Source organism: Bowmanella sp. JS7-9 (assembly GCF_004329715.1).
Classification (GTDB): Bacteria; Pseudomonadota; Gammaproteobacteria; order Enterobacterales; family Alteromonadaceae; genus Pseudobowmanella; species Pseudobowmanella zhangzhouensis.
Genome location: NZ_JXSY01000003.1, coordinates 57,672 through 115,342, shown reverse-complemented (window position 1 = coordinate 115,342; position 57,671 = coordinate 57,672). Strand labels below are relative to the sequence as shown.

47 protein-coding genes (2 of these 47 cut by a window edge) are annotated in these 57,671 nt (G+C 48.0%); 37 read left to right on the top strand and 10 right to left on the bottom strand.

Annotated features, from left to right (window positions below):
• The 7 genes from TK45_RS02430 to TK45_RS02400 all read left to right on the top strand — a co-directional run.
• Positions 1 to 427: the 3' end of an alpha-ketoacid dehydrogenase subunit beta gene (locus tag TK45_RS02430; RefSeq protein WP_131257034.1), read on the top strand. The gene continues 551 nt to the left of window position 1, outside the view; 427 of the gene's 978 nt are visible here — the last part of the coding sequence; its start codon lies off the left edge, out of view; it ends in the stop codon at positions 425 to 427.
• A gap of 10 nt (positions 428 to 437) precedes the next feature.
• Positions 438 to 2,027, top strand: a complete 1,590-nt coding sequence (locus TK45_RS02425) for a dihydrolipoyllysine-residue acetyltransferase (RefSeq protein ID WP_131257033.1) — start codon at positions 438 to 440, stop codon at positions 2,025 to 2,027.
• 102 nt (positions 2,028 to 2,129) lie between these two features.
• Positions 2,130 to 2,822 carry a hypothetical protein gene (locus TK45_RS02420; protein WP_131257032.1) on the top strand — a complete coding sequence of 231 codons (693 nt, stop codon included), beginning with the start codon at positions 2,130 to 2,132 and terminating at the stop codon, positions 2,820 to 2,822.
• A gap of 30 nt (positions 2,823 to 2,852) precedes the next feature.
• The gene (locus tag TK45_RS02415; RefSeq protein WP_131257031.1) at positions 2,853 to 3,692 is read left to right on the top strand and encodes a 23S rRNA (adenine(2030)-N(6))-methyltransferase RlmJ; all 840 of its coding nucleotides are present in this window, start codon (positions 2,853 to 2,855) and stop codon (positions 3,690 to 3,692) included.
• A gap of 1 nt (position 3,693) precedes the next feature.
• On the top strand, positions 3,694 to 5,532 hold the full coding sequence (locus TK45_RS02410) for a protein kinase (RefSeq protein WP_131257030.1): 1,839 nt from the start codon (positions 3,694 to 3,696) through the stop codon (positions 5,530 to 5,532).
• Between the two features lie 53 nt (positions 5,533 to 5,585).
• Positions 5,586 to 6,446 carry an acyl-CoA thioesterase domain-containing protein gene (locus TK45_RS02405; protein WP_131257029.1) on the top strand — a complete coding sequence of 287 codons (861 nt, stop codon included), beginning with the start codon at positions 5,586 to 5,588 and terminating at the stop codon, positions 6,444 to 6,446.
• Between the two features lies 1 nt (position 6,447).
• Positions 6,448 to 6,966: a gamma carbonic anhydrase family protein gene (locus TK45_RS02400; protein WP_131257028.1), complete on the top strand. Its 519-nt coding sequence runs from the start codon at positions 6,448 to 6,450 to the stop codon at positions 6,964 to 6,966.
• A gap of 266 nt (positions 6,967 to 7,232) precedes the next feature.
• Here TK45_RS02400 and rsmF read toward each other — a convergent pair whose 3' ends face one another.
• Positions 7,233 to 8,669, bottom strand: coding sequence for a 16S rRNA (cytosine(1407)-C(5))-methyltransferase RsmF (rsmF, locus tag TK45_RS02395; protein ID WP_131257027.1), 1,437 nt, complete (start codon positions 8,667 to 8,669; stop codon positions 7,233 to 7,235).
• A 212-nt stretch (positions 8,670 to 8,881) separates the two neighbouring features.
• On the opposite strand from rsmF, the gene TK45_RS02390 reads away from it, so the two are divergent.
• The 21 genes from TK45_RS02390 to rmf all read left to right on the top strand — a co-directional run bounded on the left by TK45_RS02390 (position 8,882) and on the right by rmf (position 38,621).
• On the top strand, positions 8,882 to 9,139 hold the full coding sequence (locus TK45_RS02390) for a DUF3862 domain-containing protein (RefSeq protein WP_131257026.1): 258 nt from the start codon (positions 8,882 to 8,884) through the stop codon (positions 9,137 to 9,139).
• Entirely contained in the window at positions 9,132 to 9,593 is a 462-nt protein-coding gene (locus TK45_RS02385) for a GAF domain-containing protein (RefSeq protein ID WP_131257025.1), read from the top strand. Before TK45_RS02390 ends, TK45_RS02385 begins: the two co-directional genes overlap by 8 nt.
• Entirely contained in the window at positions 9,590 to 9,889 is a 300-nt protein-coding gene (locus tag TK45_RS02380) for a hypothetical protein (RefSeq protein ID WP_131257024.1), read from the top strand. The genes TK45_RS02385 and TK45_RS02380 overlap by 4 nt, the downstream gene beginning before the upstream one ends.
• 9 nt (positions 9,890 to 9,898) lie before the next feature.
• On the top strand, positions 9,899 to 10,531 hold the full coding sequence (proQ, locus tag TK45_RS02375; protein WP_131257023.1) for an RNA chaperone ProQ: 633 nt from the start codon (positions 9,899 to 9,901) through the stop codon (positions 10,529 to 10,531).
• A gap of 14 nt (positions 10,532 to 10,545) precedes the next feature.
• A complete protein-coding gene (prc, locus tag TK45_RS02370; RefSeq protein WP_131257022.1) occupies positions 10,546 to 12,582 on the top strand; it encodes a carboxy terminal-processing peptidase in 2,037 nt (678 codons plus the stop codon).
• A 140-nt stretch (positions 12,583 to 12,722) separates the two neighbouring features.
• On the top strand, positions 12,723 to 14,060 hold the full coding sequence (locus TK45_RS02365) for a sodium-dependent transporter (RefSeq protein ID WP_131257021.1): 1,338 nt from the start codon (positions 12,723 to 12,725) through the stop codon (positions 14,058 to 14,060).
• A gap of 20 nt (positions 14,061 to 14,080) precedes the next feature.
• On the top strand, positions 14,081 to 15,550 hold the full coding sequence (nhaC, locus tag TK45_RS02360) for a Na+/H+ antiporter NhaC (RefSeq protein ID WP_131257020.1): 1,470 nt from the start codon (positions 14,081 to 14,083) through the stop codon (positions 15,548 to 15,550).
• 3 nt (positions 15,551 to 15,553) lie between these two features.
• Positions 15,554 to 18,148 (top strand): aminopeptidase N, encoded by a 2,595-nt coding sequence (gene pepN, locus TK45_RS02355; protein WP_131257019.1) that lies wholly within the window; start codon positions 15,554 to 15,556, stop codon positions 18,146 to 18,148.
• A gap of 4 nt (positions 18,149 to 18,152) precedes the next feature.
• The gene (locus tag TK45_RS02350) at positions 18,153 to 18,377 is read left to right on the top strand and encodes a DUF2835 family protein (RefSeq protein ID WP_131257018.1); all 225 of its coding nucleotides are present in this window, start codon (positions 18,153 to 18,155) and stop codon (positions 18,375 to 18,377) included.
• 152 nt (positions 18,378 to 18,529) lie between these two features.
• Entirely contained in the window at positions 18,530 to 20,617 is a 2,088-nt protein-coding gene (locus tag TK45_RS02345; protein ID WP_131257017.1) for a DUF1302 domain-containing protein, read from the top strand.
• A gap of 13 nt (positions 20,618 to 20,630) precedes the next feature.
• Positions 20,631 to 21,995, top strand: coding sequence for a DUF1329 domain-containing protein (locus TK45_RS02340; protein ID WP_131257016.1), 1,365 nt, complete (start codon positions 20,631 to 20,633; stop codon positions 21,993 to 21,995).
• A gap of 138 nt (positions 21,996 to 22,133) precedes the next feature.
• Positions 22,134 to 23,054: a YCF48-related protein gene (locus tag TK45_RS02335; RefSeq protein ID WP_254426522.1), complete on the top strand. Its 921-nt coding sequence runs from the start codon at positions 22,134 to 22,136 to the stop codon at positions 23,052 to 23,054.
• A gap of 2 nt (positions 23,055 to 23,056) precedes the next feature.
• The gene (locus tag TK45_RS02330; RefSeq protein WP_131257014.1) at positions 23,057 to 25,402 is read left to right on the top strand and encodes an RND family transporter; all 2,346 of its coding nucleotides are present in this window, start codon (positions 23,057 to 23,059) and stop codon (positions 25,400 to 25,402) included.
• Positions 25,403 to 25,569: 167 nt separating this feature from the next.
• Positions 25,570 to 30,402, top strand: a complete 4,833-nt coding sequence (locus TK45_RS02325; protein WP_131257013.1) for an NAD-glutamate dehydrogenase — start codon at positions 25,570 to 25,572, stop codon at positions 30,400 to 30,402.
• A 78-nt stretch (positions 30,403 to 30,480) separates the two neighbouring features.
• Positions 30,481 to 31,488: a quinone-dependent dihydroorotate dehydrogenase gene (gene pyrD / locus TK45_RS02320; protein ID WP_131257012.1), complete on the top strand. Its 1,008-nt coding sequence runs from the start codon at positions 30,481 to 30,483 to the stop codon at positions 31,486 to 31,488.
• Positions 31,489 to 31,596: 108 nt separating this feature from the next.
• On the top strand, positions 31,597 to 32,127 hold the full coding sequence (locus tag TK45_RS02315) for a cell division protein ZapC domain-containing protein (protein ID WP_131257011.1): 531 nt from the start codon (positions 31,597 to 31,599) through the stop codon (positions 32,125 to 32,127).
• A gap of 74 nt (positions 32,128 to 32,201) precedes the next feature.
• The gene (gene rlmKL, locus TK45_RS02310) at positions 32,202 to 34,325 is read left to right on the top strand and encodes a bifunctional 23S rRNA (guanine(2069)-N(7))-methyltransferase RlmK/23S rRNA (guanine(2445)-N(2))-methyltransferase RlmL (protein WP_131257010.1); all 2,124 of its coding nucleotides are present in this window, start codon (positions 32,202 to 32,204) and stop codon (positions 34,323 to 34,325) included.
• A complete protein-coding gene (locus tag TK45_RS02305) occupies positions 34,322 to 34,549 on the top strand; it encodes a glutaredoxin family protein (RefSeq protein WP_131257009.1) in 228 nt (75 codons plus the stop codon). The genes rlmKL and TK45_RS02305 overlap by 4 nt, the downstream gene beginning before the upstream one ends.
• Positions 34,550 to 34,557: 8 nt before the next feature.
• Positions 34,558 to 36,465: an ABC transporter ATP-binding protein gene (locus TK45_RS02300; RefSeq protein WP_131257008.1), complete on the top strand. Its 1,908-nt coding sequence runs from the start codon at positions 34,558 to 34,560 to the stop codon at positions 36,463 to 36,465.
• An 11-nt stretch (positions 36,466 to 36,476) separates the two neighbouring features.
• Positions 36,477 to 38,198, top strand: a complete 1,722-nt coding sequence (locus TK45_RS02295) for a DUF3466 family protein (protein ID WP_131257007.1) — start codon at positions 36,477 to 36,479, stop codon at positions 38,196 to 38,198.
• A 246-nt stretch (positions 38,199 to 38,444) separates the two neighbouring features.
• Positions 38,445 to 38,621: a ribosome modulation factor gene (gene rmf, locus TK45_RS02290; protein WP_131257006.1), complete on the top strand. Its 177-nt coding sequence runs from the start codon at positions 38,445 to 38,447 to the stop codon at positions 38,619 to 38,621.
• Between the two features lie 53 nt (positions 38,622 to 38,674).
• Here the strand turns inward: rmf and fabA are convergent, their stop codons facing one another.
• Positions 38,675 to 39,193 carry a 3-hydroxyacyl-[acyl-carrier-protein] dehydratase FabA gene (fabA, locus tag TK45_RS02285; RefSeq protein ID WP_131257005.1) on the bottom strand — a complete coding sequence of 173 codons (519 nt, stop codon included), beginning with the start codon at positions 39,191 to 39,193 and terminating at the stop codon, positions 38,675 to 38,677.
• Between the two features lie 145 nt (positions 39,194 to 39,338).
• On the opposite strand from fabA, the gene TK45_RS02280 reads away from it, so the two are divergent.
• Both TK45_RS02280 and glgC read left to right on the top strand, forming a co-directional pair.
• Positions 39,339 to 39,590 carry a hypothetical protein gene (locus TK45_RS02280; RefSeq protein ID WP_131257004.1) on the top strand — a complete coding sequence of 84 codons (252 nt, stop codon included), beginning with the start codon at positions 39,339 to 39,341 and terminating at the stop codon, positions 39,588 to 39,590.
• A 136-nt stretch (positions 39,591 to 39,726) separates the two neighbouring features.
• The gene (gene glgC / locus TK45_RS02275; protein WP_131257003.1) at positions 39,727 to 41,016 is read left to right on the top strand and encodes a glucose-1-phosphate adenylyltransferase; all 1,290 of its coding nucleotides are present in this window, start codon (positions 39,727 to 39,729) and stop codon (positions 41,014 to 41,016) included.
• Here glgC and TK45_RS02270 read toward each other — a convergent pair.
• The 5 genes from TK45_RS02270 to TK45_RS02250 form a co-directional block, all read right to left on the bottom strand.
• The gene (locus tag TK45_RS02270; protein WP_131257002.1) at positions 40,979 to 42,916 is read right to left on the bottom strand and encodes a propionyl-CoA synthetase; all 1,938 of its coding nucleotides are present in this window, start codon (positions 42,914 to 42,916) and stop codon (positions 40,979 to 40,981) included. The two genes, glgC and TK45_RS02270, sit on opposite strands and share 38 nt — an antisense overlap.
• A 24-nt stretch (positions 42,917 to 42,940) precedes the next feature.
• On the bottom strand, positions 42,941 to 45,202 hold the full coding sequence (locus TK45_RS02265; protein ID WP_254426528.1) for an ATP-dependent DNA helicase: 2,262 nt from the start codon (positions 45,200 to 45,202) through the stop codon (positions 42,941 to 42,943).
• On the bottom strand, positions 45,186 to 46,835 hold the full coding sequence (locus TK45_RS02260; protein WP_131257000.1) for a VRR-NUC domain-containing protein: 1,650 nt from the start codon (positions 46,833 to 46,835) through the stop codon (positions 45,186 to 45,188). The genes TK45_RS02265 and TK45_RS02260 overlap by 17 nt, the downstream gene beginning before the upstream one ends.
• A 104-nt stretch (positions 46,836 to 46,939) precedes the next feature.
• Positions 46,940 to 47,191, bottom strand: coding sequence for a YdcH family protein (locus tag TK45_RS02255; protein WP_131256999.1), 252 nt, complete (start codon positions 47,189 to 47,191; stop codon positions 46,940 to 46,942).
• A gap of 76 nt (positions 47,192 to 47,267) precedes the next feature.
• The gene (locus tag TK45_RS02250) at positions 47,268 to 49,055 is read right to left on the bottom strand and encodes an amidohydrolase family protein (protein ID WP_254426519.1); all 1,788 of its coding nucleotides are present in this window, start codon (positions 49,053 to 49,055) and stop codon (positions 47,268 to 47,270) included.
• Between the two features lie 86 nt (positions 49,056 to 49,141).
• Here TK45_RS02250 and TK45_RS02245 point away from each other — a divergent pair, with 86 nt between their 5' ends.
• Entirely contained in the window at positions 49,142 to 50,056 is a 915-nt protein-coding gene (locus TK45_RS02245; protein WP_131256998.1) for a hypothetical protein, read from the top strand.
• Here TK45_RS02245 and TK45_RS02240 read toward each other — a convergent pair.
• Entirely contained in the window at positions 50,053 to 50,400 is a 348-nt protein-coding gene (locus TK45_RS02240) for a DMT family protein (RefSeq protein ID WP_165490680.1), read from the bottom strand. The genes TK45_RS02245 and TK45_RS02240 overlap by 4 nt on opposite strands.
• A 12-nt stretch (positions 50,401 to 50,412) precedes the next feature.
• Positions 50,413 to 52,272, bottom strand: a complete 1,860-nt coding sequence (locus tag TK45_RS02235; RefSeq protein WP_131256996.1) for a glutathionylspermidine synthase family protein — start codon at positions 52,270 to 52,272, stop codon at positions 50,413 to 50,415.
• A gap of 114 nt (positions 52,273 to 52,386) precedes the next feature.
• Between TK45_RS02235 and rluF the strand changes: the two genes are divergently transcribed.
• On the top strand, positions 52,387 to 53,211 hold the full coding sequence (rluF, locus tag TK45_RS02230; protein WP_131256995.1) for a 23S rRNA pseudouridine(2604) synthase RluF: 825 nt from the start codon (positions 52,387 to 52,389) through the stop codon (positions 53,209 to 53,211).
• 44 nt (positions 53,212 to 53,255) lie between these two features.
• On the opposite strand, the gene TK45_RS02225 is transcribed toward rluF, so the two are convergent.
• Positions 53,256 to 53,642, bottom strand: coding sequence for a hypothetical protein (locus tag TK45_RS02225; RefSeq protein ID WP_131256994.1), 387 nt, complete (start codon positions 53,640 to 53,642; stop codon positions 53,256 to 53,258).
• A 119-nt stretch (positions 53,643 to 53,761) separates the two neighbouring features.
• Here TK45_RS02225 and TK45_RS02220 point away from each other — a divergent pair, with 119 nt between their 5' ends.
• The 5 genes from TK45_RS02220 to TK45_RS02200 all read left to right on the top strand — a co-directional run.
• Complete coding sequence (locus TK45_RS02220; protein WP_131256993.1) at positions 53,762 to 55,624, top strand: cation:proton antiporter; 1,863 nt, start codon at positions 53,762 to 53,764, stop codon at positions 55,622 to 55,624.
• Between the two features lie 148 nt (positions 55,625 to 55,772).
• On the top strand, positions 55,773 to 56,321 hold the full coding sequence (locus tag TK45_RS02215; RefSeq protein WP_131256992.1) for a YaeQ family protein: 549 nt from the start codon (positions 55,773 to 55,775) through the stop codon (positions 56,319 to 56,321).
• Positions 56,321 to 56,629 (top strand): hypothetical protein, encoded by a 309-nt coding sequence (locus TK45_RS02210; protein ID WP_131256991.1) that lies wholly within the window; start codon positions 56,321 to 56,323, stop codon positions 56,627 to 56,629. Before TK45_RS02215 ends, TK45_RS02210 begins: the two co-directional genes overlap by 1 nt.
• A gap of 147 nt (positions 56,630 to 56,776) precedes the next feature.
• Complete coding sequence (locus TK45_RS02205; RefSeq protein WP_131256990.1) at positions 56,777 to 57,181, top strand: hypothetical protein; 405 nt, start codon at positions 56,777 to 56,779, stop codon at positions 57,179 to 57,181.
• Between the two features lie 14 nt (positions 57,182 to 57,195).
• Positions 57,196 to 57,671, top strand: the 5' portion of a protein-coding gene (locus tag TK45_RS02200; protein WP_131256989.1) for a hypothetical protein. 82 nt of this gene lie beyond the right edge of the window; the window shows 476 of its 558 coding nt (coding positions 1–476); it begins with the start codon at positions 57,196 to 57,198; the stop codon falls past the right edge of the window.

Here is a 57,671-nt window from a genome sequence, read left to right as displayed (position 1 = left end):
AGTGCCAGAGGACGATTATGAATTGCCATTAGGCAAGGCAGAAATCGTCAAATCAGGCTCTGATATCACGCTGCTGGCGTGGGGCGCGCAGATGGAAATCATGGAAAAGGCGGCGGAAATGGCCGAAGCCAAAGGGGTATCCTGTGAGGTTATCGACCTGCGTAGTATTTTACCATGGGACGTGGAAACAGTGGCCACATCAGTGATGAAAACCGGACGTCTGTTGATCAGTCATGAAGCTCCATTGACGGGTGGATTTGCCAGTGAAATCGCTGCAACCATTCAAAAGCATTGCTTCCTGTATCTGGAGTCACCCATCGAGCGTGTTTGTGGCCTGGATACCCCTTATCCATTGGCCCACGAAAAAGAATACATGCCTGATCACCTCAAGGTGTTCGAGGGCATTATGCGCAGCGTGAATTTTTAAGGAGCAGGATATGACAGATTTTATTCTGCCAGATATTGGCGAAGGCATTGTTGAGTGTGAACTGATTGAATGGTTGGTAGCTGAGGGTGATTACATAGTCGAAGACCAACCGGTCGCCGAGGTGATGACCGATAAAGCCATGGTACAAATTCCAGCAATGCATTCTGGCGTGGTGACAAAACTCTATTACGCCAAAGGTGATATTGCCAAGGTTCATTCGCCGCTGTTTGCGATGCAATTGCAGGGTGAGGAGAGTCTCAAATCTGCGCCAGTTGCTGCGGCTGAAGAACCTGCCGAAGCAGAGTCGTCCAATTCTGAGGTCAAGCAGGAAGCACCTGTCTCTGCACCCGCAGTATCAACTGGCCATATCGAAGATTTTATCCTGCCAGACATCGGTGAAGGAATTGTCGAGTGTGAACTGGTTGAATGGCTTGTGGTCGAAGGCGACAGCATCAAAGAAGATCAGCCGGTCGCCGAAGTGATGACCGATAAAGCCATGGTGCAAATTCCAGCTAAACACGACGGTGTAGTAGTCAAATTGCATTATGCCAAAGGTGATATCGCTAAAGTACACACACCATTATTCGCGCTGCAAATCCAGGGTGAGGCTACGCAACAGGAACCACAACCCAGTGTGCAGCCAGAGGTCACTAAGGTTGAGTTAAGCACTACATCGGCTGCAGTAAACACAACGTTGCCGACGGTGCGTTCTGGTAAAAATAGTAAAGCGCTGGCTAGCCCGGCGGTACGACGTCTGGCCCGTGAACAAAATATTGATATCCATTCAGTGGCAGGTTCCGGTCCCAAAGGCCGTGTAATGAAGGACGATATCACCCGTTTTGCCAAGGGCGAGACAAGCGCAGCGATGGTATCTGCTCAGCCGAAAGTTACCGGCGGTAAACGGGTTGAGGCCATCCGCGGTATTAAAGCCGCTATGGCTAAACAAATGGTTGAGTCTGTCAGCACGATCCCTCATTTCACCGTTAGCGATGAAATTGATATGGATGCGCTAATGGCAGCGCGCAGCCAATTGAAAGACGGCTTCGCCGCTCAGGGTATCAAGCTAAGCTATATGCCTTTTGTAATTAAGGCTTTGTCTAATGCGCTAAAACAATTCCCGATTATTAATAGCCAGGTCAATGCTGACTGCACGGAGTTAACTTACTTCGACGATCACAACATCGGCGTGGCAATCGACAGTAAGATCGGCTTGTTGGTACCCAATATCAAAGGGGTACAGAATATGTCATTAAACGAGATTGCCCGGGAACTTAATCGTCTGATTGACCTGGGTAGGGAAGGTCGGTTGTCTAAGGATGACTTAACCGGTGGCACTATCAGTATTTCTAATGTCGGCGTAATTGGCGGCACCACCGCGACACCGGTTATCAATAAGCCGGAAGTCGCTATTGTGGCACTAGGTAAGATCCAAACCTTGCCGCGTTTCGATGTCCAAGGGCATGTGAAAGCTGCGAATATCATGCACATTAGCTGGAGTGGCGATCACCGCGTAATTGATGGCGCAACCATGGTACGCTTTAGCAACGTTTGGAAGGGCTATCTGGAAAATCCATTCAGTATGTTTAGTACACTGGCATAATTAAAAAACCCCGCAGAATGCGGGGTTTTTTATTGCAAAAATGGAGTTGTTTTTACGTTGTGGCTTGTGTTAAAAAATACACTGCTAAATAAGGAACATGGAATGTCCAGATTTATCGTCCCTTTGCTGTTAGGAACAGCAATATTGGGCCCGGCATTATTAAATTATTTTATCTCTGCCTCCCATCTACTTGCTTCAAGCGAAGCTGCGCCGGTCAGTATTGCTTCATTAACGCCGTCGACTAAGAGCGTGTTTTATCACGAAGCTCAGTTTACGGTAGCAAACACCGAGAGTTATTCATCAAGACCATCAGAATGCGCTGAGGATACCAAGGTAACTTGTGCCGTTTCTGCTGGTCTCTCGGTTGAAAGATTGCTGATCGATAATCGACAATATCTGGATGCTGAGATAACGTCTGAATTGCTTAATGTGGCTAATTTCAGTGATGTAGTGGCCAATCTTATTCGCTATCGTGAACGCCATCACAATCAGAATTTGAAACTGGATTTCGACCGTCTTATTGTTGCCGCCGCTGCGAATGCTCAGGCATTGGTTAACGATGTGGCCTGTGGCAACGACATCTGTGTCGCGACGCTAACCTTTGATCAACCGGCTGGTCTGGAACATTTTCAGAAAGCCTATAACGCGCAGGTGGGGTTTAACCTCAATGCCGCGTTTTACGCATTTGAACAAGATAGCGACCGACGAATCCGCATGTTGGCGACCAGCAATATGCGATTGCAGGACCCGCTTGAAATTAACAGTGCGCTGCAACCGGCCTTGCGTTTAAACTAACGGGTATTTGTTATCCCGGAAAAATACGACGTGCTGAGTTATCGCCACGCTTTTCACGCCGGCAATTACGCCGATGTGTTCAAGCACCTGTGCCAGGTGCTGTTACTGAATAAATTAACCGAAAAAGCTAAACCCCTTTGCTATGTGGATACCCATAGTGCCGCTGGTCTGTATGATCTTGGTACCGACATGGCAAATAAAACAGCGGAATACAGCGATGGCATCGACAAATTGCTGCAACGATCTGGGCAATACCCTGAGATTACCGATTATCTGGCATTAATCAGTCAGTTTCGTGATAAAGATCTCTACCCGGGCTCGCCAGCTATCGCCGCCCACCTTTTGCGTGAGCAAGATAAGCTTATCCTGATGGAACTGCATAATAACGAAGTGGAGAATTTGCGCGCCAATATGGGACGCGATCCGCGCGTGGCAATTCATCATCGGGACGGATTCGAAGGTACCCTGGCCATCGCTCCGCCAGAGCCTAAGCGCGGCATGGTGTTAATTGATCCGCCCTATGAACAGGCGCGAGAATATCAGGACGTCGTGAACTTTATTCAAAAATTGCATAAAAAATGGCCGGTAGGGGTTGTTGCACTGTGGTATCCACTACTGGCCGAAAAACGCAATAAGGCCCCAGCTATGCTGGACGCATTAGCCAAAGTACAGCCAGCCAGTTTGTTTATCGCCGAATGTTGGGTCAAACCACAACCGCAGGAGTTGGGTATGTATGGTAGTGGCATGGCCTTTATTAATTTGCCATGGCAAGTCGACCAGCAAATCGAGCAGCTGTTACCGATCCTGACATCGCTGCTGGGGCAAACAGGGGCAGGGTATCGCACTGAATGGCTGATTGAGCCCGCCTGATATGAATTCTCCCGTCCAGAAAAGCCTTAAGCATTTTTATATTCCGGAAGAGCAGTCTTTTTACCTGCTATCCCATAAAGATGCGCAAAAGCTGAAGGACTGGTTTAGCCTTTGCCATCAACAATTAGCGTTGCTTGGCTATCGAGATACCCAATATTTGGGTAAAGGGGCATTTGGTTTCGTTTTTGCTGGTACTGCGCCGGATGGTCAGCAGTTGGTTTTTAAGTTCTCGCGTATCACCTTGCCACAGCATGTACAGGATCGTCTCGAAGACGAAGCCTTTATGTTATCCATGGTAGAGCATCCTCATGTGCCGGCGCTGGTTGAATTTCAACGTATTGGCAAGCAGTCCATTTTGGTAATGGAGCGCGCGCGTGGAGAGGATTTAGAGCAATATTCGTTGCGCCGCGGGCCTCTGGCACCGCGCCTGATAGTCAAAATTATTGCGCAGTTGACCGACGTGTTGCGGGCCTTGCGCAGCTACCAGCAGCAGGGAACGTCACGCCCGATTGTGCACGGTGATATTAAGCCATCGAATATCGTGTTCGATGAGTATTCGGAAACCGTACAATTGATTGACTGGGGATCGTCGGTATTTGCACAGCTGGATGAGTCTGGCCAGCATGTGGGCAGTAATGTTATGGATCTGATGTCTGGGGATCTGCAACAAACCAACGCACGCCTTGGTGATGTGTATTTTATTGGTGACGAACAGTTAAACGGTGCATTGTCGTCACCAAGATTTGATGAGCAGGGTCTCGCCAGCACTATCTATGCGCTGGCGTCAGGCCAATCATGCCGCTTCGGGCGCAAAGTCGTGCATCCCAATGGATTGGGCTTACCCCGCGAACTGGCGCATATTCTGACGGCACTGATGGATGATAATGCTCAGGTACGCCGGCAGGCCGGGGATTACCTGTTTCGTAATATTCATGCACTACGCAATATAGTATTTGCGCCTGATAAGCCGCTTGTTTACACCCCGTTTATCCCCTGTTGGGTACATAACACCAAAAAAGATATTGAGACGGTTGTTTACAGTTCGCGTAAATCCTTTTTGCGTGAAGAAGGCGAGTCGTCACACAGCTTGCGTTATCTGAACGACGCGCAATTTGAGCGCTATTACAAAAATTACATGCAGGGCATGGGGGATACGGAAAAAGCATTCATTGCTGCCGTTGGCCGTCTCGGTCGTTACCCGGTGGTAGGCGGATTGGCTGTGCGCTGGCAACCTGACGGTGTCTATATTGATTCGAGTCTCAACCTGTTCGACGAGCGGATGCGAGCATCGTTTGAGGTGTCGGTTAACAATATGGTGACGCTTGCCAGAGCGATTCACCGCACCGGCATTTTCAAGTGTTGTTTGTTTAATGCTAAAGACACGTTACATATTGAGCGTGAGGACGATAGCACCCCCTTTATACCTGACGCTGGTTTGCGGATCCCTTTTGAAGTCAGTCAGTTATCTTTGCCTAAAGACGAGTCAAAGATGCATTCCTATTTTGAAGACGGTGATGATCCGGATGAGTTACTGCAGTTACCACCAGAAATACTCGGGTTAATTGCGCGCCTTAACGGCATTCACCATACTGGCTGTGTGATTTTCGAAGCTTTACCTACCCACCTTAAGATCCATAGTTATTATACCTTGCTGGATCATACCCGGCATGAAGACTTCAGCCAGTTGTTGGCACAACTTGTTAGCCATATACCGAAAATCACTGGCCTGGGCATATCCGGGTTTATGAAATTACCCTATAAGGACACGCGATTTTTTACCCACACCGATGCGTTACCGGAAAAGTTTTATCCACGCAATCCATTGAATCAACAAGATTAATCACTATATTAAGGCGCTTAGCCGAAGCCAAAGAGCAAGATACCGAGGTACGTGTGAAAGAAGTAAAATTGACCCAGTTACTGAGTCTCGAGCAGTTAGATCCGGGTTTGTACCGTGGCCAAAGCTGGGATTTGGGATTCCGCGCACTGTTCGGTGGGCAGGTATTAGGTCAGGCCTTAGCAGCGGCGCAGCACACCGTGGCGGATGGTCAGATTGTCCATTCATTTCATACCTACTTTTTACTGCCGGGTGATGCACAAAAGCCGGTAATTTATGACGTTGAAAACATACGGGATGGCCGCAGTTTCTCTTCCCGACGCGTCAAGGCGATCCAAAATGGCCGCACGATCTTTTATATGACGGCCTCTTTCCAGTTTCCTGAGCCAGGGCTGTCACACCAGGTCGCTGAGATGCCCCAGGTAACACCACCAGAAAATCTGCGCTCAGAATTAGAAACCTATCAGGAACTATTTAAAGATATGCCTGCTGAAGTGCAGGAAAAATTAGTCTACCACGCGCCGATCGATATGCGTTTGGTGCAACAAATTGATCCGAGAAACCCGAAAGTATTGACGCCAGTTCGTCAGGTGTGGATGCGCGCTGTCGAGCCACTGAGTAGTGATTTGCTCATGCATCAGCGCCTGTTGGCTTATGCATCAGATTATTATTTCCTTGCGACTTCGTTACAACCCCATGGTTTGTCCATCATGGATCGTAGCCTGCGCATGGCAACCATAGACCATGCGATGTGGTTCCATCGTCCGTTCGATTTTAATCAGTGGCTGCTGTACAGCATGGACAGCCCGTTTGCGGATAACGCAAGAGCGCTGGTACGTGGTCAGTTTTTTGATTTACAGGGTAATCTGGTTGCCACCACCATGCAGGAAGGCGTGATAAGAAAAAAGGATGCGTGACATGCAATTCCAATTAGACGACAAAACACCGCATATTGCCCAAGGCGTATTTATTGCGCCCGCGGCAGCGGTAATTGGTGATGTACATATGCACGAAGGCAGCAGTGCGTGGTTCAATGTAGTAATGCGTGCGGACAACGAACCTATTGTGGTGGGCAAGAATAGCAATGTTCAGGACGGTGCAGTGTTACACAATGATCCCGGTTATCCGCTGACCCTTGGAGAGGGCGTCACGGTGGGGCACAAAGCCATGCTACATGGTTGTTCAATTGGCGATTATTCGTTAATCGGGATTAATGCGGTGGTACTCAATGGCGCAAAAATTGGTAATTTTTGCGTGATTGGTGCCAATGCGTTGATTACTGAAGGGATGGAAATCCCGGATTATTCCCTTGTTGTTGGCGCACCGGGTAAAGTCATCCGCCAGGTGAGTGAAGCGCAGGCAGAACATCTCAAAGCGTCTGCCGAACATTACAGACTTAACGCGCAGCGCTACTTGGCTGGATTACAGGGCGTATAACAGACAAAAAAAACCCAGGCTCTAATCCAGGTCCTGGGTTTAGGGGAATGGCTCATTTGATGAGCCGTGCGCTAACTGGTAAAACTGGGATTTGAAGTGTAAAAAATCTTCAAAGGACTGTTATTGTAGAACAGTTTTGCACAAAAAATAAACAGTTTAAGTGGATTTTTTTAAGAAAAAAATCAGTATTCAATTCAATGGTTTACAGTCTTTTTGCGAAAAAAACAAAAAAATTTGCGAAAAGACTGTACAGTTTTTCCACAGCGTCATCCCCAGCCTAACTGGTGCCTGTCGCGCACTAATTCACGCGGTAAAGAGTTTTTAATTTTGCCATTTACCCATTTACCTAAACCAACCGGTTGACCGTTAAAACATAGCAATAATTCGCCCTTTAACGACGGTGTGTGGTGAGTCAGAAAATCTTTACCCTGGCAGAAATCCGCATATTCAGCCTGCGTGATTTCAATGGCACGCTTGGCAGTTGAGCAGCCAAACGCCAGACTCGCCTCATGGGTTAACCGATAATCCTGCTTAAATTGTTGCGCCAGTTTCACCCCGTAGCGTTGCAGTTTAATTTTCGCGCCTAATTCTCTGGCGTATTCGGGTAAGAACCATATTTCGTTGTCACGGTAAAAAAGCTGTGTCAACGGCAGATCAATCCCAAAGCTTTTAAGGTAAACGTCCAGTGGTTGCCATTGTTTACGGGTAAGGGGACTAAATGGTACGTCGCCATGTCGGGATTTGGATTCTTTCAGCGGGGTGGCTTTTACTTTGCGCAATTTGGCTACGAAAAACCCCTCGCTGTCGAAAACCATTGGCCAGACATGTAAATAGCCTTCAGGTGTTATGGCTTGTTCTGCACCGCAGAATAACCCTGATAGATCAACAATTTCCAGTGCGTCGCCGTATGTTTCCAAAGCACTGGCAACGACGTGTTGGTTTTCAAACTTATTCAATGTACAGGTCGAATAGACCAGCTCGCCACCGACTTTCAGCGCCTGTATTGCAGCATCCAACAATGCTGTTTGTAGTTCGACGATGCTGTTGATGTGGGTTGTGTCCCAATGTTGCAATGCGGCAGGATCCTTTCGCACGGTTCCTTCTCCACTGCAGGGGGCGTCCAATAAGATGGCATCGAAGGATTCCTGTGTGTACTGACCAAACACTTGACCATCAAAGTGGCTGATACAGGCATTTTGCACACCACAGCGTGAAAAATTAGCCGCCAGCACTTTAACCCGGCTAGACGACAGTTCATTAGCAACTAAAGTACCCCGGTTGTTCATCATGGCTGCTAATTGGGTTGACTTTGAGCCCGGAGCTGACGCCATGTCCAGTACACAGGCTGGGGCAGAATCAGGATTTACCAATGCTACTGGTGGCAGCATGGAACTGGCTTCCTGAATATAAAACCAGCCAGCTAAATGTTCGGCGGTATTACCTAATGGGATACGCTCTTCCTGCTCACTTGGGCGTTCTATCCAAAAACCTTGTGCGCACCAAGGGATTGGCGTTAATTGCCAGCCTTGCTGATTAACATGTTGGCAAAACTCATCCACGGATAAACGCAGGGTATTAACGCGAATACTTTTTCTTAGTGGCGTTTGGCAATAGGCTGTAAATTCGGCCAGCGAATATCCGTTGGGCAAATGGGCCGATACGTAGTCCAGAAATTGCGGATCAATATGAATAGTAGCGTGCATAACAGTGACGTTTTTCAATTTAGCGACACTATACCAAACTTCACAGGCTGCACCGACGTTGCAATGTGTGTCGTTGATAATTTGCTTATTATTTAAACGAAAATGTTAGAAATCGTAAATTTCCATAAGGAATCGCGCAGAAAGGGCAGATACAGGTATTACTTCTTGCCAGCAGGTATTTATAATGCGCCATCATTTCATGGGGGTGTTGAATGAAAAAATACCTATTGTCTGCGGCGCTGATAATGTCGTTAACAGGTTGCTCTAAGCTCACGGTTGAAAACTACGACAAGTTGAAAATGGGTATGACGTTTGAGCAGGTTACCGACATTATCGGAAAGCCTGATCAATGCGAAGCCAGATTTGGCACCAACAGCTGTATTTGGGGGGAACGCGAAAAACGTTTCATTCAGGTTAATTTTATCGCTGAAAAAGCGGTGCTTTTCGAGAAACAAGGTTTACATGACTGATAAAGCACAAACTTACGTCTCATTGAATGCACAGGCAGACGCTTTGCTCAGCGGCGAGACGGATATGATTGCCAATATGGCTAATATCAGTGCGTTATTGTGGATGAGCTTGCCGCAAATCAATTGGGCAGGCTTCTATATTATGCGCGATGGCGAATTGGTATTGGGGCCGTTTCAGGGTAAACCGGCCTGTGTGCGCATTGCGGTAGGCAAAGGCGTATGCGGCACAGCGGTAGCGCAAGACACGTTGCAACTGGTTGAAAACGTGCACGAATTTGATGGCCATATCGCCTGCGATGCGGCATCTAATTCGGAAATCGTTATCCCTGTCCATCAAAATGGTGAGGTGGTGGCTGTGTTAGACATTGATAGCCCGGTATATTCACGTTTTGATCAGGAAGATGCCGAAGGGTTGCAGACGCTGGTAGCAATTTTGGAAGCGAGTCTGGCATGAAAGAATTGTTTGATATTCATGTAGTGCTATCCACTGCGGAAGATTTTGAACAGTTCGAAGAGGAAGCGCAGGATGTTAGTGAGCAGTTTAATGACATGCTCCATTACCTGTACAGTCGTGTTGATGACGACATAGATACCGAGGCGCTGGCGAGATTGTTCCAACATGTTTGGGAATATTGGAGCCAGGAGCCACAATTCAACGAAATCGAGGTGGATGAGCTATTTGACTGGGTTGACCAATTGCTGGCAACTTGGGAAGATGACGATTCCACTGATGAACACATCATACAGTAGCGATAGTAAATGGATAATCCACAAAAGTTTAGTAATAGCAAAGAAGTGATCGCATTTCTTGCCGAAACCTTCCCAGCATGTTTTTCAGTAAAAGGTGAAGCTAAGCCACTGAAAATAGGTATTTTTCAGGATCTGGCAGAGCGTCTCGACAATGACGAACGCGTGAGCAAAACCTTGTTACGCAGTTCTCTTCGTCACTACACCAATAGCTGGCGTTATCTGGAGTCAGTCAAAACTGGCGCGCATCGGGTTGATCTGGATGGCCAGGCTGGCGACGTGATTGAACAGCAACACGCTGAACATGCTGAGCAGCAACTGAAAGAAAGCAAAGAGCGTATTGCTGCAAAACGCGCCGAATCAGCGACAAATTCAGCTGATAAGAAGCCCGCAAAGAAAAAATTTCAGCCAAAATCGGACGCGAAGGGAACCAAACCGGCTAACCGCAAGCCTATTAAAAAAGGCCCACCACCACAGAAGTTGCAGGATACCGACATGGTAGCCGGCACTAAAGTCACGGTAAAAGTCGGTAAAGCGCCGATGCCAGCGACTATAGTTGAGGTTGGCAAAGATGGTATTCAGGTACAGCTGGATACCGGTATGCAAGTTAAAGTTCCGGCCAGTAATTTGCGTTTGGCCAGATAACCAGAGGTAACGCTATGACCCAATTGATCCGCAAGTCCGTCGCCAGCGCTTTATTTGTTCTGAGCGGCACGGTGCTCGCCGGTGTGTCAACGGACACGACTGTCGAATTACCGGACCTGGTGCAGGAAGCACAACATGCAACGGCGGCTCAAAGGGTGTCATCGTTATTTACCCGGGCACACTACAAAGAAATCGAACTGAATGACCAGTTGTCTGAGGCAATTTTTGATCGTTACCTCAAACAACTGGATTACAGCCGCCATTTCTTTTTAGCCAGTGATATTCAAACGCTGGAAAAATACCGTGATGAGTTTGATGACATGCTGGCACGGGGCCGGTTAGACCATGCTTACAAAATTTTCGAACTCAACATGCAGCGCCGACTGGAGCGCTTCGAATATGCGATTACCTTGCTGGACACACCATTCGACTTTGAAAAGGCCGGTGATGTGTTTGCTTATGATCGTGAAGACGCCGCATGGCCAACCACGGTTGCTGAATTAAATGAATTATGGCGTCAGCGGGTTAAAAATGACGCGCTGAACCTCAAACTCAATGGCAAAGCCTGGCCAGAAATCAAAGAATTACTGACCAAGCGCTATCAACGTGCCATCAAACGTTTGGGCCAGACCCAGAGTGAAGATGTGTTTCAAACGGCAATGAATGCGTTCGCGCGCAGTATTGAAGCACATACCAGTTATTTGTCACCACGTGGCTCTGAACGCTTCGAGATGGAAATGAACCTGTCCTTTGAAGGGATTGGTGCCGTGCTGTCCAGCGAAGATGACTTTACCGTGGTACGCAGTATCGTCCCCGGTGGCCCGGCAGAGCTTTCAAACAAGATTAAGCCGGAAGACAAAATCGTTGGTGTGGCACAGGATGATGGTGAATTTGTCGATGTGGTGGGTTGGCGTTTAGATGAAGTGGTTGACTTAATCAAAGGCCCGAAAGGCACAACCGTCAGGTTGCAGCTGCTCAAACATTTATCAGATAGCAACGCACCAGTTGAAGTGTCGCTGACCCGCGAGAAAATCAAACTGGAAGATCGTGCTGCCAAGTCTGAAGTTTATGTGCCGGACAGTGGTCCACACCAGGGTGAAAAGCTTGGGATTATCGAAATTCCTTCTTTTTACAACAACTTAAGCGAAGATGTAAAAGTCGAAATTGCTAAATTAAAAGAGCAGAACGTCAAAGGAATTATCGTTGACCTGCGTGGCAATGGCGGTGGTTCGTTAAATGAAGCCACACTGCTTACGGGCTTATTCATCGACAAAGGGCCGGTGGTACAGATTCGCGATCAGGCCGGTCGATTAGAAGTGAAACAGGACGTAGACGGTGTTACCTATTACGAAGGACCGATGACCGTATTGGTGGATCGCTACAGTGCGTCTGCGTCGGAAATTTTTGCCGCAGCCCTGCAGGATTATGGCCGTGCCTTAATTATCGGCGAAAACACCTTTGGTAAAGGAACAGTACAACAGCATCGTCAATTAGGTCGCTTGTTTGACTTATATGAAAACCCATTAGGCGCAGTACAGTTTACTATTGCCAAGTTTTATCGCATCAATGGCGGTAGTACGCAGCACAAAGGTGTGATCCCTGATATCAAGTTCCCATCGGCGATTGAACCGGGGGAGTGGGGAGAGAGTCAGGCAGATAATGCCTTACCTTGGGATAGCATTCCTCGTGCGAATTATGTCACTGTGGCTGACCCTGTCGCTTCATCGCTGACCGTGCAGAAAAATTTCGAAACACGTATCGCCAGTAATCCGGAGTTCGCCTATTTGCGAGATGACATCGACCGTTATCGCAAGGAAAAGGACGATAAAACCCTGTCATTGGTCGAAAGTGTACGGATTGCTGAAAAAGATGAGCGTAACGCCCGTGCGTTACAGCGCGCTAATGAACGTCTGGCACGTTTAGGCCTGGAACCTATCGCTAAGTTGGAAGATGCACCAGAAGCACTGGATGACATTGACCCGTTTAAGCAGGAGGCTGTAAACATTACGTTCGATGTTATCTCCACAGGAAAATACGTATTTCAGCGTTAACCGATTGCAAGTACGGCTAAAACACGTTAATTAAAGATGCCGCTAAATGAGCGGCATCTTTTTAGGTCTGACAATAATAATCACAGGGCAAGCTTCAGGCCGGATTAAGCCCATAAATAATAATAAGTAGAAGGTAAATTATGAGTGCAAGAGGGCAGTTTTCCTCCCGTATCGGATTTATTCTCGCCGCGGCGGGTTCCGCCGTTGGACTGGGAAATATCTGGGGATTTCCCACCCAGGTAGCAGAAAATGGCGGCGCTGCGTTTGTGCTGATGTATATCATCCTCGCGTTCGTGTTGGCCTATCCGGTGTTAATGGCCGAATTACTCATTGGCCGCTACAGCCGTAGTAATATGGTTGATGCCTTGGGCAACCTGGGTGGTATCGCTGGCCGCGCAACAGGGGTATGGGGCTTGGTAACCGTATCTCTTATCCTGTCATTTTATGCCCTCGTTGCTGGCTGGATGATTGCCTATTTCGCCAGTCCGATTGCACAATTGCTTGGTATGCCGGATATAGCCAGTTGGTTAACGACCCAATCTGTCATGCGTGACGTGCTGTTTTGCGGATTGTTTTTGCTGCTAACTGCCGGGATTGTTCTCGGTGGGGTTAGTCAGGGTATCGAACGTTGGTCGGTGCGCTTAATGCCAGCCTTGTTTGTGATGATTCTGATTTTAATCTTCTATGTCGCCACACTGGATGGTGCAGCAGAAGGGTTCAAGCGTTATCTGGTACCTGATTTCGACCGTGTGTTTAAACCGGATTTACTGATAGATGCCATGGGTCAGGCGTTTTTCTCTATGTCACTCGGCGTTGGTACCATGCTGGTGTATGGCTCGTACATGAGTAAACAAGAGCGCATAACCAGTCTGGGCGCGTCAGTTGCACTGGTGGATATTGGTGTCGCGATCCTGGCCGGCTTATTAATTATTCCAGCCATGTATGTGGCTGCGCACAACGGCGTGCAGATTTTCAGCGACAGCAATACGCTGATTTCAGGCCCGCAGCTTATCTTTGCCGTACTACCAGCGCTATTCGATAGCATGGGGTCAGTCGGTATCTTTGTAGCGATATTTTTCTTTGCCTTGATGGTGGTTGCTGCCGTGACGTCTTCTATATCGATGCTGGAAGTCCCGGTGGCCTATGTGACCGAAAATAAAGGGTTTGGGCGCAAAGCGACGGTGTGGGTCATGACAGCGATCATTATGCTGGTCAGTACCGTTATCGCTAATAACTTCAATGCGCTGTTTGGTCTGGTAATCAATGCCACTACCAAATACAGCCAACCGCTGCTGGGCTTATGTCTGTGTATTTTTGCAGGCTGGGTGTGGAAGCGTGATCAGGCATTACAGGAACTGAAGGAAGGTAATCCTGATGCTGAAAACAGTTTATTTTGGAAAATCTGGCCGTGGTATGTGCGTTTTGTGTGCCCCGTGGTCATTATTGTGATGTTCTACCGCTCGCTCAGCGCTGCGTAAAACAATAAGAGGATGTGAGCGTGACTCAACAACACAAAACGCCGTCTCTGGCAGACGCCTTAATTCCCATCGCTATTCTGATTGCTCTGCTGTCGGTTTCAGTTTATTTGTTTGGTAGTGACTCTTCATATGGTCCCAATCAGATCGCATTGCTGATTGCGACCGGGATTACCGGTTTAATCGGCATCAAAAACGGCTTTAGCTGGAAAGAAATCGAAGAAGCCATGATTAATGGTATTTCGATTTCGCTTGGTGCGGTCCTGATCCTGTTAGCGGTAGGCTCTTTGATTGGTTCGTGGTTATTGGCAGGCACAGTGCCGACCTTAATCTATTACGGATTAGAGTTGCTCAATCCCTCCGTGTTTTATATGGCCACCTGCCTGATTTGCGCGATTGTTGCCATGAGTATCGGCAGCAGCTGGACCACAGCCGCTACGGTCGGCGTGGCGTTGATGGGTGTGTCGGGTGGTATGGGCATGGATCCTGCCGTTGCCGCCGGTGCAGTGGTATCCGGTGCGTACTTCGGTGACAAAATTTCGCCATTGTCTGAAACCACCAACCTGGCGCCTGCGGTAGCCGGTACCGAGTTGTTCGAACATATCCGCTACATGCTGTGGACCACGATTCCCAGCTTTGTGATTGCGTTAATCCTGTTCCTGATTATGGGTATGAATGGTGCCAGTGAAACCAATGTCGCTGAAATTCAATCTATGCAGGGTTTGCTGGCTGAAAATTTCAATATCAATTTATGGATGCTGGTGCCACTGATTGTGTTGCTGGCCATGGCGGTGCGCAAAGTACCTGCGTTTCCGGCAGTCAGCATAGGTGCATTACTGGGTGTGGTATGGGCGATTGTGTTTCAGCCAGACCTTATTCAGCGCCTTGGCGATAGCGATCAAAGCTGGCGCAATATCGTGGTGGTCAGTTGGACGGCATTATTTGATGGCGTGAAAATTACCACCGGTAACGCGGATATGGACGACCTGCTCAGTGGCGGCGGCATGTCTGGCATGCTGAATACCGTTTGGTTAATTATGTGTGCACTGACCTTTGGTGCGGTGCTGGAAAAAGTAGGCCTGCTAACCCGAGCCGTTTCTGCATTTTTAAAAGGAGCGAAAAGTGCAGGGGACATGGTACTGCGCACGATTTTGACGTGTTTAGGCACGAACTTGATTACTGCCGACCAGTACATGTCTATCGTTATGCCTGGACGCATGTACAAAAATGAATTCGCCAAACGTAACCTGCACCAGCTTAACTTATCACGTAGTTTAGAAGACGGCGGCACATTAACGTCGCCACTGATTCCCTGGAACACCTGCGGTGCTTACATGCATGGGGTGTTAAAAGTGGATCCATTTGCCTATATTTTCTATGCGTTCTTTAACGTGATTAGCCCGGTTATGGCCGTGATTTATGCGTACCTTGGCATAAAAATATTGCGATTAACGCCACCGGGTATGGAACCTAAAGCCAATACACAGGCATAAAAGATGATACAAGTTAAACGGCGGCTGGATTACCAGCCGCCTGCATTTTCGATTCCAAAAATTTCACTGACTTTTGAACTCGCTGATCAGGTAACCACTGTCCGCTCGACATTATCAGTTGAAAAATTCGACGACAGCCCGCTGATTCTGGATGGCACTGATCTGGAATTGGCTGCCATCATGGTAGATGGGACGCCGTGGCAAGACTACTCAGTTGATGAGCAACATCTCACCTTAAGGCAGTTACCCCGTCGCTGTGAAATCGCTGTACACACCCGTCTTTATCCTGAGAAAAACACCGCATTGGAGGGGCTATACCAGTCCGGCGGCAGTTATTGCACCCAGTGTGAGGCCGAGGGGTTTCGGCGCATTACCTACTTCCCCGACCGGCCGGATGTATTAGCCAGTTATACCGTGCGGATCGAAGCAGACAAGACGCGATATCCCAATTTACTCAGCAATGGTAATTGCGTTGAGCGTGGAGAGTTAGAAGAAGGCAGGCATTATGTTGTCTGGCACGATCCATTTAACAAGCCCTGTTATTTGTTCGCGTTAGTCGCCGGGCAATTTGATGTGCTGCGTGGCAATTATACAACCTCGTCTGGCCGTGAAGTGCAATTAGAGTTCTATGTGGATGAGGGTAACCTGCACAAAGCCGAATTTGCCTTACAAAGTCTGCAACGAGCCATGCGCTGGGATGAAGATGTATATGGCCTTGAGTATGATCTTGATGTGTATATGGTCGTTGCGGTCGACTTCTTTAATATGGGGGCGATGGAAAACAAAGGGCTTAACGTTTTCAATGCGAAATATGTGTTAGCCGATGCGGATTCAGCCACCGATACGGATTATTTTAATATTGAATCCATTATTGCCCACGAGTACTTCCATAACTGGACGGGCAATCGCGTTACTTGCCGTGATTGGTTCCAATTGAGCCTTAAAGAGGGCCTCACCGTTTTTCGCGATCAGCAATTCAGTGCGGATATGTCCAGTCCGGCGCTATGTCGCGTGCAACAGGCAAAAGTAATCCGTGAGCAGCAATTTGCTGAAGATGCCGGCCCTATGGCACACCCCATTCGCCCCGACGAAGTGATAGAAATGAACAACTTCTACACGGTGACGGTTTACGATAAAGGTGCTGAAGTTATTCGCATGCTGTTTAAAATGCTGGGTAAAGATGGCTTTCGCAAAGGCATGGATAAGTATTTCTCCCGTCACGATGGCCAGGCAGTGACTTGCGATGACTTTGTTCAGGCCATGGCGGACGCTAACCATCGTGACCTGACCCTGTTTAAACGGTGGTACAGTCAATCCGGTACCCCGCAGGTCAGTATCGAACAACGTTACGACCCAGAGCGTAAAAAGCTCTATTTGGATATCAGCCAACACACGCCTGCGACTATGGATCAGGCAAGCAAACGTCCATTACTCATTCCCATCGAGATCAGTGCATTAGACGAAGAGGGCCATCCTGTTTTACTGGATAGCCGAAAATCCCTGGTGCTTGAACTGGAACAGAAGCAACAGTCCTATGTTTTGAGTTGTGAACAGCCTTTTGCGCTTAATGTACTGCGAGATTTCTCCGCGCCGATCAAACTCCGTTTTTCACAAACAGCACAGCAGCGCCTGCATATTGCCTTGTATTCGGATGATGGGTTTAGCCGGGTAGATGCGATGCAGGGCTTATATCAGGAGGCGATGATCCGTTGTGCTAACGAGTCGAGTGGGCAGTGGGACTCAAACCGCGCACAGTCACTGATTGACGCGCAAAGGGTATTGCTAAACAGTGACGAAACCGATCTGGCGCTTTTGGCGGAAATGCTCAGCTTGCCGAGTTTTGAAACCCTGATGCAACTGGAAGAGCGCATCGATGTAGATGCCTTAATGCGTGCGCGCGATGGATTAGAGCCACTGCTTGCCTGTGCTAATGAGCCCCTTTGGCTGCGTCGCTTTGAGTCTATCCCACAAACTGACTATCAATATGAGCCATTACAGGTTGCTGCCCGCAAGCTTAAAAATCATTGTTTACTGCAAATGATGAATGCTAATCCGCAGCAATATGCTGAGGCGTGTAAGGCGCAATATCAGCAGGCTAACAATATGACGGATACGCTGGGGGCATTAAAAGCCGCGCAAAATACGTCTGAAACCTTATTTGATGAGTTGATGCAACAGTTTGAACAGCGCTGGCACCACGCGCCCACCGTCATGGATAAGTGGTTTGCCCTGCATGCTGGCGCCAAACGTAAAGATATTCTTAGCCGAATTGATTTATTGCAGGATCATGCAGTGTTTAGCTGGAAGAACCCTAATCGGGTGCGGGCATTGGTTGGCACCTTCGGCTTTTATAACCCGCACGGGTTGTATGCCGAAGATGGCAGTGGGGTTCGCTGGTTGACCGAGCAATTGATTCAAATTGATAAAATTAACCCTCAGGTAAGTGCTAGGTTGGTTACCCCATTGCTTAGCTTGACTAAATTGGACGACAAAAGACAATTACAATGGCGGCATGAACTGATGCGTTTGGCCGATCAACCAACCCTGAGCGTCGACTTATCCGAAAAGGTGCATAAGGCGCTGAATATTCAACATTAATTAAATGTATAACGAGTATTTCTTTCGTCTCGATGTCAGTTATTACGACTGTCAACGTCTTTACGCCGGCAACATTCCATCAGTGATCCTGACTGATGAGCGTGGCCGGCGCATTCAAATTGCTACCCGCTATTTGCGTAATTACATATCCAGCAACGGCATTCATGGCCGATTCAGGTTGCAAACCGATAATAATCACAAGTTTGTGAGTTTCCTCAAAATCACTTAAAGCCTTTAAAAGGCAGGAATTTTCCTATTTTCCAACTGGTAGGATTTCTTCTTGCTTACGGCGTTAAATGATGTAATGATTTTGTTAATTATTTGGCGTTTATCCGTTGTGCGCATGTTGTAAAACGGATAAATAAGGGGAGAACACAATAAATGATAAAAGGGCCTCACATGTTTAGAAAAACACCGCTGGCACTTGGTCTTGCAGCGCTGATGGGTGGTTCGGTTCAGGCGGCAAGCTGGAGTGAAGGTGACTGGACTGTCAGTTTCGATTCCAGTTTCTCACTGGGAACCAGTATTCGTGTTGAAGATCGCGACTGGTCGCTAATCGGTAACACAAACCACTTAAATCTGGATTGGAGCGGGTACAACGCCGCCACCAACACTAAATATCCTGCATCTGACATTTGGGCGCAAACCAATGGTAGTTACTCTACCAATGGTGATTTAAGTGACCTGATGTATGAGCCAGGCGAAGCTTTCTCAACTCTGTTTAAAGGGACGCATGAGCTGGATGTCAAATATAAAAATATGGGCGTCTTTGTACGCGGTATGTATTTTTATGACTACGAGTTAATGGAAGGTGATCGGGTTTGGGACAATCCAGTCTCAGGCGTGCGATTCGACCCGTGTTCTGACCCTCGCGCCAAAGAAGAATTGTGTACTGATGTGCGTTTATTAGATGCGTTTTTCTACGCTGATTTTGACTTAGGCGGTAAGCCTGTGTCTTTGCGCATCGGTGATCAGGTTGTTAGCTGGGGTGAAAGCACCTTTATTCAGCATGGTATTAACGCCATCAACCCGGTTGACGTTACCCGTGCATTAGCACCGGGTGCTGAACTTAAAGAAGTATTTATTCCTGTTGGGATGGTATATGGCTCTATTGGTCTGACAGATAACCTGTCATTGGCTGGTTACTATCAATACGCTTGGGAAAAGTCGCGTCTGCCACAGGCGGGTAGTTATTTCTCTACCAACGATTTCGCGGGTGAGGGTGGCTACGCCAACCTGATACAGTTAGGTTTTACGTCTAACCCAGATATTGATTTTGCTACCTTGTCGCACAACCTCAATGCCATCGGTCGTCAGGCAAAAGAACTCGCGGTAGCCTATGCAACCGGTCAAATTGACGCTGCGACCTATGCCGCTCAGAGTCAACTGCTGGGAAGCATGTATCTTGCGTATCCTACTAAGGTGGCAGTTCGCGCTTACGGCGAAGACGCGGATAAGAAACCGTCTGATTCTGGCCAATATGGTCTGCGCCTGACTTATTTCGCAGAAGAGTTTAATAACGGCACAGAGTTTGGACTGTATTTTATTAATTCTCACAGTCAACGTCCGTTAATCTCAGGTATTACTTCTGACTTTACTTCAGCAGGCATTGCAGCTGACATAGCGTATTTGGCGCAAAATACGATTACCAAAGATAATCTGACTGACCTGCGTGCGTTTACTAAAGCAGAATTCAATTATCCGGAAGACACCAAACTTTACGGTTTCAGTTTCAATACCATGGTGGGTGAAACTGCGCTTGCCGGTGAAATTGCATATCGTCAGGATGAGCCTCTGCAAATTGATGACGTAGAACTGCTGTATGTCGGTATGCCACAACAGCTAGCCAACGCAGGACTTCGTCCGGATTTAGCCGGTATATCTCAGATGAATGATTATCTGGGTTACAACGTTGGTCCGGGTGAGACTGCCCCAGGCTTTGTACTGGTTGATTCTGTTCAGGCTCAGATCACGGCAACCCACCTGTTTGGCCCAACTTTAGGTACCGATAACCTGGTAGTACTGGGTGAAGTTGGTTACGTGAAAATCGATGGCATGCCAGACCCATCTGTTTTGCGTATGAATGGTCCTGGTACTAACCGCAGTGGTCCGATTATCGGTAAAGAAGGTTTGCATGTCGGTCTGTCCAACGGTCCGGAAACCAATCCATTCCCAACAGATAGCGCATGGGGATACCGCGTGTTAGCTAAGGCTGACTTTAATAACGTGTTTGCAGGTATAAACATGTCAGTTCGCGGAACCTTCTCACATGACGTAGATGGTATTACGCCTGACCCAATGTTCCTGTTTATCGAAGACCGTAAGTCTTCCAGTGTGTCACTGGACTTCGATTATCTGAGTAAGTGGTCTGCATCATTCTCTTACAACGCTTACTGGGGCGGTGTAGGTACGACCAATACCTTATCAGATCGTGACTTTGTGTCTTTTAACATCAAGTATTCAATCTAGGGAGTTGTAATAGATGAAAAAATTAGCCCTAGTCGCGGCCGCGATGACACTGACTTTTACTGCCGGTACGGCAGTAGCCAAGGTGTCTGAGGCTGAAGCGGCAAAATTAAGTAACGAGTTAACCCCGATGGGCGCAGTGCGCGCCGGTAACGCAGATGGCTCTATTCCGGCGTGGAATGGTGGTATCACGTCTGCGCCAGCGGGTTACAATGTGGGTGACCATCACCCAGATCCGTTTACTTCGGACAAGCCACTGTTCGAAATTACCGCGAAAAACTACAAAGACTACGCAGAGTTTTTGTCTGACGGTCAGAAGAAGATGTTCGAGACCTATCCAGACACTTACAAAATGCCGGTTTATGAAACTCGCCGTAGTGGTTCGTTCCCGCAGTATGTTTACGAGGCCACCATCGCCAACGCAACTCGTGCGGAATTGGTTGAAGGTGGTAACGGTGTGAAAAACGCCGCTGTAGGTGTGCCGTTTCCTATTCCAGCCAATGGTTTGGAAGCGATTTGGAACCACATCCTGCGTTATCGTGGTGTAGCGATTCAGCGTTACGGTGGTCAGGCAGCGCCTACCGCAGGTGGCGATTACAATATCATCGGCTTTGATGATGTATTGCTGATGAAATACGCCGGTGAAGGTATGACGCCAGCCATGCTGGAAGCGGAAAACATGGTACTGAAGTTCAAGCAAAAAGTTACCGAGCCAGCGCGTTTGGCTGGTACGGCGTTGCTGGTACACGAAACCATGGATCAGGTGAAAGAGCCGCGTAAAGCGTGGACTTATAACACCGGTCAACGACGTGTTCGCTTAGCACCTAACATCGCTTATGATGCACCAGGAACGGCAGCTGACGGTCTGCGTACCACTGACGATTTCGATATGTTCAACGGTGCACCAGATATGTATACCTGGGAGCTGAAAGGCAAAAAAGAAATGTATGTTGCCTATAACAGCTATAAGTTGCACAGCGATCAGGTTAAATATTCTGACATCCTGAAACCAGGCCATATCAATCCAGATCTGACCCGGTTTGAGAAACACCGTGTATGGGTGGTTGAAGCAAACCTGAAAGAAGGTCTGCGCCATGTTTATCAAAAACGTGTATTCTACATCGATGAAGATAGCTGGCAGATCCAGGTTGCGGATATGTACGATAACCGCGGTGACCTGTATCGCGTAGCCATCGCGTACGGCCTGAACTACTACGAAATCCCAACGCAGTGGTCAACGCTGGAAGTTTACTATGACCTGAATTCTCGCCGTTATCTGGCGTTAGGTCTGGACAACGAGGCGCCGATGTACGATTTTACTATCAGACCTGATGATAGTGAGTTCACACCGCAGGCGCTAAGACGGGAAGGCCTAAGATAAACACCTCACAACGGTTGGCCTGGCCAACCGTTTTTTTTGCAATCTCGAGAGGACATTGCTGCTATGCAAAAGAAGTTTGTGTCAATCGCATGTAGTGTAATTGCCATGTCTAACGCAGCGCTCGCGACGGAGGCCTACATGGCTCCTTTAGCTGAGCAATCGTTACTGGCAGATATTCAAAAAATCAATGAAACAACATTGGTTGCGGTCGGTGAGCGAGGACACATTCTGATAAATACCAATAATCAGGGCTGGCAACAGCAACCCGTTCCTACCAATCAAATGTTAAATGCCGTCGATTTCGTTGACGACCAGCATGGCTGGGCGGTCGGCCATGACGCAATTATTCTGGCTACCGATGATGGTGGTCTGCATTGGACGGTTCAGCAAAATTTACCAGATTTAGAAAAACCTCTGATGGATGTGCATTTTTTTGATGCACAGCATGGCATCGCGGTGGGCGCCTATGGCCTATTTTATAGAACCCAGGATGGTGGACAAAGCTGGGTAAAAGAACTTCATGGCGAAGTATTACTTGAAGATGATCAGGCGTACTTGCAGGAACTGCGAGACGAAGATGAGCAGCTGTATTTGCAGGAACTGGCATCTGTTTTACCGCACTTTAATCGTTTATCGGCTGGCCGTGAAGGTCGACTTTATATGGCTGGGGAAATGGGTCTACTGGCCTTCTCCGATGATCAAGGGCGCAACTGGCAACGCATTGATGTTCACTACAACGGGTCATTTTTTGATGTGATGCAAGTGCCAAATGGCGAGGTTATTGCCGCAGGTTTACGTGGCAATATCTTTCAGTTAACCGACGGAGTGTGGCAACGTATCGATAATCCGACTAAATCATCCATCAACAGTATTGTAGCGGTTGATGCAGATACCACGGTATTTGTCGGTAATAATGGTCGCATCCTGACGTTAACGAAGGGCAAACTTTCTACCTTTCAGACAGAAGATGGAAAAGCCATAATCAATGCGCTCGCCAGCCCAAATGGATTGATTGCTGTGACTGAGTCCGGCATTAAACAACTGCCACTGAATAAATAATTATGAGTAATACCAATAAATTTATTTTTGCCTGCGAGAATGCGATTTTCTCTTTTCGTGCGCTGGTAGTCGGAATTTTTGTTCTGATTACGGTATTTTTGGCGTATCAGGCATCGCATCTCAAGTTAGACGCCGCGTTTACTAAAAACATCCCGCTGAATCACGAATACATGCAGAACTATATTAAGCATCAAAGTGATTTTGGTGGCGCAAACAACGTGCTGATTGCGGTATGTGATCGTGAGCACGACATGTTCAATACGCGCTTTTTTGACCGACTCAAAGCGGTGCATGAAGAAGTGTTTTATTTGCCCGGCGTAGACCGTGCTCAGGTCGTGTCGCTATTTGCGCCATCAACGCGCTTTACTGAAATCGTCGAAGGCGGGTTTTCAGGCGGGCCGGTTATCCCTTCAGATTTCAATTCCAGCCGTGATAAAGATCTACAGGTGGTCAAAGAAAACGTGGTGAAAGCGGGCATTGTAGGTCGTCAGGTTTCAGACGATTTTCACTGTGCCATGGTTACTGCGCGCCTGATGGAAATCAATCCTGAGACGGGCGAGAAGCTGGATACCATTGGATTTGCTGGCAAACTTGAAACCCAACTACGCGATAAATTCGAAGATGATGCCATTAGCCTGCATATCATCGGCTTTGCGAAAATGGTTGGTGATGTGGCCAATGGTGCAAAAGGCGTGGTGCTGTTCTTTGCCATTGCTATCGCCATTACCGGCATCATGGTGTACCTGTTTTCCAAATCATTGCCAAAAACTATTCTGGCGCTGACCTGTTCAGTGGTTTCAGTGGTTTGGCAGATGGGCTTATTGACGCTGTTAGGGTTTGGTCTGGATCCTATGTCAATTCTGGTACCGTTTTTGGTCTTTGCCATCGGCGTCAGCCATGGTGTGCAGATGATCAATGCCGTGGGTAAAGAGGTACGACGTGGCCTAAGTTGCCGGATTGCCGCAAGGCGCGCATTTGCCGGTTTGTTGGTGCCTGGTGGTATCGCACTGCTGTCTGACACAGTTGGTTTTTTAACCCTGTTGGTTATTGATATCGGTATCATCCGTGAATTGGCTATTACTGCGAGCTTAGGCGTAGCAGTTATCATTCTGACCAACCTGATTCTACTGCCGGTGTTACTGAGCTATGTGAGTTTGGGTGAGTCTTATAAGGCGCGCTTCTCCAAAAGTGACGGACGTCACAACCCGTTCTGGTTTGCTATTTCCAAGTTCGCAGAACGCAAACCGGCTGCGATAATTCTGGCCGTGACCGCTGCATTGTTCGTCGTGGGGTATTTTCAATCGCAACAGATGAAGATTGGTGACTTACATGCTGGTGCACCTGCACTACATGAAGACTCACGCTATAACCAGGATACATTCCTGATCACAGATAAATTCGCGATCAGCGTGGATTACATTTCGGTGTTGGTTGAGGCGACGCCAAATGCCTGTACATCTTATCCTGTGATGAGCGCCATCGACGAATTTCAATGGAAAATGGAAAACGTTGCGGGGGTTAACTCGGCCGTGAGCCTGGCATCGGTCGCGAAAATCGTCAATGCCGGTTACAACGAAGGTAACCCGAAATGGCGGGTATTGCCGCGTAACCAGCAAACCTTGGTGCAGGCGATTAGCCGGGTTCCAACCACGTCTGGTCTATTGAATGGCGATTGCTCTGTAATGCCGGTGATTATCTTCTTAAATGATCACAAAGCGGAAACCATTGAGCGAGTGGTAGAGGCGGTCAAACAATTCCGCACCGAGTATCAAAGTGACGACCTTAAGTTCCAACTGGCATCCGGTCCTGTTGGGGTGATGGCAGCCACCAATGAAGCGGTCAAAGACGCTCAGCAGCCCATGATGTGGTACGTGTTTGGCGCAGTGATCTTGCTGTGTTTACTCAGTTTCCGCTCGCTGCGAGCCACGTTATCCGTGGTTATCCCGTTATACGTGGTGTCGGTATTGGCACAGGCTTTGATGACGAAACTGCAAATTGGTCTGACAGTGTCAACGCTGCCGGTCATCGCGCTGGGCGTGGGGATTGGTGTGGATTACGGGATTTACATCCTCTCAACCATGAATGCCAAGTTAAAACAGGGCGTTGCAGTTCGTGAGGCCTATTTACAGGCGTTGGAAGAGCGGGGCAGTGCAGTATTGTTTACTGGGATCACCCTGGCAGTTGGTGTGAGTACCTGGGTATTCTCGGCGCTTAAATTCCAGATGGATATGGGGATTTTGTTGACCTTTATGTTCGTGGTAAACATGTTGGGTGCAATTATTGTATTACCGGCACTTGCCGCGTTTTTCTGGTCAAATCAGAGCAATTCGACCAAGGTTGGCGACTAAGTTGCAAAAATGTAAACAAAACCTACCAAAAGGCCGCTAAGCGGCCTTTTATTTTGCTTCTATTGTGCTGATAAATTCGAGACAATATTAAAAACACCTTGTTTGTCAAACTCTTGCCAAGCCTCTGCTAGAATTGAGGCTGGCGAAGTCGTCAATCGGATAATTACATGGCAAATGCTCAAACACCCTCGGTCGTGCTGGATAATGTTTACAAACTTATCCAACAAAAAGTAGATAAAAAACAATCACCTCTTGTTACCCAATTCGCCCGCATTCTTTTTAGCAATATTTCTAAAGATGATTTAGAAAATCGCAACGATAGTGACCTGTATGGCGCTACCCTGAGCTTGTGGAATAAATTCGCGCAATATGACGGTCAGGCACCGCTGGTTAAGGTGTTTAACCCTGAAGTGGATACCCATGGCTGGAAGTCCAGTCATACTGTGGTTGAGATTATCGTTAACGATATGTCTTTCTTGGTGGACTCAGTGCGTATGGCACTGAACCGGATGAATATTGCTACTCATCTGCTGCTGCACACGCCCGTACTACTAAAGCGGGATGAGGACAATAAAGTCAGTGAGTTTATCGCTAAAGATAAGAACTCAGACCAAAACTTAAAACAAACCATATTCATGATTGAGATTGACCATCAGAGTCAACCTCAGGCGCTGCAAACTATCGCAGAGGAGTTAATTTCTGTAGTCGAGGAAATCTCACTGGCAGTGAATGACTGGCAGCCAATGCGTGACCGACTGTTGGATATCATTGCACAATACAAAGATTATCCGATGCCACAAGGCGAACAGGTCCGCCAGGAAATCATGCAATTCCTCAAGTGGGTCTCGGATCATAACTTTACCCTCATGGGCTACCGCAGTTATGAGTCGAAAGCGATCAAAGGCGATTACCGTTGGGTACCAAATGTAGACTCCAGCCTGGGTCTGATGAAGCGTTCCATTTCTCCACGTGACCGCTTGTTATCAAATATTCCCTTATCTGCCCGTGAAGAAACACTCAGCAGTAACCCTCTGATCCTAACTAAAACTAATAGCAAATCACGTGTGCACCGCAATGCTTATATGGATTACATCGGCATCAAACGTTTTGATGAAAGTGGTCGGGTTATTGGTGAAGACCGCTTTATCGGTCTGTATTCATCGGCATTTTATAACCGCAGTGCCACGGATTTACCGATTTTAAGTAAGAAAATTGAGCGTATTTGTCAGCGTTCGGGCTTTGTTAACGGCAGCCACGCGTATAAAGCGTTCGTCAACATTCTCGAAACCTATCCGCGTGATGAATTACTGCAGGCGCGTGAGTCTGAATTGGAACAAATTGCCACGGGTATTCTGCAAATGCAGGAGCGGGGTATCTCGCGTCTGTTTGTCCGCCGTGATCCGTTTGGCCGTTTCTTCTCGTGTATGGTGTATGTACCTCGGGAGCGCTACAACACGGCACTGCGTATTGATACACAGCGTTTGCTGGCTCAATCATTTGGTAGCGATCGTGAAGTGGAATTCACGACCTTCTTCTCCGAATCCGTCTATGCGCGTACCCATTACATCGTGCGGGTTGTAAACAATAATGTGGAAATTGATGTGAAGGAAATTGAAAAGAATCTCATCGAGCTGTCCAAAGGATGGAACGATAAACTCACTGCGGCATTGAAATCCAGCCATGGTGAAGCCACCGGTAAAGCGCTGGATAATCTGTATGGTGACGCGTTCAGTCGTAGTTACAAAGATCACAACCTGCCGAGCACCGCAGTTGTTGATATCGAGAAAATTCAGGGATTAAGCGAAAGTAAAACTCTGGATATGCTGTTCTATCGTCCACTGGAAGAGAACGACAGCAGTGATCTGGTTAAGTTAAAGCTGTTCCACTTACACGCGCCGATTCACTTATCGGATGTATTGCCAATGCTGGAGCATTTTGGTCTGCGCGTAATTGACGAAAGCCCCTATCAGGTTAAAACGGCTAATGGCACTGTAAGCTGGATCATGGACTTTACGATGCTGCACAAAAACAGCACGCATATGAGTCTGGATAAAGCACAAGGGTTATTCCAGGAAGCCTTCTCTCAGGTATGGAATAAGCAACTGGAAGATGACAGCTTTAACCGTTTGGTGTTGGGGGCCGGTATGCTGGGGCGTACGGTGACGATTCTGCGTGCCTATGCCAAATATATGCGTCAAACCGGTAGTTCATTCAGTAAGGACTATATTGCACGTACGTTGGACAGTTATCCGAATATTGCGAAATTACTGACTGATTTGTTTGATTTGCGCTTTAATCCGTTTATCAAACGCAATGAAAAACGCGTTGAAGAAACCATTGCCACTATTAAACATGAACTGGAAGCGGTGAATAACCTGGATGATGACCGGATTATCCGTCGCTATATGGACATGATTCTGGCGACCCTTCGCACCAACTTCTATCAGAAAGATGCGGAAGGTAACGACAAGCCGTATATCAGCTTTAAAGTGCAGCCTGATCTGATTCCGGAAATGCCGCTGCCATTACCTAAGTTCGAAATTTTCGTCTACTCACCTCGGGTTGAAGGTGTGCACTTGCGCGGTGGTAAAGTTGCGCGTGGTGGCTTGCGCTGGTCTGATCGTATGGAAGATTTCCGTACCGAAGTATTGGGTCTGGTTAAGGCCCAGCAGGTTAAAAACACGGTGATCGTGCCGGTCGGTGCCAAAGGTGGTTTTGTATGTAAAACACCACCGACGGAAGGTGGTCGTGCCGCGTTTCTGGAGGAAGGTAAAGCCTGTTACCGTATCTTTATTCGTAGCTTGTTAGATATTACTGACAACATTGTCGCAGGTGACATAGTGCCGCCTAAAGATGTGGTGCGTTTAGATGAAGACGATCCGTATCTGGTTGTAGCGGCGGATAAAGGAACCGCCACGTTCTCTGATATCGCCAATGGCATTTCAGAAGAGTACAACTTCTGGTTAGGCGATGCGTTCGCATCAGGTGGTTCTGTAGGTTACGACCATAAAGGCATGGGCATTACTGCTCGTGGCGGTTGGGAGTCGGTTAAACGTCATTTCCGTGAAATGGGTATTGATTGTCAAACCACCGATTTTACCTGTGTGGGTATCGGTGATATGGCCGGTGACGTATTTGGTAACGGCATGTTGTTATCAGAACATACGCGTCTGATTGCAGCCTTTAACCATTTACATATTTTCTTCGATCCGAATCCAGATGCGAAAGCCAGCTTTGCTGAGCGTAAACGTTTGTTCGAAAACCCTCAGCTCAGCTGGGAAGATTACGACGCCAAACTCATTTCAAAAGGCGGTGGCATTTTCCATCGTAGTGCTAAGTCAATCAAATTGACCGCTGAAATGAAAAAATGTCTGGGTACCAGTCAGGCGTCAATGACGCCGAGTGAACTGATTAAAAACATCCTGAAAATGGAAGTGGATTTAATCTGGAACGGAGGGATCGGTACCTACGTCAAATCAACCAAAGAATCTCATGCCGAAGTAGGCGATCGCGCTAACGATGACTTACGGGTTAACGGTAAAGATTTGCGCGCCAAGATTTTTGGCGAAGGCGGAAACCTGGGTTGTACTCAGTTAGGTCGTGTGGAATACGCCATGCACGGTGGCCGCATCAATACCGACTTTATCGATAACGTTGGTGGGGTGGACTGTTCGGATAATGAAGTGAATATCAAAATCCTGCTCAACACCCTGGTTGCTGATGGCGACATGACGCTTAAACAGCGTAATAAATTGCTGTATGAGATGACCGATGATGTTTCGCGTATTGTGTTGCAGGATTGCTACCGTCAAACCGGTTCTATCTCTGTAACACACCGTGCTGGTGTGAGTATGCTCAAAGAAGAGTTGCGCTTTATTCACGGCCTGGAAAAAGAAGGTTACCTGAACCGCGAGTTGGAATTTATCCCATCTGACGATGAAATCTCGGAGCGTCTGGCTCAGGGCACCGGTCTGACCCGCCCGGAACTGGCTGTGCTGACTGCCTACGGCAAAATGGTGTTAAAAGAGAAGCTCAACATCAGCGAGATTACCGATAATCCATTCCACGCCAAGTTACTGCCAGAGGCTTTCCCGCCGGTACTGCGTCAGAAATACGCGAAACAAATGCAAAACCACCCACTGCGCGGTGAGATTATTGCCACCAAACTGGCAAACAATCTGGTTAACGACATGGGCATGAACTTTGTTCACCGCCTACAGGAAGAGACGGGCGGTAATGTTGCGGAAATCGCTCATGCATACGCCATCGTCAAAGGGGTGTATGACGCGCAGAGCCTGATTGACCAAATCGAAAAGCTGGATAATCAGGTTCCTGCAGACGTACAGATGCATATGCTCAATCAGATCCGTCGTAATTTACGCCGCTCATCTCGTTGGTATTTACGTCACGGTCAGAAAGGCATGGACATTCAAAAGGCTATCGATTTTTATCGTCCAGCCAGTGAAGACCTGCTGAAAAACTGTGCGGATTACCTGATGCCTGATGAATATAAAGGCCTGGTAAAAGATAGCGAGAAGCTGATTGGCAAAGGCGTGCCAAAAGAGTTGGCATTCCATGTCGCCTGTTTAAGTACGTTGTTCTCTGCGTTTGACCTGGCGCAGGTGGCTGAGCAGGAGAAAGCTGAGCGAGCCAAAGTTGCGAGCCTTTACTTTAAGTTGGGTTACAAGCTCGAGATTCACTGGTTCCTTGAGCAAATCAACAATCAGGACGTGGGCAACCACTGGCAGGCACTGGCGCGCGCTTCCTATCGTGAAGAACTGGATTGGCAGCAGCGCTCACTCACTACGGTACTGATTCGCTATGGAAAAGACATGGCGGATACAGATACAATTCTGGATGAGTGGATGCAGGCACATCAATACCTGCTGGAACGCTGGACGAATATGATGTACGAATTCAAAACCAGCACCACACACGAATTTGCCAAGTTCTCAGTGGCATTGCGTGAATTGATGCTACTTAGTGTTAATTGCGGTTAATCCCCGCCTTACGCTAGTTACGTTAAAAGCCTCGGTTCGCCCGGGGCTTTTTATTATCCAAAATAAAGGGGCTTAATTTTGTACGGTATTTTAAAAAACTTGTTGTTCAGTCTGGATGCGGAAACGTCACATAACCTCACCATGGATAGCCTCAAGTGGACGCAACACAATTTCCTCTCGTCCTTTTACACGCAAAATTTACCGGAAAAGCCGGTTGAACTATTCGGCCTTCGTTTTAAAAATCCGCTTGGTTTAGCTGCTGGGTTAGATAAAAACGGCGAGTGCATCGATGCCTTTGCAAAAATGGGATTTGGTTTTATCGAAGTAGGGACGGTTACACCACGTCCGCAAGCCGGTAATGATAAACCACGTTTATTCCGCCTACCTGAGAAGCAGGCGATTATTAATCGCATGGGATTCAACAATAAAGGGGTGGATTATCTGGTCGAGCAGGTTAAGCAGGCTGAATACGACGGTGTGCTGGGTATCAATATCGGTAAAAACAAAACTACTGAAGAGCAAGATGCCCTGAGTGATTATCTGATTTGTCTGGAAAAGGTTTATGCCCATGCCAGTTACGTGACGATCAATATTTCCTCACCCAACACCCCTGGATTGCGGAATTTGCAGCATGGCGATGCGCTGGCGCAATTGCTCGGTGGATTGAAGTCGGCGCAGACCCGTCTGTCCGATCTGCATGGAAAATATGTGCCGTTGCTGGTCAAAATCGCCCCAGATTTATCTGATGAGGAATTGTTTTCCATGGCAGATAATTTTGTCAGCTCGGGTATCGATGGGGTAATAGCGACAAATACCACATTAGATCGTAGTCAGGTTCAGGGCCTTAAACATGCCAATGAAGCAGGGGGCTTATCCGGTTCGGTGTTAACCGTGCAAAGCCAAACGATCTGTGAAAAATTAATCGCTCGACTTGATGGTGCAATGCCAGTGATCGGGGTAGGGGGTATCGACTCGCCGACCGCGGCACAGCAGCGGATCAAGGCGGGATCGCCTTTGATCCAGTTGTATTCTTCATTGATCTATCAAGGACCGGATCTGATCGCCAAGATCGTAAAGTCTTTATAATGATCCTGTTTAAAGACTCACAAAAAAGAATTAAATATTCCTTTAAAAACATGATCTTAACGTTAAGCTGTTACGAACGGTGCTTGAGCAACTGAATGGAAAATCGCAATGTTACAACCAAGTAAAGACTGGTGTTGGTACTACGATAAGACACAGGATTGTCTGGCGATTGAGTTGTCTGACGAGATGGTATTTATGACGCCATATCGTGCGAAACAACTGAATCCGGATGCTCAGGACCGCCAGGGTTTCAGTCTGGAAGATATGCAGTTTTATATTGAAGTGACAGAGAAGTTGCAGGTGCATGCGGGCGAGTTCAGCGCCGCCCAATTGACCCAAATTGCACTCAATGCCACGGCGGTACAAAAGTTCTATAAACCGCAAATGCCCAAGAGTTGGTATTTCAATCGTCAGTCATATGCCGGAGTTCATGCCGGGCTGGCATTGTTAGAAAACATCGATGGGCAAGGTTTAGTGTTACAAGTAGAAGCTGACCAACACGCCAGCCTGTGTATGCTGATTAGCGCCAGCATGCTGTTGGATGGACAAAAATCCCTTAAGCAATTTGAGGTGATCAAGGTCATGCACAACTACTTATATCCCTATCTGCCAGACGCACCGTTAGCGCGGTACGCCTAATCCCCTTGATAGCCCCACAATTGGGGCTTTTTTTTTATCTGTGCGGTATACTTGCGCACAATTTTTATGTGGCCATGCCACCACTGTTTTTTAAGGTTTCTGTGTTACTTACCATTACTGCCGCCAAAGGCTTGGAAGATGTCTTACTGGCTGAACTCCAGCAGCTGTGCCCAACATTAACGTTTCAACTTAAACCCGGTTTAGTGCTGGTTGAAGGCGAGATGGCTGATATGTATCGTATCTGTCTGCATTCCCGTCTGGCCAACCGTGTTTTACTGCAATTGGCCGAAGGGTCGGTGACCCATGCAGATCATCTGTACCAGTTGGCATCGGGTGTCGACTGGCCAGCGCATTTTGCCGTTGAGCGTTCATTTGCAGTAGATTTTCATGGCACCGACAATACCATTCGTAATACCCAATTCGGCGCGCTAAAAGTAAAAGATGCCGTCGTCGATCTATACCAGCAACGACTGAACCGTCGCCCGAATGTGGACAAACAAGAAGCCGATTGGCGCTTACATGTACGTTTACATCGTCAGGTTGCCAAACTTTATCTGGATGTCTCCGGTGGCAGTTTGCACCAGCGTCACTATCGTCTGGAAACCGGTGAAGCGCCGGTGAAAGAACATCTGGCCGCAGCCATGTTAATCCGCAGTGGCTGGACGGCAGATATGAGTAAGCCATTGCTCGATCCAATGTGTGGCTCTGGCACCGTAGTGATTGAAGCTGCGTTGATGGCGGCGAATATTGCGCCAGGTTTAAGCCGACGCCATTGGGGATTCAGTCATTGGCTTGGTCATGATGAAAGCCTGTGGACGCAACTGGTGCAATTAGCCAAACAAGCTCAAGTCATCCCCTCATCGGTGTTTTATGCCAATGATATCAGCCAGTCCATGGTTGATATGGCCCGTGATAACGCGCGTTCTGCCGGGGTAGAACAATGGATCCATTTCAGTCACGGTAGCGTCGAAAATTTGACCGCCCCCTGTGAGCAACCGGGCTTCATCGTTACTAACCCACCGTATGGCGAGCGCCTTGGTGAACTGGCCAATCTGTTGCCGCTTTTCGCCAGTTGGGGCAGTCAGTTAAAAGTGGCGTTTAAAGATTGGCATGTCTCTATGCTCACCTCTAACCGCGATCTACTGCGCCAGATGAAGCTCAGCGCCAGCAAGCAATACAACTTGATGAATGGCAAGTTGGAATGCCAATTGGTTAATTACCTGCTGGATGAGCGCAACTGTGAGGTTCGCGAGGCACCGCAAAATAACGATTTTGCCAATCGTTTAGGTAAAAATCTGGTCAAGCTTAAAAAATGGCTGAAGACCCAGAATGTCAATTGCTACCGGGTTTACGATGCCGACTTACCAGAATATAACGTCGCTATTGATGTCTATGCCGACTGGGTGGTGGTGCAGGAATACGCCGCGCCAAAAAATGTGCCGGAAGCCAAGACCCGCCAACGTCTGATGGAAGTGGTTGCCGCGCTGCCAGCAGCGCTCAATGTGGCTGCGGATCGCATTGTGCTGAAAGTGCGTGAACAGCAGAAAGGCGCAAAGCAATACAATAAACTCGATCAGCGTCGTGAATACATTGAAGTGTATGAAAACGGCGCAAAGTTATGGGTTAACCTGCATGACTATCTGGACACAGGCTTATTCCTGGATCACCGTGTAACACGTCAGCTGGTGCAGGCGCGTAGTCGCCATAAAGAAGTGCTGAATTTATTTTCTTACACGGGCAGTGTATCAGTGCATGCCGCTTTAGGTGGCGCGCGTCGTATTACTACAGTCGATATGTCGCGCACGTATCTGGAATGGGCAAAACGTAACTTTAGCCTGAATCGCTTAAGTGGCGCCTATCGCTTTGAGCAGGCCGATTGTTTGCAATGGTTGAAATCAGACCGTGGTGAATACGATCTGATATTTATCGACCCGCCATCCTTCTCTAACTCCAAACGCATGAATAATGTGTGGGATGTACAGCGTGACCATATTGCCTTGTTAGCCGATGCGGTCAAACGTCTGGCACCGGGAGGGGAGATCATTTTTTCCAACAACCTGCGCAAGTTTAAGCTCGATGAGGAGGCCGTGCAGGCGTTAGGGCTAAGCATCACAGATTGGAATGCGAAGACCCTGCCGGAAGATTTTAAACGCAATCCTAAAATTCATCATTGTTGGTTATTCACGAAACAAGCATGACAAGTTCCCTGATTTTATACAGTACTGCCGAGTGCCATTTATGCGAGCAGGCTAAAGCCCTGTGCGAGCAATTATCCTTATCTGTAGAGACGATTGATATCGCCTTTGACGATAGCTTGTTCGCACTGTACGGCGTTCGTATCCCGGTCTTAAAGCGCACAGACTCAGGTAAAGAGCTGGGCTGGCCATTTATGCAGAGCGATTTACAGGAATTTGTCCGTTGAGCGTGTTGATGCAATTAAAAAATGCCAGTTTGAGTCTGGGTCATCCACCGCTACTGGATAATGTGGAACTGGTGATCAAAGCCGGTGAGCGGATATGTCTGGTTGGACGCAACGGCTGTGGTAAATCAACGTTACTTAAAGTTATCGGCGCCCATATGCCGCTGGATGATGGTCAGCGGATCGTCGGCAGTGAAGTAAAAATATCACGTCTGGAACAAGACCCGCCATTATCTACGGATATCAGTATTTTTGATTATGTCGCGGAAGAATTAGCAGAGATAGGGCAGTTATTAACAGAATACGCCCATCAGAGCCAGGTCGTGGTAAATGACCACAGCGATGCGCAGTTGGCAAAACTGGAGCGCCTGCAACAGCAACTGGAACACCACAATGGCTGGCAGTTAGAGCAACAGATCCAAGCGGTACTGATGCAGTTGCAACTGGATGGCAACGCCATGTTAAGTAGTTTATCTGGTGGTTGGCGTCGTAAGGCGGCGTTAGCTCGTGCGTTGGTGCGTAATCCGGATATTTTGTTGCTGGACGAACCGACAAACCACCTGGATATTTCGATGATTCAGTGGTTGGAAAATGCGTTAATGGACTTTAGTGGCGCAGTGGTTTTCGTGAGCCACGATCGTGCATTTATCCGCCGTTTGGCGACTCGTATCGTCGATCTGGATCGGGGAACGTTAACCTCTTATCCAGGTGATTATGCGACTTATCTGGTTAAGAAAGCCGAAGATTTACAGGTCGAAGCGACACAAAACGCTTTATTTGATAAGAAATTGTCTCAGGAAGAAACCTGGATCCGACAGGGTATCAAAGCGCGCCGAACCCGCAATGAAGGGCGGGTTCGAGCACTTAAGGCGCTGCGCGAAGAACATCGTCAGCGTCGTCATCGTCAGGGGGCTGCCAGCATCACGTTGTCTGACGTGCAGCGTTCTGGCAAAACGGTGTTCGATGTCAGTGGCCTGCATTACCAGATTGATAACAAGACGATTATCCGTGGTTTGGATTTACTGGTGCAACGTGGCGATAAACTTGCCTTGGTGGGTGCCAATGGTTGTGGCAAGTCGACCCTGATTAAACTGTTGCTCGGTGATCTCGAAGCCCAGCAAGGCTTAATTAAACGCGGCACCAATTTGGAAATTGCCTATTTTGACCAGCATCGTAGTCAATTAGACCCAAATAAAACTCTGATTGATACCATCGCCGATGGCAAGCGGGAACTGACGATTAATGGGCGCTCACGCCATGTGATTAGCTATTTGCAGGATTTTTTGTTTTCGCCTGAGCGGATCAATGTGCCGGTTGGTGCGTTATCCGGCGGCGAGAAAAATCGCTTGCTATTGGCCAAAATACTGGCCAAACCCAGCAATTTATTGATCCTCGATGAACCTACCAATGACCTGGATGTAGAGACCCTAGAGCTATTAGAGGAGGTTTTGGGGCAATACGACGGTACGTTGTTGTTGGTCAGCCACGACCGGGAGTTTGTTGATAATGTGGTTGCCGCCAGTTTGTATTTTGAGGGTGATGGAGTAATTCGTGAGTTTGTTGGCGGTTATCAGGATATTTATCAGTGGTATGCTGATAAGGCGCGCGTACAAGCCGAGGAAAAAGCCGCAGTACGTGAAACTTCTGAGCAGAAGCAAAGTCAAATCGCCAAGTCTTCTCCGGCGCGGTCTAAAAAGTTATCATACAAGGCCAAACTTGAGCTCGAACAGCTACCCGGTCAGATTGAGACCATGGAAACAGAGGTAGCAAGATTACAGGAACTGGTAAATCAACCGGATTTCTTTAAACAAGATGCAGGTGATGCACAAAAAGTGCTGAACCAATTGGCAGAATTGGAAGCCAATTTGTCCGTCGCCTATGAGCGCTGGGACGAATTAGAACAGATGCAAGAGCAGTAACAGGAATAACAATGAAAATAACCAGGCTGGCCCCGCTATCCGCACTAATTACCGCCACATTCGCCTCACAGGCAGCGGTTTACGAAATTGTCGAACTTCCGGTCAATCAACAGGCAAATTATGTATATGGCACCGCCATAAACAATCAGGGCAAAGTTGCGGTTTTACTGCAGGAACAATTTCGTCCGGCTATTGATGTGAGCAGACTTAATCTGGAAAGTACGACGTTACAAGAGAACATTGATGTCGACGCCGTTGCCGCAGGTAACATTAGTGACGACGACATGGTCTATCTGTATGGGTACCTGCAAAATTTAGGTTCTACCGACTCGCCATCAGTTACCAGTCAGCGCTTCGCCTACTATAGTGCGGCTATTGCAGATGAGTCTGGATTTGATGTCGTTGCTGGTTTGGACATGTTTGTCCCTGAGTTGAATGCGCTAAGTCGAAGCGCAACCGTGCGTGTACGTGACGTGGCTGATAGTGGTTGGGTTGTTGGTGACAGTACCGCGCCATTGGAATTGCTTCCATATGTCAATGAATCTGATGAAACCGTAAATTATCAGGTGCGTGACTATGGTTTGCGGGCGTTTGTAAATATTGATGACCAACAAATCGAACTTTTGCCAGAATTCACTGAATTAGGTGGGGTGTCGGCTGCATATGGATTGAATAACAGTCGCCAGGTTGCAGGTTTTTCATCTATTGGTTTTGACCTTCGTGATGTGTATGGCGCATTGAATGCGTCAATCTACGTAAGTTGTAACAATGACGAGACTCGAGGCGATATCCCTGTCGAAGCCTGTATGGCGTCGTTACAGAAGCTTTCGAATTTTAAAAATAACGCAACCCGCTGGACATTGGATGAAGCATTACAAGTCATTGAGTCCAAAACCTATGCGGCATTGACTACCGTAGAAGAATTCATCGCTGAAACAGGTTACGACGGTGACGAGAGCAACATCAGAATCTCCAGTATTGCATATGGAATTAATGACTCGGGTGTAATGGTAGGTGAGGCAAGTAACATCTATACCGGTCCGAAGATCAAAGGTGTCACTACTGATTTAACCACCTCAGCTGCGATGTTTGTTAATGATGAGGTTGTTGATATCAGTAACCCCGCAGAGTTTTATAACAGTAAAGCGTTGGGAATTAATAATACAGGCCTCGTATACGGTGTTGGCGCGAAATACGTCAATGGTAAAAACGCCAGTAAGTTGTTTATCTATGATACGACGAACGAGAGCAGCGTTATTGTCGATGGTTTCTTCAAAAGTTCTTCGATGAATCCTCGTGATATGAATGAATCAGGTCAAATTGTCGGAGAAGCGGAAATTGACGCAACGTTCAGCGCCGGAAGTACCCGCCGTAAGCATGCGTTCTTGTACGATTATAATGATGGAAGTTTCGTCGACCTGAATGATTTAATTGCCTGTGATAGTGGCTACGAATTGGTGCAGGCGGACGGTATTAATGACCACGGTGAAATCGTGGTAACAGCGCTGAAAAAGCGTGAAGTTAAGAATATTGCTGGTGTTGTCAGAACGAATACCGACGGGACTGCTGTAGAGTCAGAAACTCCTGTCGTCCTGAAACTTGCGCCGATTGCGGGTGGCCAGATTCAGGATTGTGGTACTGACGAATCAAAACAGCAGCGTCAGGGCGGTGTATTTGGTTGGTTATTGCTGCTGGCCGGCCTGTCAGTCGGGCTTCGTCGCAAGTTCCTATAACCTTGCAATTCAGCATTAAAAGGCCGCAATCATTGCGGCTTTTTTGTGTCTGCTTAACAGAACGCAAAATCGCCCATCGTTATAACAAAAAACTGTAAAAAAAATGCCATGAAATATCAGTGCATTAGTTTTGCGAGACAGAAATTGGCCGATTTTTTAATTGAACCTTATCCAGTTATCACCTATCTAAGAACTGTGACGTGTTCGTCACACCATCGTTCAAGTAAAAAAAGGATGAGGTTTTAGATGAAAAGACAAAAACGCGACAGACTCTCCAGGGCCCATGCAAAAGGCTATCAGGCAGGCATTACCGGTCGTTCTAAAGATAATTGTCCCTATGCAGCGACCGATAGTCGTTCTCAATGGTTAGGAGGTTGGCGCGAAGCCATGGCTGATCGAAGCGACGGACTCGCTAAGGTTTAAGTATCATCCAACAAAAAAGCCCCGAATTGGGGCTTTTGGTATTTTAGGAGGGCTTAAAAACTGCTTGTATCCTGAAACAGGCCAACTTTTAAGTCCTGCGCCTGATAGATCAAACGCCCATCAACAAACACTTTGCCATCGGCCATGCCCATAAATAGTTTACGTTTAATAACGCGCTTCATGTCGATACGATAGGTGACTTTTTTCGCAGTCGGCAGAATCTGGCCCGTGAATTTTACTTCGCCGACACCCAGTGCCCGACCTTTGCCCGGTCCGCCGCTCCAACCAAGGAAAAAGCCAACTAATTGCCACATCGCATCGAGACCGAGACAGCCAGGCATGACGGGGTCACCAATAAAATGACAGGCAAAGAACCATAAATCTGGGGTGATATCCAATTCTGCTTCGATATACCCTTTGTCGAACTCACCACCTTCTTCATAAATGGCGGTGATTCTGTCCATCATCAGCATATTAGGGGCGGGGAGCTGGCTGTTACCGGGGCCAAACATGTCACCTTTAGAACAGGCTAACAGGTCGTCTTTGCTAAAACTATGTTGTTGATTTGTCATGCTATCCACTTGTTTCTGTAAACTTGTGCCAATTTAGCGAACAGTTGTACGCCAAACAACTCTGAGCAGTACATTTCCTTGCTGTGCCTGTTAGTTTTTGTTGAATTCGGTACACTATAGGCACAGCAAATAACAGTATGATGACATGCGAAAAGCCAACCCCAATGCCAATGCAGAAAAACAAAAACGTTTTCGTGAACGGCAAAAACAAAAGGGTCACAAAGAAGTACGCGGCTATGTAAGCCCTGAAGCGCTCAAATGCTATGCGGAAATTGCAGATAAAACCCATTGGACCGATGGTGATATCCTGAGTAATTCGTTACGCATAACCTACGCAGCCTATAAATGTGGCCAGATTAAGCTGCTAAACGACTGGTTAAAAGAAAACGGGTATTAAACTGCCGTTGGTCTGATTGAGATCAAGCCGTAATTGTCCATCTGTGCCATGCTTGAGGTTACACTATCTAAGGTGAACCTCTGGTTGTTGTGACCGCGGATACGTGCTTACCGTTACACAATACGGGAGCAATCTAATGACAACCTCTCAGGACAGAAATATCAGCCGTCTGGCCAGGCACACCTTTGCCATTGTGCTGGCAGGAGGCCGGGGCAGTCGGCTACATGAGCTAACAGCGTTGCGCTCCAAGCCAGCGGTGCCTTTTGGAGGTAAATTCCGCATAATTGACTTCGCTTTGTCCAACTGCGTCAATTCCGGGATCCGCAAAATTGGCGTCGCCACACAATACAAAGCCCATTCGTTAATTCGCCATTTGGTTCGGGGCTGGGGCCATTTCAAAAAAGAATTAGGTGAGTTTGTCGAAATTTTGCCAGCCTCTCAGCAAACCTCTTCCAGTTGGTACAAAGGCACTGCCGATGCGGTCTATCAAAATATTGATATTATTCGTCAGGAGTCCCCGGAGTACGTGCTGATCCTTTCCGGTGATCAGGTCTACAAGATGGATTACGGCGATATGCTAGCAAAACATGTGGCATCCGGTGCCGATGTCAGTGTTGCCTGCATCAAGGTACGGATTCAGGATGCCGCTGGCGCTTTTGGCGTTGTCGACGTGGATGCAGAGCAAAGAATCACAGGCTTTGCTGAAAAACCAATTTACCCAAAGCCTTTGATCGATGAGCCTGATTTTTGTCTGGCCTCCATGGGCTTGTATATTTTCAACGCAAACTTTCTGTATCAGCAATTAAATACCGATGCTGGTTTGTTAACGTCCTCCAATGATTTCGGCCATGACGTCATTCCTCAGTTGATTGGAAACCACCGTATTTATGCCTACCACTTTCATGATCCTAACCATAGTCAGCATCCTTACTGGCGGGATGTGGGTACACTGGATTCGTTTTGGCAGGCGAATATGGAATTAGTCGAGCCGGAACCGTCCCTCGACATGTATGACCGACACTGGCCGGTATGGACTTATCAGACCCAAATGCCACCGGCTAAGTTTGTTTTCGATGACAATGGCCGCCGAGGTGAGGCGATTGATTCGCTGGTGTCGGGTGGCGTAATTATTTCTGGCAGTGTTGTGAAAAAGTCAGTGGTATTTTCCGATGTGCGCATTCATAGCTACTGTGATATTCGCCAGGCAGTGATTTTCCCGGAAGTGGAGATTGGTCGGCATGTTGTCATTCGTCGTGCCATTATTGATTCTGCCTGCAAGATCCCCGCAGGTATGCAGATTGGTGTAGACCATGCAGAGGATAGAGCAAGGGGCTTGCGGGTCACTGACAATGGGGTTGTCCTGGTGACCCAGCAGATGTTAGAAAAACTTAACTCGCCTGTGCCTGAATCAAGCCATTTGTCCTAAGCAGTTCGGCAATTTCGTTAATGCTGTCGGGATCATCAATCGTCGATGGAATACTATAACTTTGGCCATCGGCGATTTGTCTGAGCAATTTACGCAATATTTTGCCAGAGCGGGTCTTGGGTAGTCGTTGCGCAATGAGCGCGGTCTGGAAGCAGGCTATCGGCCCAATTTCACTGCGTACCCGCTGAACCAACTCGGTTTGCAATTGCTGCTGATCGATTTTTGCGCCATCTTTCAATAAGACCAGGCCAATCGGTAATTGCCCTTTAAGCTCATCCTGTACGCCAATCACACAACACTCTGCGACAGAAGGATGCCCTGCGACTATTTCTTCCATTTCACCAGTCGATAAGCGGTGTCCGGCCACATTGATAACATCGTCAGTTCGTCCCATGACAAACAGATAACCGTCCTCGTCAATGTAGCCTCCATCGCCTGAAGTGTAATAGCCGGGATATTGGCGTAAATAGCCATCGACAAAACGCTCATGGTTACCCCACACAGTGGGTAAACAGCTGGGCGGCATAGGTAATTTAATCGCGATAGCGCCTTGTACATTTGCGCCAAGGGGCAAGCCTTCATCACCTAGGATCTGCACATTAAAACCCGGGGTAGGTTTGGTAGAGGAGCCAGGTTTTACCTTAAAGGTTTCTAAACCAACCGGGTTAGCACAGATTGCCCAGCCAGTCTCAGTCTGCCACCAGTGATCAACAACCGGTTTGTGAGTTTTCTCGCAAGTCCATTCATAGGTGGGCGGATCAAGGCGTTCACCGGCCATAAAAATGGTGCGCAAACTGCTCAGATCATAAGCTTTGATGAGTGCGCCTTCCGGGTCATTCTTTTTGATTGCACGAAATGCAGTGGGTGCGGCAAACAATGCATTGATTTTGTATTCTTCCACCATGCGCCAAAATGCACCGGCATCGGGGGTCATAATAGGTTTCCCTTCGTACATCACCGTTGTGCAGCCTTTAAGCAACGGGCCGTAAACGATATAGGAATGCCCCACAACCCAACCTACATCAGATGCAGCCCAGAACACCTCACCACTTTGCATACCGTAAATCGCATGCATGGAATAGTGCAGGGCGACAGCGTGGCCACCATTATCCCGCACCACGCCTTTGGGTTTACCCGTCGTGCCTGAGGTATACAAAATATAAAGTGGATCAGTGCCTTTCACGCTCACTGGCTTTGCTGGTAACGCATTATTCATCAGGGTCTGGTAATCGTGGTCACGTCCCGCTTCGAGCTCGGCCGGACATTGCGCGCGCTGTATGATGATGCAACCTTTGGGCTTGTGGCTGGCTTCTTCCAGGGCTTTATCTAACAGGGGTTTGTAGGGAATAACACGATTGACCTCGATACCACAGGAAGCGCTGATCACCAACTTTGGTGTGGCATCATCGATGCGCACCGCCAACTCAGGTGCGGCAAATCCGCCAAACACCACAGAGTGAATAGCGCCTAGGCGTGCTACGGCTAGCATAGCAATCGCAGCCTCCGGGATCATTGGCATATAAATCACCACACGATCGCCTTTGCCAATACCTTTGCCGGCTAACACTCCGGCGAATTTTGCCACTTCATCACGAAGTTGTACGTAGGTATATTGGCGTTTGGCACCACTGACAGGAGAGTCATAAATCAGCGCAATGCGTTCACCATGGCCTTGCTCAACATGGTGGTCCAGTGCCATGTAACTGGTGTTCATTTCACCATCGGCAAACCAGCGTTCTATGCCGTGTTCATCGTTGGACAAAATCGTCGCGGGTGCTGTAAACCACGGCAGTTGACGTGCTTTTTCACGCCAGAACGCTTCTGGGTTTTGAATCGATTGCTGATATTCCTTTGCATATGACATGGCAATGTCCCCGTTATCTTTTACTGCTACCACCATAGCGAAAAGCCGGAGATTGGCGAATTAGACCTTTGGCGTAGACCACCAATCAGGCAGCAGTTGCTGGATATCAGCCTGAAAAAATCGGTTATCCAATAAATGTACATAGCCGGTATCGTTAACCGTTCTGATAACCCGGCCAGCCGCCTGAACCACTTTTTGTAAGCCAGGGTAAAGGTAGGTATAGCGATAGCCATCATTAAACAGACGCTGGAGTTTTTGCTCCATCATGTGATTTATCGGGTTGTATTGTGGTAAGCCCAGCGATGCGATAAACACACCGGTTAATTGTTCGCCAGGAAGATCAACCCCTTCGGAGAATACCCCGCCGAGAACCACCAAACCCAATACATTGCGCTTGTGGCTATACTGACGCAAAAAATCCGCCTTTTGGTCATTATTCATATCCCGTTGCTGAGCAATAAGTTCAACATTCAAACTGGCAATAACGTCGCGCAATATGGGTAACAAATCATCAAGAAATCCATAGCTGGGGACAAATAGCATGGCGTTACCCGGTGTCTGGCGCAGTTGATCTGCCACAATCTGACAAATTGGGAATATGGCCTGTTGCCGATGTTGATAACGCAGTGACAGGCGAGGATGCAGAAAGACCGACAGTTGGTTAGCATCGAAAGGAGACTCAACCACCTGTAATTTTGCCTCAGGGATCCCCAGTAACTGCTGGTAGTAGTGAAAAGGCTGCAACGTGGCAGAAAACAACACGGCACTGTGGCTGTGTTTAAAGCGTTCTGCCAGTAAACGTGCCGGCGAAATATTACGTAACGTCAAACACCCTTTGTTTTTAACGCCAGGCTGCCAGTCCAGTGCATAATCCTCATCAAACCAACCATATATGGTAATGAAATGATTAAGCTGGAAAAATACGTCCTGCATTATTCCCCGCAGCGAGGGATCATCCGGGCTAAGTTGCAATTGTGCGGAGTATTCACGCAATACATCCTGCATCGCTGCCAATAGTTTGTCGTTTATTGCCACGACTAGCTGATAGTTTTGCTCGGGTTCAACGTTGACCTGAGCCAGCCATTGCCGGTTGACCCGCTTCAGAGCCTGCTGGAGTTTGCCTTTTACCTGACGACTGCTGTCCAGCATCCACTGGCGCTGCAATTGGGCGCTATACATCATGCGTCCGCGCTCAATCAGGTTGTGACATTCATCGATCAGTAAACCGACTTTCCATTCGAACTGTTGTTGCAGCGCAAACAACAATGCAGTGATATCGAAGTAGTAGTTCATATCGGCAACGACCACCTCGCACCAGCGCGCCATCTCAACAGCAAGATAATAGGGACAAATTTCATATTGCTGACCAAGATCGGCCAGAGTAGAGGCGGTTAACAGTGGAATACGCGCTGCGTGTTCGCGAACTTTGGGTAATTTGTCGTAGAAGCCCCTGGCATAAGGGCAAACATCACCACGGCAATTTACCTCGCTGTGCAAACAGGCGCGCTGCTGTGCGCTGAGGGTAACAGAACGCAGTGCTTGCGCGGATTTTTTCAATAGCGCCAGACTGTCCTCTGCGGCATGTTGACCGGTGGTTTTCGCGGTGAGGAAAAATATCCGCTGAATTTGGCCTGCTGATTTGGCTTTTAACGCCGCAAACAAGGTCGCCAGCGTCTTACCCATGCCTGTCGGTGCTTCACTGAGTAATTGTGAACCAGTAACACAGGCTTTATATACCGACTCACTCATCAGACGCTGACCACGATGCATCTGTGGGTAGGGAAACGCTAATTTCGTTAATTGTTGTTGGCAGTTGCGCTGACGTGCCTGCTGCAGATTCTGCCATCGCAAAAATGCCAGTACCCAACCCTGACACTCTTTGTCCAACTCCGTCCTGGCGTGCACCTGTTCCAGACGATATTGCCTTTCCTCGTTGAGGTCGAAATAAACCAGCGCAACCTTTATATGGGGTAAATTCAGTCGCCAGCATTGCATCCAGGCATACATCTTCGCCTGTGCCCAGTGGGCACTGCGTTGATTATCGGGCACATTCTCGGCTGAGCCGTAAAGGGTTTTAATTTCTTCAATGCACTGTGTCGCATTATCGTAACCATCGGCACGCCCACTTATAAGCAAGTCGCCGATGTGCATCTGCAAAGGAACTTCCGCCTGATAGCTGTCCGGTCGGCTTCGTTGCACCTGTAAATGCCCCTCAATACCCGATGCAGCGCTTGGGGAAGGTGAGAACTGACGGTGCAGATCACCGCGTCTGGCGGCAAATTCGACCAGCGCCCTGACTGATATTTTATTGCCAGCTAACATAGGCAACGTGGGCTGCAATACCCTGACTGGTGAAAAACCGGAGCCAGCGAATTTGGTTATCCTGCAGTTTATCGCCCGGACCTTTCACTTCAATCAGGCAAAAGCTCGAGGATTGGGGGAAAAACTGAATTAAATCCGGCAAACCTGCCCGGTTAGCGGGCAGGTCAAATAGCATGCGGGAAAATATTTTTTTTAGTATTTCAGCGCTGATGCACCTCAGCGCCATCTCAAGCCGGTCGCTATTCATATAGCGCCAGTCAACCAACAGGTTGCTCACGCCAACTTTGCGTTGATAGGTGTCGCGTATTGCGTCGACGTAACTGCCATCATCCAGTTGTTGCCATAACGCCGCGAAAATCTCCTGGCGCGATAGAACAAAGTCGCTTTGATAAATATCCAATGGCCCCAGTTGAAACGGATGGGCAAAAGCGCCTGTAATGTCTGCAAACATCGCATCCCACATCCACAGCCCCAGCAGGCCCGGAAATAAAGCGTTTTCCGCGTGTTCACAGGGGGCGTCCACAGATGCCAGATATTGGCGCGTGACTTCTTCAACACGCTGGCTTTCAGATGCCCGCAAGGTCAGGTACTTGCAGTCAATTTCCGGTTCAGGTTGGGTATGAAATGGCATCTGACATTTTTTGGCCAAACGCTTAAGTAGCCGTGTCGCCACCTGGCGTTCCTGTTCGCTATTGGGTTGCAGCAACATTTGCTCGGCGAGTTGCCATGCCCGCTGGGGGGCGCCGAGTTTATCCAGTACCCGGATGGTGCGCTCCCGGGCAGGTTCGCGCGTTGAATGTTGATAGAGTCGCAGAGCTTCAGTGAGTTCTCCTGCTTGTTCCAATCGATAGGCGATACGATTGATTAAGCGCATTTGACGCCGCTTCACTATGTGACTTTGCGCGGGTAGCGGTAATTGCGCGGTTAATGCCTGCAAGGCAGCCATATCCGTTGTGTCTTCCGTGGCATCTTTGAGTGCTTGTAACGCTTTGTATTGTTCCAGCTCAGATGGGTGTCGGAACAACCGGTGTGCCTGAGTAAGCGCATAATTCTCAAAACGAAATATGCCTAAATCCTGCAATACGAATTCGGTCAGGCTCTGATAAGGATTGCCAAAAAACAGTAGTTGCAAGTCATCAACGTCCTCCTGACAGGTTAATACCAGCAGATCCCCCAGCGCAGTTTGCACGTCACCTGACCAGGGTACATTTGGCAATTCAAGGCGCTGCAGGTCTTCAATTAACTGGGCTTTGCGCAATTTCAACTGCGGTTTATCGAGCCTGTCAGCAAAACAGAAGCGCAATTGCGCGAGGGTTAATACGGGTAACAGGTCACACAATTGGCTTGCGGGATTACGTTTGATGAAATTCCGCGCTGCCAGTTCATCTATCGCCTGTGGAATATCCGCTATCTCGCTGTAGCGCAGACTGTCTTGCAAGAAGTGGCGATATTTGCGACCCGCTAATCGCACCAGCAAACACATTGCCGGGCGGCTTAGCGCACGAAACTGCTGACTAAAACTTTGCAGACGTGGTGACAGCATATCGCCGTAGCGCGTTTCAACCCAGTCGAGCAATGTCATAAAGTTGGTCAGATAGTAATCCGGCGCAAGCGGCGCGGGCGCATCATTCATAAGGTCGTTACACGTTTTTTAATTAGCGTAACAATACTGTGTATAAATACAGCTTTCCAGAGGGAGATATAAAAAAAACGGGGCGATTGCCCCGTTCAGCGCTATTAAAGTGCGGCTTCGGTGCTCTGAATCAGTTGCCATAGCTCATCTTTGAGATGAACCCGGTCCATCTTTTTGGAATCCAGATCGGCGTCACTCAAATGCTCTACACCCAGTTCAGCACGGCGTACTTCGGCATCCAGTGCATTGTATTGATCGAACAAACGCGCGAAGTGTTTATCGTTCATTTTCAGGTGGCGAATGGTGTGGTGATGGTCCGGGAATTCGTGAAGCAGATCGTGCTTTTCAATGCTCATTGCGCGTCCTTAATCAGTTGTGTTTTGTTGACGTACTCAGTATTGCGCTGCATTGAAACAGGGATGTTGATCTGGGTCAGATTGCCGGTAGAAATTGCCCAAATCCACTGCGTTTACCCAAGTGAGGTGACATCTGTTCATTTTCTACCGCCAACTGGCCATTGATCATGACATGGGTAATCAGCCCCGGATTACGGTTAACCATACGCTGTAAGTCAAAACCCTGCATGCTGCCCCAATGTTCCTGGCAGAGATCCTGTTCAAATCCCTTCGGGTCCAGCAATACCAGATCGGCGCGTTTTCCCACGGCGATATGGCCTGCATCGATATTAAGCCAGTCGGCTTGCTCTTTTGTCAGACGATGTACTGCGCGAGCCACGGACATAATGGGCGTATTTTGCAGTTGCGCCTGATAGACGCGCTGTAAAAAGCGCAGTGGAAGATTATAAAACGCCATATTGCGAATATGGGCGCCAGCATCGGAGAAGGTAATCAGTGTGTGTGGATTCGTCAGCATGCGAGCCAACTGGCGTGGACGATGGTTACCGATCACGGTAAACCAACGCAGGTCGCGACCGTATTCAACGACTAAATCGAGGAACAGATCGACCACATGTACATGGCGCTTTGCGGCAATTGCTGCAAAATTTTGGCCCACCAACGAGGTATCCGGGCAACCTAAAATAATGGCGTCAGCAAAATCCCGCTGCCATACCCGGGGCGACAGTTTATCCCGGTAAAAGCGTCGAAAATCACGGCGATATTGTTGGTCTTTAAGTAACGCGTTACGCTCCAACTGGTCTTTCAGGTCAAGCGCCATCTCGCCTGCACCAAATTCCTCAAATAACACCACATCCATCCCATCAGCATAAATAGCAAAGGGAGTAGGGAGCAATTGCCAGCGAAAATCGCCGCCTAAAAAGTTCACCAAGGCGGCCGAAAGTTTGGCCATCGGCGCGACGGTTTTGTTGCCTTTTAAATCCAGCATGGAAATCAGGGTAGTCTTGAGTGGCTTACGCCATAGCCCGATGGTTTGACGCAAATATTGCAAAATTTGTAGTGGATTAGCTGCATTGGGTGCGCCCTGATGCACGCGACCACGGGCACGCAGAATATGATTAAAACGTGTTATTTCCCGCCAGCGAGCGTAAGTACTCGGCAGGCTTTTCGACCAGGCGCGATCACCATCGACTTTGTCCCATTTCAGGCACATGGTCGATAAACCGAGAAACCCCGCGTCTAATGCTTCATTCAGGATGGATTCCATTAAGCGTTGTTCACTGTCCGTAGGGCAATAGCGTGGATCAGTGGCATTCATCAGACCCAGTACTGCAGTGCGCAGGTCACTGTGGCCAAGCAGGCTTACCACATTGGGGCCAAGGGGCTGTTTGCGGATAAATTTCACCCACTGTTTTGGGCCGTGCCAATGTTTATGGTCATGCAAAATCGGTAGTACTTTTTCACGCGGTACCGTTTCTACCCGGGTAAAGATATCTGCGGCGTCTTCGGCATCGCTGCAGACCATGGATAATGAGCAACTTCCGACTAAAACCGTAGTGACACCATGGCGCACGGACTCTGATAAGGAAGGGGCTACGATCAGTTCAGCATCGTAATGGGTATGGGTGTCGAGAAAACCCGGTGTCAGCCATTTATCTCGGCCATCAATACGCTGACAGCTTGGGCTGACATCAATCTCTGATTCAGCGATCTGCTGGATAGTACCCTCTTTGATCCACACCCAGCACGGGGATACAGGTTGCGCCCCGGTTCCATCGAAAAGTGTCGTATTTTCAATTAGATATTCTGATGTCATGGCCAATGTCTGTGCATGGTTGATACGCCAGAGTAGGGACTTTTGCATAACTTGTCACCTGTCAGTTATCAGCCGGCGAGATGAATCTAACACCTTGTTCTATAGTGTATTTATCTGATTCAGGACATCCGATTATGGAAGAGCCCCACATTACTGCAGATTTCACCGATGAATTGTTACGTTTACGTGTGCGGATCAATGCGATGTTTGAGTATGCTTTTCGCTATGGTATTTCCGTTGAGCCAGAATTGGCCGAGCAATATTTCCAAAGTGAGCACATCGATAACGCCAGCCTGACTAAAATTTATAATTACCTGATTGATGTGGTGAAACCGGCCCATCCCAGATACATATTGCAGGTCTATACCCACCGCCATGATCACTTTATTTTTCGACTGTTCGGTAATATTCCGTTTGTCCGGGCATTAAATTTTGCCACCTTAATGTCGCTGGTATTGCTAATTGGATTGAGTTTAACCAGCTTTATTACCACTGACAGCCGCTATTCCTTTGTGGACGGCAGTTGGCAGGAATTACTTGCCGAGGAGTTGTTTATACTCTCTGCTGCCGCAGTCGGCGCCGGGATAGCAGCACTGACCGAAGCCAATCGCTACTTAAAAGATTCGTCGTGGGATGATCGCTATCATACCTGCTATGCCACCCGTTATTTTTTAGGGATCGTGTCGGGATTCGTCCTTGCCATGATGCTGCCTATTGAGGACTGGTTTACCGAGCCGGAATTGAAAAAATTTGGTGGCATGCTCTATCCCACTATTGCGTTGTTATGTGGCTACAGCGGTAATCTGGTGCAAAGTATTCTTAATCGTCTGGTGGTTTCAGTTGAGACGGTATTCCGCGGCTCGGTAGAAGAGCAGCGGCAGTTTTTACAGGAGCAGGTCAGTACAGAAAGTGAAAAGAAACGCCTGGCTGAAAAGCTGGAGTTACTTAATCAGCTGCAAAGCATCACTGCCGATAAAAAGCTGGATGCCGAGGGCATACAAAAACGTCTGACAGAATTGTATGCCTCGTTGACACGAAACAAAGGTTAGAACCTGGAACGAAACATAAAAAACACCGCACCAACCAGACAAAGCCCAGCCCATAAATAATCCAGCTTTAGCGGCTCTTTGAGATACATAACACTAAAAGGAACAAATACACTGAGCGTGATAACCTCCTGAATTATTTTAAGTTCGCCGACACTCAACTGGCTATAACCAATGCGATTGGCCGGCACTTGTAATAAATATTCAAACAGGGCAATCCCCCAACTTACCAATGCGGCCACAATCCAGGGTTTATGGTTTAACTCTTTTAAATGGGCGTACCAGGCAAACGTCATAAACACATTACTTAAAACCAGTAATCCAATCGAAATGACAACAGGCGGCAACGGCCACATAAATTAAAGACTCCGGAATAAATTGTTTTCGACTACCCGCAGTGCCAGGCAATCGCTTTGTTTGTTAATCACCATTGAAGTATCCACTCGTGTGCCGGCACCTGCATACCGACCTGCCGCAGTGAAGGTGCAAAGCTGGACATAGACATTATTGACATAGGGCAGGGGGAACAGTGCCTGCACCACTTGCTCCTGACTGTCGAAGCGACCGCCTGTACTGACTAATTCATTTTGTTGCTGATCAAATAACGCGATATTTGCGCCGCAGCGCCCAACAATGGGTTTTGTAACATACCCGCTGTGGCGCAGTTCCTCGGTTATTTCATATTCGGTACGCAGTAATAACGGATGGTCCGGATATAAATCCCACAGCACAGGTAATATCGCCTTATTGCTTGGGATCAATGACCACAAAGGCTCATACACCATGATATCTGGATGAAACAACACATCTGCGAGCGATACCCTGCCAGGCTCGGTTATATGTTCACCGGCCAATTCTGCGCGCAGTTGGTCTAACGCCGTTTCCCACGCCCAGGTTTTCCATACCCATCTCACCTGATCGCCATACTCATCCCGTATTTGCCCGTTATCATCGAAACTGAGCCCGTCAGTTTTAATCACGATTCGGGTATTTATCCCCGCAGAACGAATAATGTCCTGCATATACAGGGCGTGGTAAGCCTCTTCATCATCGTCATCTCGCAGAATGTGCACCAGATGATGGGCGCAACAACTTTTCCAGGTTTTGACTAGCGCTGCAGACAACTGTTCACCTGCGTCGCGGCCGTCTGGCACATGATAATGGCGGCTCCATTTGCCCTGAATTTTACCTGTCTCCATATAGCACGAGGCAGAGTCACAATTGTATTCGTATACCTTTAGCCCAGCTGTCGTTAAGGCAAAATCAAAACGACTGGTGATGAGCTCACTCAATCGGTTATCCCAGGACTTTTGAATACGTGGCACGATCTCATCTGGAAACTGAAAACGTGCCAATAACTCAGGATGCTGGAGTACATGGTGGGTAGCATGCATAAACATCGCATGTAATTCATTGGTGGCATGGCTTAGCAGGGATTCCGTGCAACGGGAAATACAAAAATAGGTGGATGCAAGCGTAGGATCGAGGCTCAACGCCTGTGCCCCCATGGCATGTAGATAAGCCTGCTCGTCATCATTGGCGATGTTTAGCCAACCGGACTGCCGGGAGGTGTCAGTGTCAGCCTGACGTGCTTTGAGCTCAAGTAAGGCCGGTTCGGTGCTGTCAACGCTCTGACCACAACCACTGTGAGGGGCGGGGATCATCCAGCCAAGAATTTCCGCATCACCGAATGAGCATTGCACCCAGTACTGGCCGTGCGCATCCACCCGTGCACGTAGTTCCCGCGAGTAGTCACAACCGGCGGGCCAACGCTGATGATCGACGTTTTGTTCGGCCACACGCAGATAATTATCGGTGACCTCGGTAATGATAGCGACATGGCCGGTGCGTTCAAATTCACCGCCTTCAGCCCAGATCAGCATGCCTCCATACTCAGGACGACGTTCGCTACCATTCTCACAGGCGGTTAGAGTGCGTTTCTCACCACTTTCCACATGGGTGACGTGGCGCAAATTGAATATTTCATACGCCATACCGACGTCATCAAAAATGCAGCCGGTATTGAGATATAACCATCGGCGGGCAAATTCAACGCACTGCCATTTGTAGCCAATGTACAAGCCATCCAGTTGATGACGAAAGGCCTGCCGGTTTGGATATTGAGACTCATCGACTGAGTCATAATCAGACGAATAAGCTGGCACGCCACCGGGGGCAATGCCGAGTAAACCACCAAAAGGAACAGGATCGCTGCGCATGATGACTCAACAAAAATTTTTCGCTCAACATAGATGAAGGTAAACTAGCTGGCAATGTGCGCCGCAAAAAATAATACCGGCGCGAGTAACTGGTCAGGAACCGAAACAAAATTCATGAATAAGCGCCTTAATAAATACATCAGCGACACTGGTTTATGCTCACGCCGTGAAGCTGACAAACTTATCGAACAACAGCGTGTCACCATCAATGATAAATTGCCTGAACTGGGCACCCAGGTTGGCCCGGGAGACAAAGTGCGGGTTGACGGCAAATTGATAGGGGCTGTTGCGGCGGATAAGTCAGACCGTATTTATATCGCTTACAACAAGCCCATCGGAATTACCTGCACTACCGAGCGTCACATTAAAGGCAATATCATTGATGCAATTGGGCATAAAGAGCGGATTTTCCCGATTGGTCGGCTGGATAAACCGTCCGAAGGCTTGATCCTGCTGACCAGCGATGGCGATATCGTGAACAAAATTCTGCGTGCCGAGAACGCCCACGACAAAGAATACGAGGTCACGGTCAACCAACCGGTCAGTGACAGATTTATTCAGCGCATGAGTAAAGGCGTACCGATTCTGCGTACCGTTACCAAGCCCTGTGTGGTGCGTGCCACCGGCAAGTTTACGTTTACCATCATTTTGACCGAAGGTATGAACCGCCAGATCCGTCGTATGTGTGAGTTTTTAGGGTATGAAGTCACCAAGCTCAAACGCGTGCGCATCATGCATTTGGATTTGGGTAAATTGCGCCCCGGGCAGTGGCGTAACCTCACAGAACAAGAGCTGAATCAGTTAAATAATGCCGTAAAAGGCTCTAGTAAAACGGCACAAGCACCAACCCCTCAAAAAACACCTGCAAAGCCTGAAAAATCACTCTGGTCAGCGCAAAACAAGCGACCAAGGTTCGAACGCAAAAATAAACCTGTGTAACTGCGTGTGCGCTGCGCCTAATCAGAAATTTGCGCACATTACGGTTATTTTACGTGCAGTTGTTCTTGTAACCAGAGTAACAATTCGTCTTCATCTGGTTTGATTCGAATTTCCAATGTCAGCGCGGCCGGGCGATAGGGTTTACCTGCATGTACGAAGAAACTGCGCTCGACAATTGCAACCGCCAGACAACCCGCCTGCTGGAATGCCAGATAGCCATTCATCATAGGTTCAACGGCATCGAACGTGACCGCGGCCGACGGCTCGGGACGTTGAAACAATACCCAGCGGGGTAAGTGTTGGGTTAATGCCAGCACATCGCGGATCAGCGCCTCAACACCCGCCAAATTAAAACTACCTGCATAATCACACACGACCATTTGGCCCTGTAATGCCAGTGTGTAAGTGCCATGGGGGATTTTGTTGACCATTAAACCGCTACTTCACGATGCCCTGTCTGGATTGAGTATAGAGTGTAAATTTCACTTTATTGTTGTCCTAAGCTATTACAATCTGTAGGTATTTCTCACCAATAACCCCATGCCTCCCCATGACTGATCTCCTTCTTATCGCCTGGATATTTCTAATCGCCGGGATTGTCGCGGTACCTATTGCTGCAAAATTTTCGCTGGGTTCCGTGCTTGGTTATCTTCTCGCGGGGATCGTCATTAGCCCGGTACTGTCGTATTTCAATGTGGATGTGGTGTCGATTCAGCATTTTGCCGAGTTTGGTGTTGTGATGATGCTGTTTATCGTCGGCCTGGAGTTGGAGCCCAAAGCGCTGTGGTCGATGCGTACCCAATTGCTGGGGCTTGGTGGGGGGCAAGTTATTCTTACCACTGCTGTCATCATGGCCAGCATCATGATGTTAGGTTACGCATGGCAATATGCGTTAACGATAGGCCTGATATTTTCTCTGTCATCAACGGCGATTGTTCTGCAAACACTGCAGGAAAATGGCCTAATGAAGTGCGACGGTGGCCAGGCTTCGTTTTCAGTGTTGTTAACGCAGGATATCGCCGTTATTCCCATGCTCGCGTTGTTACCGTTATTGGCGATGCCAGAGCTGGGGGATGTGGGGCAAATTACCACACAGACAGCAGAGCATGCTTCCGGATTGAGCCTGGTGCAAGGACTGGCAAGCTGGCAGGCGGCATTGGTAACGCTGGCTGCCATTGCATTAGTGGTGGTAGGGGGGCATTACCTGACGGCGCCAATATTCCGCTTTGTCGCACTGGCCCGGCTCAGAGAATTGTTTACCGCTACCGCACTGTTGTTTGTTATTGGCATTGCGCTGACGATGTCGCTGGTCGGTTTGTCTCCGGCATTGGGAACATTTTTAGCCGGCGTGGTGTTAGCCAGCTCCCCTTATAAACACGAACTCGAAAGCAATATCGATCCGTTTAAAGGCCTGTTACTCGGTTTGTTTTTCATTACCGTTGGCGCCGGTATTAACTTTGCACTTTTGTCGAGCAGAATCGCAGATGTTCTCCTACTCACCTTATGCCTGATATGCATCAAAATTGCGGTATTGGCCGCCCTTGGGCGCTTTTTTGGTTTGCAAGGGTCGCAAAGATGGCTATTGGCAATGGGGCTGGCGCAGGCGGGGGAGTTTGGTTTTGTGCTGCTGTCTTTTGCGGTTGCCAGCCATGTATTACCCCAGGAGTTGGCCGACTTGGCGCTACTGGTCGTGACCCTTTCTATGCTGCTCTCGCCGCTTCTGTTTATTATGTATCAGAAAATCGTAGCGCCCAAATATGTCACTCCTACCAGCACGAGAGAAGAATCCTTCCCCCAGGAGCGCAAAGTTATTATCGCAGGCGCTGGCAGAGTAGGTGGCTTAGTCGACCGGATTCTCAACGCTGGCGGCATTAAAGCCACGGTAATTGATTATAACTACAAGCAGCTAGATGCCATGCAGTCCATTGGAGTTAAACACTACTTTGGCGATGCTACCCGCCCGGATCTGTTAATCGCAGCAGGAATCGAAGAGGCAAGTTTGCTGATTGTTGCGTTAGACGAACAAGAGCAAATCACTAAGTTAGTTCGCTACGCCATGCAAACCTATCCTCACCTACATGTTATCGCCAGAGCGGTGCACCGCCACCATGTATATGAACTCTATGCTTATGGCTGTCGCGACATCATCAGGGAAACCTATGACAGCACATTGCGTATCGGGCGATCAGCATTTGAGGCACTGGGCATTGAACGTGAAAAGGCAGAGCAGATGGTAAAAATTTTTGCTGACTACGATAAGGAATTATTGCGCTCACTGGCCGATGTATACGAAATCGGCGTGCCGTTTGAGCAAAACAAGGCATACGTGGAATGCGTCAAACGTCTGATCGGTGAAAAGGAGCCAGAAATCATCAAAGCAATTCAGGCGGTCAGAGAACGTCCCAGAGAGTAGCCAGCTTAATTAAAAACCTGTGTTAGCGAATAAACACAGGATTGCGCACCAATCGCGTCAATAACTGTTAATATTGCCGGCAACCTTGCATAACGACCTTCTTTTTCACACTCCCCGTCGTTAGCACAGCCTATTAACCGGAAACAGCATGGCACTCAAAGCGACCATTTTTAAAGCGGACATATCCATCAGCGATATGGATCGCAATTATTACAACGACCATAACCTGACCATTGCGCGCCACCCATCGGAAACCGACGAACGCATGATGCTGCGCATTATTGCGTTTATCGCTAACGCCCATGAGCGATTACAGTTTACCAAAGGCTTATCCGATGATGACGTTCCGGATATCTGGCAAAAAAGCTTCAGTGATGAAATAGAGCTGTGGATTGAGCTGGGCCAACCATCTGAGCAACGGATTAAAAAAGGCTGCAATCAAAGCCAGCAAATGATGATTTATGCCTACGCCAATAACAGCTTTAATGTGTGGTGGAAAAAAGAACAGAGTAAGTTACAAAGCAGAAGAAATCTGGCCGTTTTCACCATTTCTGAAGATTTGGTCGTGCCGCTGGAAAAGGCCGTGCAGCGCTCTATGCAAATTCAGGTAACGATTCAGGATGGCCAAATGTGGCTGACCATTGAAGGTGCAGCAACCACCGAAAGTCTGGAAATAGCCATCGAGAGGCATATGTAATGAAAAAGCTCTCCAGCGTGCAGCAAAAACAACAAGCGCTAGTTCTGAGCATTGCGGATCAGTTAGAAGAGCAGGGGCGTGAAGAACTTCCCGGCATGGTGCAATGTTGGTTCGAGGTTGAATACCACCAGTTTCCCGGCTCACTGTTACTGCGCTTTCAATTTGAAAACGAAGAAATGCTCAATGCGGCCGCGCCGGAATTGAAAAAATGGCAAAAACGCCTGAGCACAGCCTTGCTAAAAAAAGGTGTGATTTTAAAAGATATGCGCCGCCATTTTATCTTTACCCTGGAAGCGCCCGAAGTGTGACACATGAGCTTTAGCGGATTTTTTATACTTCCTGGTGTTCGCTAAATGACCAATGAAAGCGACTGAAAATCAATAAAAAGTTATTTGCCATACAAAGACTCTACTCTATTATGAATTTCATAAACAACCATCGTTTAGCAAACCATTATGTTTAAAAAAGTGGCAGGAATATTCGTTGCACTCCTTACAACAAGCGTACAAGCAGAACTCGATTGGACCGCATGCACCATTCCTAAATTTGTAAATGGTGAGCGCATTTCATTAAGGGATTTTGTTTTTGACTTTAAAAAGAAAACTATTTTTGAGGATAATACGCTGATTAAAGAAGACAAAGTTTTAGAAGAATACGAATATGATATTAAACACATTGATGAGTTTGCTGATGGACGGGGATACATTAACTTGCGCGGCGAGTTTAAAACGGGCGTAAATAAGGTGGTAATCTTAGCGACGATTCTTAACTTTGGCAGTTATTCAGTTACCAAGATGAAAATAGAGGAATACGGACGCCTAATTTCAGTTGATAGTTTCATGTGTGATCCCAGCTATTAAATATTGGCTCAGATATGGCTTCAGTGATTATTTTGTTTTTAACCGCATTGACCACAGCGGCCCTCGCGCAAGACCAAGCAAGCTTACCTTTGGATTGTCATCCAGTCCCTAACGCCACGCACTCCCTTTGTCTGGCGGAAACTCAGGGCTTTGCAGACATGTACAACGACCTGTTGGTGTTTGTACGCACTGAAGACAATCGCACTCGTTTTGTTACCAATATGCAGAGTACCTTGGTCGGCCAAACTTGGTTTTGGGGCTTTTCAGGCGCTGGACGCTACGCGGTATTTGCCACATCCGAAGAGGGGCATGCCACGTTTAGCGTTTATGACAGTACCGGGCTATTGCAAAACTTACCGGATGTCCGCAGCGCATTTAATTTCGGTGACTATTATCTGCCGGAACTGTTGGCCTTGGATGATGATGGCAACGCATTTTTCTTACACCTGCAATCTAAAGATGATGTAAAGGATATGACCTGTCTGAACAA

Bases quoted from the DNA above. Each gene is read 5' to 3' on its own strand.
- TK45_RS02260 (WP_131257000.1), bottom strand. From the start codon at position 46,835: ATGAATGATGCGCCCGCGCCGCTTGCGCCGGATTACTATCTGACCAAC.
- pepN (WP_131257019.1), top strand. From the start codon at position 15,554: ATGATACAAGTTAAACGGCGGCTGGATTACCAGCCGCCTGCATTTTCG.
- TK45_RS02325 (WP_131257013.1), top strand. From the start codon at position 25,570: ATGGCAAATGCTCAAACACCCTCGGTCGTGCTGGATAATGTTTACAAA.
- TK45_RS02425 (WP_131257033.1), top strand. From the start codon at position 438: ATGACAGATTTTATTCTGCCAGATATTGGCGAAGGCATTGTTGAGTGT.
- TK45_RS02255 (WP_131256999.1), bottom strand. From the start codon at position 47,191: ATGAGCATTGAAAAGCACGATCTGCTTCACGAATTCCCGGACCATCAC.
- TK45_RS02245 (WP_131256998.1), top strand. From the start codon at position 49,142: ATGGAAGAGCCCCACATTACTGCAGATTTCACCGATGAATTGTTACGT.
- glgC (WP_131257003.1), top strand. From the start codon at position 39,727: ATGACAACCTCTCAGGACAGAAATATCAGCCGTCTGGCCAGGCACACC.
- TK45_RS02340 (WP_131257016.1), top strand. From the start codon at position 20,631: ATGAAAAAATTAGCCCTAGTCGCGGCCGCGATGACACTGACTTTTACT.
- TK45_RS02365 (WP_131257021.1), top strand. From the start codon at position 12,723: ATGAGTGCAAGAGGGCAGTTTTCCTCCCGTATCGGATTTATTCTCGCC.
- TK45_RS02335 (WP_254426522.1), top strand. From the start codon at position 22,134: ATGGCTCCTTTAGCTGAGCAATCGTTACTGGCAGATATTCAAAAAATC.
- TK45_RS02385 (WP_131257025.1), top strand. From the start codon at position 9,132: ATGACTGATAAAGCACAAACTTACGTCTCATTGAATGCACAGGCAGAC.
- prc (WP_131257022.1), top strand. From the start codon at position 10,546: ATGACCCAATTGATCCGCAAGTCCGTCGCCAGCGCTTTATTTGTTCTG.
- TK45_RS02380 (WP_131257024.1), top strand. From the start codon at position 9,590: ATGAAAGAATTGTTTGATATTCATGTAGTGCTATCCACTGCGGAAGAT.
- TK45_RS02215 (WP_131256992.1), top strand. From the start codon at position 55,773: ATGGCACTCAAAGCGACCATTTTTAAAGCGGACATATCCATCAGCGAT.
- rsmF (WP_131257027.1), bottom strand. From the start codon at position 8,669: ATGCACGCTACTATTCATATTGATCCGCAATTTCTGGACTACGTATCG.
- TK45_RS02350 (WP_131257018.1), top strand. From the start codon at position 18,153: ATGTATAACGAGTATTTCTTTCGTCTCGATGTCAGTTATTACGACTGT.
- TK45_RS02400 (WP_131257028.1), top strand. From the start codon at position 6,448: ATGCAATTCCAATTAGACGACAAAACACCGCATATTGCCCAAGGCGTA.
- TK45_RS02410 (WP_131257030.1), top strand. From the start codon at position 3,694: ATGAATTCTCCCGTCCAGAAAAGCCTTAAGCATTTTTATATTCCGGAA.
- TK45_RS02280 (WP_131257004.1), top strand. From the start codon at position 39,339: ATGCGAAAAGCCAACCCCAATGCCAATGCAGAAAAACAAAAACGTTTT.
- TK45_RS02210 (WP_131256991.1), top strand. From the start codon at position 56,321: ATGAAAAAGCTCTCCAGCGTGCAGCAAAAACAACAAGCGCTAGTTCTG.
- TK45_RS02205 (WP_131256990.1), top strand. From the start codon at position 56,777: ATGTTTAAAAAAGTGGCAGGAATATTCGTTGCACTCCTTACAACAAGC.
- TK45_RS02300 (WP_131257008.1), top strand. From the start codon at position 34,558: ATGCAATTAAAAAATGCCAGTTTGAGTCTGGGTCATCCACCGCTACTG.
- TK45_RS02345 (WP_131257017.1), top strand. From the start codon at position 18,530: ATGATAAAAGGGCCTCACATGTTTAGAAAAACACCGCTGGCACTTGGT.
- TK45_RS02265 (WP_254426528.1), bottom strand. From the start codon at position 45,202: ATGTTAGCTGGCAATAAAATATCAGTCAGGGCGCTGGTCGAATTTGCC.
- rmf (WP_131257006.1), top strand. From the start codon at position 38,445: ATGAAAAGACAAAAACGCGACAGACTCTCCAGGGCCCATGCAAAAGGC.
- fabA (WP_131257005.1), bottom strand. From the start codon at position 39,193: ATGACAAATCAACAACATAGTTTTAGCAAAGACGACCTGTTAGCCTGT.
- rluF (WP_131256995.1), top strand. From the start codon at position 52,387: ATGAATAAGCGCCTTAATAAATACATCAGCGACACTGGTTTATGCTCA.
- TK45_RS02220 (WP_131256993.1), top strand. From the start codon at position 53,762: ATGACTGATCTCCTTCTTATCGCCTGGATATTTCTAATCGCCGGGATT.
- TK45_RS02250 (WP_254426519.1), bottom strand. From the start codon at position 49,055: ATGCAAAAGTCCCTACTCTGGCGTATCAACCATGCACAGACATTGGCC.
- TK45_RS02235 (WP_131256996.1), bottom strand. From the start codon at position 52,272: ATGCGCAGCGATCCTGTTCCTTTTGGTGGTTTACTCGGCATTGCCCCC.
- TK45_RS02295 (WP_131257007.1), top strand. From the start codon at position 36,477: ATGAAAATAACCAGGCTGGCCCCGCTATCCGCACTAATTACCGCCACA.
- TK45_RS02225 (WP_131256994.1), bottom strand. From the start codon at position 53,642: ATGGTCAACAAAATCCCCCATGGCACTTACACACTGGCATTACAGGGC.
- TK45_RS02315 (WP_131257011.1), top strand. From the start codon at position 31,597: ATGTTACAACCAAGTAAAGACTGGTGTTGGTACTACGATAAGACACAG.
- TK45_RS02270 (WP_131257002.1), bottom strand. From the start codon at position 42,916: ATGGTGGTAGCAGTAAAAGATAACGGGGACATTGCCATGTCATATGCA.
- TK45_RS02390 (WP_131257026.1), top strand. From the start codon at position 8,882: ATGAAAAAATACCTATTGTCTGCGGCGCTGATAATGTCGTTAACAGGT.
- TK45_RS02305 (WP_131257009.1), top strand. From the start codon at position 34,322: ATGACAAGTTCCCTGATTTTATACAGTACTGCCGAGTGCCATTTATGC.
- TK45_RS02420 (WP_131257032.1), top strand. From the start codon at position 2,130: ATGTCCAGATTTATCGTCCCTTTGCTGTTAGGAACAGCAATATTGGGC.
- TK45_RS02330 (WP_131257014.1), top strand. From the start codon at position 23,057: ATGAGTAATACCAATAAATTTATTTTTGCCTGCGAGAATGCGATTTTC.
- rlmKL (WP_131257010.1), top strand. From the start codon at position 32,202: ATGCCACCACTGTTTTTTAAGGTTTCTGTGTTACTTACCATTACTGCC.
- proQ (WP_131257023.1), top strand. From the start codon at position 9,899: ATGGATAATCCACAAAAGTTTAGTAATAGCAAAGAAGTGATCGCATTT.